The sequence below is a fragment of the Amycolatopsis sp. NPDC006125 genome, assembly GCF_040614195.1.
Lineage (GTDB): Bacteria > Actinomycetota > Actinomycetes > Mycobacteriales > Pseudonocardiaceae > Amycolatopsis_E > Amycolatopsis_E tucumanensis.
Genome location: NZ_JBEXTZ010000022.1, coordinates 1 through 57,671, shown reverse-complemented (window position 1 = coordinate 57,671; position 57,671 = coordinate 1). Strand labels below are relative to the sequence as shown.

51 protein-coding genes, 1 tRNA gene and 1 pseudogene (1 of these 53 running past the window's edge) are annotated in these 57,671 nt (G+C 71.7%); 39 read left to right on the top strand and 14 right to left on the bottom strand.

All coding sequences use genetic code 11. The features are described from left to right. Together ABZ193_RS13965 and ABZ193_RS13960 are read left to right on the top strand one after the other, a co-directional pair. Nucleotides 1–526: the 3' portion of a L,D-transpeptidase gene (locus ABZ193_RS13965; RefSeq protein ID WP_020420337.1), read on the top strand. 305 nt of this gene lie to the left of the window's left edge; 526 of the gene's 831 nt are visible here — the last part of the coding sequence; the start codon falls outside the window, past its left edge; it ends in the stop codon at nt 524–526. 95 nt (nt 527–621) lie between these two features. Then, complete coding sequence (locus ABZ193_RS13960; protein ID WP_235716217.1) at nt 622–1,401, top strand: choice-of-anchor P family protein; 780 nt, start codon at nt 622–624, stop codon at nt 1,399–1,401. Between the two features lie 68 nt (nt 1,402–1,469). On the opposite strand, the gene acs is transcribed toward ABZ193_RS13960, so the two are convergent. After that, nucleotides 1,470–3,434, bottom strand: coding sequence for an acetate--CoA ligase (gene acs / locus ABZ193_RS13955; RefSeq protein WP_020420339.1), 1,965 nt, complete (start codon nt 3,432–3,434; stop codon nt 1,470–1,472). A gap of 110 nt (nt 3,435–3,544) precedes the next feature. Next, nucleotides 3,545–4,123 carry a GNAT family protein gene (locus tag ABZ193_RS13950; protein ID WP_237339155.1) on the bottom strand — a complete coding sequence of 193 codons (579 nt, stop codon included), beginning with the start codon at nt 4,121–4,123 and terminating at the stop codon, nt 3,545–3,547. A gap of 112 nt (nt 4,124–4,235) precedes the next feature. On the opposite strand from ABZ193_RS13950, the gene ABZ193_RS13945 reads away from it, so the two are divergent. Together ABZ193_RS13945 and ABZ193_RS13940 are read left to right on the top strand one after the other, a co-directional pair. Then, entirely contained in the window at nt 4,236–4,730 is a 495-nt protein-coding gene (locus ABZ193_RS13945) for a phosphoribosyltransferase (protein ID WP_017985479.1), read from the top strand. Next, nucleotides 4,727–5,452, top strand: coding sequence for an oxidoreductase (locus ABZ193_RS13940; RefSeq protein ID WP_237339154.1), 726 nt, complete (start codon nt 4,727–4,729; stop codon nt 5,450–5,452). The genes ABZ193_RS13945 and ABZ193_RS13940 overlap by 4 nt, the downstream gene beginning before the upstream one ends. A 148-nt stretch (nt 5,453–5,600) precedes the next feature. Here ABZ193_RS13940 and ABZ193_RS13935 read toward each other — a convergent pair whose 3' ends face one another. The 6 genes and pseudogenes from ABZ193_RS13935 to ABZ193_RS13910 form a co-directional block, all read right to left on the bottom strand. Then, entirely contained in the window at nt 5,601–6,524 is a 924-nt protein-coding gene (locus ABZ193_RS13935) for an N-acetylmuramic acid 6-phosphate etherase (protein WP_020420342.1), read from the bottom strand. 23 nt (nt 6,525–6,547) lie between these two features. Then, nucleotides 6,548–7,540 carry a MurR/RpiR family transcriptional regulator gene (locus ABZ193_RS13930; protein WP_354710098.1) on the bottom strand — a complete coding sequence of 331 codons (993 nt, stop codon included), beginning with the start codon at nt 7,538–7,540 and terminating at the stop codon, nt 6,548–6,550. A 416-nt stretch (nt 7,541–7,956) separates the two neighbouring features. Continuing rightward, nucleotides 7,957–9,165: pseudogene (locus tag ABZ193_RS13925) on the bottom strand (serine hydrolase domain-containing protein); the annotation flags it as partial. Between the two features lie 82 nt (nt 9,166–9,247). After that, complete coding sequence (locus ABZ193_RS13920; RefSeq protein WP_237339160.1) at nt 9,248–10,516, bottom strand: DUF1343 domain-containing protein; 1,269 nt, start codon at nt 10,514–10,516, stop codon at nt 9,248–9,250. Continuing rightward, nucleotides 10,513–12,276 (bottom strand): glycoside hydrolase family 3 N-terminal domain-containing protein, encoded by a 1,764-nt coding sequence (locus ABZ193_RS13915; RefSeq protein ID WP_354710097.1) that lies wholly within the window; start codon nt 12,274–12,276, stop codon nt 10,513–10,515. Before ABZ193_RS13915 ends, ABZ193_RS13920 begins: the two co-directional genes overlap by 4 nt. Before the next feature lie 521 nt (nt 12,277–12,797). Then, nucleotides 12,798–13,640: an HAD-IB family hydrolase gene (locus ABZ193_RS13910; RefSeq protein ID WP_237339152.1), complete on the bottom strand. Its 843-nt coding sequence runs from the start codon at nt 13,638–13,640 to the stop codon at nt 12,798–12,800. 445 nt (nt 13,641–14,085) lie between these two features. On the opposite strand from ABZ193_RS13910, the gene ssd reads away from it, so the two are divergent. The 8 genes from ssd to ABZ193_RS13870 all read left to right on the top strand — a co-directional run bounded on the left by ssd (nt 14,086) and on the right by ABZ193_RS13870 (nt 20,802). Further along, complete coding sequence (gene ssd / locus ABZ193_RS13905; RefSeq protein ID WP_020420348.1) at nt 14,086–15,159, top strand: septum site-determining protein Ssd; 1,074 nt, start codon at nt 14,086–14,088, stop codon at nt 15,157–15,159. After that, complete coding sequence (locus tag ABZ193_RS13900; protein WP_237339151.1) at nt 15,156–16,319, top strand: TadA family conjugal transfer-associated ATPase; 1,164 nt, start codon at nt 15,156–15,158, stop codon at nt 16,317–16,319. The genes ssd and ABZ193_RS13900 overlap by 4 nt, the downstream gene beginning before the upstream one ends. 104 nt (nt 16,320–16,423) lie before the next feature. Continuing rightward, on the top strand, nt 16,424–17,110 hold the full coding sequence (locus ABZ193_RS13895; RefSeq protein WP_237339150.1) for a type II secretion system F family protein: 687 nt from the start codon (nt 16,424–16,426) through the stop codon (nt 17,108–17,110). Between the two features lie 918 nt (nt 17,111–18,028). After that, nucleotides 18,029–18,610, top strand: coding sequence for a type II secretion system F family protein (locus tag ABZ193_RS13890; protein WP_027936569.1), 582 nt, complete (start codon nt 18,029–18,031; stop codon nt 18,608–18,610). A 29-nt stretch (nt 18,611–18,639) separates the two neighbouring features. Continuing rightward, nucleotides 18,640–18,876 (top strand): DUF4244 domain-containing protein, encoded by a 237-nt coding sequence (locus ABZ193_RS13885; protein WP_020422677.1) that lies wholly within the window; start codon nt 18,640–18,642, stop codon nt 18,874–18,876. Beyond that, nucleotides 18,876–19,247 (top strand): TadE family type IV pilus minor pilin, encoded by a 372-nt coding sequence (locus ABZ193_RS13880; RefSeq protein WP_020422676.1) that lies wholly within the window; start codon nt 18,876–18,878, stop codon nt 19,245–19,247. The genes ABZ193_RS13885 and ABZ193_RS13880 overlap by 1 nt, the downstream gene beginning before the upstream one ends. Then, on the top strand, nt 19,234–19,671 hold the full coding sequence (locus ABZ193_RS13875; RefSeq protein WP_020422675.1) for an Rv3654c family TadE-like protein: 438 nt from the start codon (nt 19,234–19,236) through the stop codon (nt 19,669–19,671). Before ABZ193_RS13880 ends, ABZ193_RS13875 begins: the two co-directional genes overlap by 14 nt. Nucleotides 19,672–20,175: 504 nt before the next feature. After that, the gene (locus ABZ193_RS13870) at nt 20,176–20,802 is read left to right on the top strand and encodes a bifunctional DNA primase/polymerase (protein WP_020422674.1); all 627 of its coding nucleotides are present in this window, start codon (nt 20,176–20,178) and stop codon (nt 20,800–20,802) included. On the opposite strand, the gene ABZ193_RS13865 is transcribed toward ABZ193_RS13870, so the two are convergent. Next, entirely contained in the window at nt 20,784–23,630 is a 2,847-nt protein-coding gene (locus ABZ193_RS13865; protein ID WP_354710111.1) for a DEAD/DEAH box helicase, read from the bottom strand. The genes ABZ193_RS13870 and ABZ193_RS13865 overlap by 19 nt on opposite strands. Before the next feature lie 243 nt (nt 23,631–23,873). Here ABZ193_RS13865 and ABZ193_RS13860 point away from each other — a divergent pair, with 243 nt between their 5' ends. Then, complete coding sequence (locus ABZ193_RS13860; RefSeq protein WP_354710092.1) at nt 23,874–26,168, top strand: sodium-translocating pyrophosphatase; 2,295 nt, start codon at nt 23,874–23,876, stop codon at nt 26,166–26,168. A 134-nt stretch (nt 26,169–26,302) separates the two neighbouring features. Continuing rightward, a complete protein-coding gene (locus ABZ193_RS13855) occupies nt 26,303–26,899 on the top strand; it encodes a hypothetical protein (RefSeq protein ID WP_027936567.1) in 597 nt (198 codons plus the stop codon). On the opposite strand, the gene ABZ193_RS13850 is transcribed toward ABZ193_RS13855, so the two are convergent. Then, nucleotides 26,896–27,657, bottom strand: a complete 762-nt coding sequence (locus ABZ193_RS13850) for a TipAS antibiotic-recognition domain-containing protein (protein ID WP_237339148.1) — start codon at nt 27,655–27,657, stop codon at nt 26,896–26,898. The genes ABZ193_RS13855 and ABZ193_RS13850 overlap by 4 nt on opposite strands. 117 nt (nt 27,658–27,774) lie before the next feature. On the opposite strand from ABZ193_RS13850, the gene ABZ193_RS13845 reads away from it, so the two are divergent. After that, entirely contained in the window at nt 27,775–28,371 is a 597-nt protein-coding gene (locus ABZ193_RS13845; RefSeq protein ID WP_027936566.1) for a hypothetical protein, read from the top strand. Here the strand turns inward: ABZ193_RS13845 and ABZ193_RS13840 are convergent, their stop codons facing one another. Beyond that, nucleotides 28,372–29,217, bottom strand: coding sequence for a serine protease (locus ABZ193_RS13840; protein WP_354710089.1), 846 nt, complete (start codon nt 29,215–29,217; stop codon nt 28,372–28,374). A gap of 231 nt (nt 29,218–29,448) precedes the next feature. Here ABZ193_RS13840 and topA point away from each other — a divergent pair, with 231 nt between their 5' ends. The 5 genes from topA (at nt 29,449) to ABZ193_RS13815 (ending at nt 37,122) form a co-directional block, all read left to right on the top strand. Then, nucleotides 29,449–32,211, top strand: coding sequence for a type I DNA topoisomerase (topA, locus tag ABZ193_RS13835; protein ID WP_020422667.1), 2,763 nt, complete (start codon nt 29,449–29,451; stop codon nt 32,209–32,211). 54 nt (nt 32,212–32,265) lie between these two features. Beyond that, on the top strand, nt 32,266–33,060 hold the full coding sequence (locus ABZ193_RS13830; protein WP_020422666.1) for a hypothetical protein: 795 nt from the start codon (nt 32,266–32,268) through the stop codon (nt 33,058–33,060). Between the two features lie 110 nt (nt 33,061–33,170). After that, nucleotides 33,171–33,671: a hypothetical protein gene (locus ABZ193_RS13825; protein WP_235716294.1), complete on the top strand. Its 501-nt coding sequence runs from the start codon at nt 33,171–33,173 to the stop codon at nt 33,669–33,671. A gap of 167 nt (nt 33,672–33,838) precedes the next feature. Next, on the top strand, nt 33,839–35,917 hold the full coding sequence (locus ABZ193_RS13820) for a dTMP kinase (protein ID WP_235716295.1): 2,079 nt from the start codon (nt 33,839–33,841) through the stop codon (nt 35,915–35,917). Next, nucleotides 35,914–37,122: a DNA polymerase III subunit delta' gene (locus ABZ193_RS13815; RefSeq protein ID WP_020422663.1), complete on the top strand. Its 1,209-nt coding sequence runs from the start codon at nt 35,914–35,916 to the stop codon at nt 37,120–37,122. The genes ABZ193_RS13820 and ABZ193_RS13815 overlap by 4 nt, the downstream gene beginning before the upstream one ends. A gap of 53 nt (nt 37,123–37,175) precedes the next feature. Here ABZ193_RS13815 and ABZ193_RS13810 read toward each other — a convergent pair whose 3' ends face one another. Continuing rightward, nucleotides 37,176–38,813 carry a hypothetical protein gene (locus tag ABZ193_RS13810; protein ID WP_027936565.1) on the bottom strand — a complete coding sequence of 546 codons (1,638 nt, stop codon included), beginning with the start codon at nt 38,811–38,813 and terminating at the stop codon, nt 37,176–37,178. A gap of 115 nt (nt 38,814–38,928) precedes the next feature. Here ABZ193_RS13810 and ABZ193_RS13805 point away from each other — a divergent pair. Then, a tRNA-Thr gene (locus tag ABZ193_RS13805) sits at nt 38,929–39,002 on the top strand. A 68-nt stretch (nt 39,003–39,070) separates the two neighbouring features. Further along, nucleotides 39,071–39,856 carry a class I SAM-dependent methyltransferase gene (locus ABZ193_RS13800; RefSeq protein WP_020422661.1) on the top strand — a complete coding sequence of 262 codons (786 nt, stop codon included), beginning with the start codon at nt 39,071–39,073 and terminating at the stop codon, nt 39,854–39,856. Here the strand turns inward: ABZ193_RS13800 and ABZ193_RS13795 are convergent. After that, on the bottom strand, nt 39,773–40,462 hold the full coding sequence (locus ABZ193_RS13795) for a Pr6Pr family membrane protein (RefSeq protein WP_039791996.1): 690 nt from the start codon (nt 40,460–40,462) through the stop codon (nt 39,773–39,775). The genes ABZ193_RS13800 and ABZ193_RS13795 overlap by 84 nt on opposite strands. A gap of 171 nt (nt 40,463–40,633) precedes the next feature. On the opposite strand from ABZ193_RS13795, the gene ABZ193_RS13790 reads away from it, so the two are divergent. From ABZ193_RS13790 to glyA, 4 genes are all read left to right on the top strand, one after another. Further along, nucleotides 40,634–40,900: a hypothetical protein gene (locus tag ABZ193_RS13790; RefSeq protein WP_235716293.1), complete on the top strand. Its 267-nt coding sequence runs from the start codon at nt 40,634–40,636 to the stop codon at nt 40,898–40,900. A 105-nt stretch (nt 40,901–41,005) separates the two neighbouring features. Then, on the top strand, nt 41,006–41,587 hold the full coding sequence (locus tag ABZ193_RS13785) for a TetR family transcriptional regulator (RefSeq protein WP_020422658.1): 582 nt from the start codon (nt 41,006–41,008) through the stop codon (nt 41,585–41,587). Between the two features lie 10 nt (nt 41,588–41,597). After that, nucleotides 41,598–42,119 carry a gamma carbonic anhydrase family protein gene (locus ABZ193_RS13780; protein ID WP_020422657.1) on the top strand — a complete coding sequence of 174 codons (522 nt, stop codon included), beginning with the start codon at nt 41,598–41,600 and terminating at the stop codon, nt 42,117–42,119. 113 nt (nt 42,120–42,232) lie between these two features. Continuing rightward, nucleotides 42,233–43,501: a serine hydroxymethyltransferase gene (glyA, locus tag ABZ193_RS13775; RefSeq protein ID WP_020422656.1), complete on the top strand. Its 1,269-nt coding sequence runs from the start codon at nt 42,233–42,235 to the stop codon at nt 43,499–43,501. A 58-nt stretch (nt 43,502–43,559) separates the two neighbouring features. Here glyA and ABZ193_RS13770 read toward each other — a convergent pair whose 3' ends face one another. Then, a complete protein-coding gene (locus ABZ193_RS13770) occupies nt 43,560–44,078 on the bottom strand; it encodes an inorganic diphosphatase (protein WP_020422655.1) in 519 nt (172 codons plus the stop codon). Between the two features lie 164 nt (nt 44,079–44,242). On the opposite strand from ABZ193_RS13770, the gene dacB reads away from it, so the two are divergent. The 13 genes from dacB (at nt 44,243) to folK (ending at nt 57,532) form a co-directional block, all read left to right on the top strand. Further along, nucleotides 44,243–46,258, top strand: a complete 2,016-nt coding sequence (dacB, locus tag ABZ193_RS13765; RefSeq protein WP_020422654.1) for a D-alanyl-D-alanine carboxypeptidase/D-alanyl-D-alanine-endopeptidase — start codon at nt 44,243–44,245, stop codon at nt 46,256–46,258. Between the two features lie 19 nt (nt 46,259–46,277). Continuing rightward, nucleotides 46,278–47,330: a zinc-dependent metalloprotease gene (locus tag ABZ193_RS13760; RefSeq protein WP_020422653.1), complete on the top strand. Its 1,053-nt coding sequence runs from the start codon at nt 46,278–46,280 to the stop codon at nt 47,328–47,330. Further along, a complete protein-coding gene (gene tilS, locus ABZ193_RS13755; protein WP_020422652.1) occupies nt 47,327–48,286 on the top strand; it encodes a tRNA lysidine(34) synthetase TilS in 960 nt (319 codons plus the stop codon). The genes ABZ193_RS13760 and tilS overlap by 4 nt, the downstream gene beginning before the upstream one ends. Nucleotides 48,287–48,289: 3 nt before the next feature. Further along, complete coding sequence (gene hpt, locus ABZ193_RS13750) at nt 48,290–48,844, top strand: hypoxanthine phosphoribosyltransferase (protein ID WP_020422651.1); 555 nt, start codon at nt 48,290–48,292, stop codon at nt 48,842–48,844. Nucleotides 48,845–48,980: 136 nt separating this feature from the next. Then, entirely contained in the window at nt 48,981–49,349 is a 369-nt protein-coding gene (locus ABZ193_RS13745) for a hypothetical protein (RefSeq protein ID WP_020422650.1), read from the top strand. Nucleotides 49,350–49,369: 20 nt separating this feature from the next. Beyond that, nucleotides 49,370–50,695 carry a hypothetical protein gene (locus tag ABZ193_RS13740; RefSeq protein ID WP_020422649.1) on the top strand — a complete coding sequence of 442 codons (1,326 nt, stop codon included), beginning with the start codon at nt 49,370–49,372 and terminating at the stop codon, nt 50,693–50,695. A 37-nt stretch (nt 50,696–50,732) separates the two neighbouring features. Beyond that, complete coding sequence (locus ABZ193_RS13735) at nt 50,733–51,533, top strand: ESX secretion-associated protein EspG (protein WP_020422648.1); 801 nt, start codon at nt 50,733–50,735, stop codon at nt 51,531–51,533. A gap of 367 nt (nt 51,534–51,900) precedes the next feature. Beyond that, the gene (locus tag ABZ193_RS13730; protein ID WP_020422647.1) at nt 51,901–52,704 is read left to right on the top strand and encodes an ESX secretion-associated protein EspG; all 804 of its coding nucleotides are present in this window, start codon (nt 51,901–51,903) and stop codon (nt 52,702–52,704) included. A gap of 199 nt (nt 52,705–52,903) precedes the next feature. Then, a complete protein-coding gene (gene ftsH, locus ABZ193_RS13725) occupies nt 52,904–55,255 on the top strand; it encodes an ATP-dependent zinc metalloprotease FtsH (protein ID WP_020422646.1) in 2,352 nt (783 codons plus the stop codon). Then, nucleotides 55,245–55,847, top strand: coding sequence for a GTP cyclohydrolase I FolE (gene folE / locus ABZ193_RS13720; RefSeq protein WP_027936564.1), 603 nt, complete (start codon nt 55,245–55,247; stop codon nt 55,845–55,847). The genes ftsH and folE overlap by 11 nt, the downstream gene beginning before the upstream one ends. Further along, complete coding sequence (folP, locus tag ABZ193_RS13715; protein WP_020422644.1) at nt 55,844–56,677, top strand: dihydropteroate synthase; 834 nt, start codon at nt 55,844–55,846, stop codon at nt 56,675–56,677. Before folE ends, folP begins: the two co-directional genes overlap by 4 nt. Next, nucleotides 56,670–57,032 carry a dihydroneopterin aldolase gene (gene folB / locus ABZ193_RS13710; protein WP_020422643.1) on the top strand — a complete coding sequence of 121 codons (363 nt, stop codon included), beginning with the start codon at nt 56,670–56,672 and terminating at the stop codon, nt 57,030–57,032. The genes folP and folB overlap by 8 nt, the downstream gene beginning before the upstream one ends. Continuing rightward, nucleotides 57,029–57,532, top strand: a complete 504-nt coding sequence (folK, locus tag ABZ193_RS13705) for a 2-amino-4-hydroxy-6-hydroxymethyldihydropteridine diphosphokinase (RefSeq protein WP_020422642.1) — start codon at nt 57,029–57,031, stop codon at nt 57,530–57,532. The genes folB and folK overlap by 4 nt, the downstream gene beginning before the upstream one ends. The last annotated feature ends 139 nt before the right edge of the window (nt 57,533–57,671 follow it).

Below are 57,671 nucleotides of genomic sequence, written 5' to 3'. Positions count from 1 at the left end.
CAAAGCGATCGCGAAGCTGCCGTCCATCCAAATGGGATCGCCGACGTGGGTGCCGGTGATTGCGGAGCAGGGCGACTGGGCGCACGTCCTCCTGCCGACCCGGCCCAACGCCGCGTCCGGCTGGGTGCACCTGAGCGAGGGCGCCGCCGAATCCGCGCAGAACGACTACGTGGTCAATGTGGACCGTGCCGCGTTCAGCCTGGAGATCCTGGAGAGCGGCAAGTCGATCGGCAAATGGACGATCGGCACCGGCAAGCCCGAACACCCGACCCCGGCGGGGCGTGCTTACATCATCGCCTCGATCGAGGAAACGAAGAACACCTACAGCCCGATCGTGCTGCCGCTGAGCTACCACTCCGATTCGCTGGAGACCTTCGGCGGCGGCCCGGGCACGGTGGGACTGCACACCTGGCCGAACAACAGCTTCGCCGGTCAGGCGAACAGCGACGGCTGCATCCGGGTGCCCTCCGAGGCGCTCGACGAGCTCGTCAAACTGCCGCTCGGCACGATCGTGAACATCACGTGACGTCCTGAGCTTCTTCGCACTTCGCCGGCGGTCGGAATGCACCACGGGGGGCCGCCGGCTTCATTCCGCATTTCCATTTCACGAAAGGGAATTCCTTGTCCAGAAAGAAGGCTGTGGCCGGCGGCGTCGGCGTGCTCGCGACCGCGCTCGCCACCTCGGTGCTGCTCGCGCCCGCCGCGGGTGCGACCACGACCACCACGGACGGCGTCAACTCCGCCTACGCGATCGCCGCCAAGGGCCTCCTCGGGATCGACCCCAGCCCGTACGTGACCGACGAGAAGGGCTTCGAGCAGAAGTCCCTCGCCACGCTGAACGTGCCGGGCCTGGCCCAGGTCAAGCTGCTCAACGCCTCGGCGGGCGCCGGCCAGGCGCGCGCCAGCGTCGCCGACGTCAACGTCGGCCTCGGCGTCGGCAAGCCGCTGCTGACCGCGACCGCCATCGAGGCGGAGTGCGAGGGCGGCAAGGGCACCTCGTCGCTGGCCAAGGCGAAGCTCGGTGACATCACCCTCGACGTGACCGCGCCGACCAACACCACGGTCGCCGTGCCGGGTCTGCTCTCGGTCGTGCTGAACAAGCAGACCAAGAAGGACGACGGCTCGATCACCGTCACCGCGATCTCCATCAAGATCGACAACCTGCAGACGCTGGACATCGCGTCGGTCACCTGCGCGCCGGGCGACGACGACAACGGCGGTGGCGAGACCCCGACCACCAAGCCGACGACGAGCACCTCGAAGCCGGGCACCAGCACCCCGACCTCGACGAAGACCAGCTCCGGTGGCGGCGCCGGCTCGGGTGCGGGCGACAAGCCCGACGCCAACGGCAAGGCCCCGCGGCCGACCCCGGTGAAGGCCCACCTGGACGTCACCGGCTGATCCACTCTTTCCTCGGGTTCCCATGACAAGGGCCCTGCACCGCGATGTGCAGGGCCCTTGTTCGTGCGTCAGTCCTCCTTGCCGGACTTCAGGCCGCTGGAGATCAGCTCCATGACACTGGAGTCGGCCAGCGTGGTGACGTCGCCGATCTGGCGGTTCTCGGCGACGTCGCGCAGCAGGCGGCGCATGATCTTGCCGGAGCGGGTCTTCGGCAGCTCGGGCACGACCATGATCTGCCGCGGCTTGGCGATCGGACCGATCTCCTTGGCGACGTGGTTGCGCAGCTCCTGCACCGCCTCGTCGCCGCCCTCGGCCGCGGAGCCGCGCAGGATCACGAACGCGACGATGCCCTGCCCGGTGGTCGGGTCGGATGCGCCCACCACCGCGGCTTCGGCGACCGTCGGGTGCGACACGAGAGCGCTTTCGACCTCCGTGGTGGAGATGCGGTGGCCGGACACGTTCATGACGTCGTCGACCCGGCCGAGCAGCCAGATGTCGCCGTCGTTGTCGTACTTCGCGCCGTCACCGGCGAAGTAGAAGCCCTGGTCGGCGAACCGTGACCAGTACGTGTCGCGGAAGCGCTCGTCGTCGCCCCAGATGCCGCGCAGCATCGACGGCCACGGCTTGTCCAGCACCAGGTAACCGCCGCCGCCCTTGCCGACCTCGGTCGCGGTGTCGTCGACGACCTTCGCCGAGATGCCGGGCAGCGGGCGCTGCGCCGAACCGGGCTTGGTCGAGGTGACGCCCGGCAGCGGCGAGATCATGATCGCGCCGGTTTCGGTCTGCCACCAGGTGTCCACGATCGGCGCCTTGCCCGCGCCGATGTGCTCGCGGTACCACATCCACGCCTCGGGGTTGATCGGCTCGCCGACGCTGCCCAGCACGCGGAGGCTGGACAGGTCGTACTTCGCCGGGATGTCCTCGCCCCACTTCATGAACGTGCGGATCAGGGTCGGTGCGGTGTAGTAGATGGAGACCTTGTGGTTCTGGATGATCTCCCAGTGCCTGCCCTCGTGCGGCGTGTTGGGGGTGCCCTCGTAGACCACCTGGGTCGCGCGGTTCGCCAGCGGGCCGTAGACGATGTAGGAGTGGCCGGTCACCCAGCCGATGTCGGCGGTGCACCAGTAGACGTCCTCGCCCGGCTTGTGGTCGAAGACGACGTGGTGGGTGTAGGCGACCTGGGTCAGGTAGCCGCCGGAGGTGTGCAGGATGCCCTTCGGCTTCCCGGTCGTGCCGCTGGTGTAGAGGATGAACAGCGGGTGCTCGGAGTCGAACGCCTCCGGGGTGTGCTCGGTGGACTGGCCGTCGACGAGCTCGTGCCACCACACGTCCCGCTCGCTCATCGGGACCTCTTCGCCGGTGCGGCGCACGACGATGACCTTCTCGACGCTCGCGGCGCCGTCGAGGGCCTCGTCGACGTTCGTCTTCATCGGCGCGGCCTTGCCGCGGCGGTACTGGCCGTCGGAGGTGATCACGACCTTGGCCTCGGCGTCGTCGACGCGGGAGCGCAGCGCCGCCGGGGAGAACCCGCCGAAGACGACGCTGTGCATCGCGCCCAGCCGCGCGCAGGCCAGCATCGCGACGATCGCCTCGGGGATCATCGGCAGCTGGATGGCGACCCGGTCGCCGGAGGTGACGCCGAGGGAGGCCAGCGCGTTCGCGGCCTTGGACACCTCGTCCTTGAGCTGGGCGTAGGTGATGTCACGGGTGTCGCCCGGCTCGCCGACCCAGTGGATGGCGACCTGCTCGCCGTGCCCGGACTCGACGTGCCGGTCGACGCAGTTGTACGCGACGTTCAGCTTGCCGCCGACGAACCACTTGGCGAAGGGCGCGCCCGACCAGTCGAGGACCTGGGACCACTTGGTGTCCCAGTGCAGCCGCTCCGCCTGCTCGGCCCAGAACGCTTCGCGGTCGGCGTCGGCCTTCTCGTACCAATCGGCCTTCGCGTTGGCCTGCGCCGCGAACTCGTCGGTCGGCGGGAACGTCCGGTTCTCGGTGAGCAGGTTGTCCAGCGCGGGGGACTGCTCTGTCATGGTGCACGGCCTCCTGAAGTCACTCATCACTGGCTGACGCCGGATGCACGGTAGCGACGTTAGCCCCCGCGACGAAAGAGCGCAGCACCTCACGGCACGTCCCGCGTCGATCACCGCACGCGATCGAGCAGGTTCTCCTGTGTCGTAGGCCACTCCTCGGCGAGCAGCGAGTAGACGACGGTGTCGCGGCGGCTGCCGTCCGGGCGGATGCGGTGCGCGCGCAGCAGGCCCTCCCGGCTGGCGCCGAGCCGCTCGATGGCGCGCTGCGACTTCTCGTTGCGGTGGTCGGTGTGCCAGGTGACCCGCCGTGCGCCGAGCACGTCGAAGGCGCGTTCCAGCAGCAGGAGTTTGGCTTCGGTGTTCAGCGCCGTGCGCTGCCACGGACTGCCGATCCAGGTGTAGCCGATGGCGAGGCCGCGGTGGCGCGGGACGATCTCGTAGTAGGAGGTCGTGCCCGCGACGCGGCCGGTGGTGGCGTCGACCTGTGCCCACGCGATCCGGCCGGGCTCGGCGAGGATGTCGTCGATCATGGCCCTGGTGTCGTCGAGGGTTGCCGGTTGGCGGAGGCTGAGCCAGCGCCAGACCTCGGCGTCGCGGCCGGCTTCGTGCAGGCCCTCGGCGTGTTCCTGGCCGAGCGGTTCGAGGTGGACGTGCTTGCCGCGCAGCGCGGGCCGGTCGTGCCAGTTCACGCGGGGACGGTACCCGTCCGAACTGGTCTTTCGGCAGTGCCAGTTCCGGCTTGCTTTCAAGGTCCACTTCGTCGCCTCATATGCTCGCGGGGACGCGTCGAAGGAGGTCCGAGTGGCTGAGCGGGAAGAGCTCACCTGGGAGTTGTTCGGTTCGGCCAGCCGGGAGCTCGCCCAGCAGGTGGCGGACAGCGGGTACGAGCCGGACGTGATCCTGTCCATCGCCCGCGGCGGGTTGTTCGTCGCCGGCGCGCTCGGCTACGCGCTCGACGTGAAGAACCTGCACGTCATGAACGTCGAGTTCTACACCGGCGTCGGCGAGCGGCTCGAACTGCCGGTGATGCTGCCGCCGGTGCCGAACGCCGTCGACCTGACCGGCGCGAAGGTCCTGGTGGCCGACGACGTCGCCGACACCGGCGCCACGCTCAAGCTGGTGCGTGACTTCTGCGCGGACCACGTGGCGGACGTGCGGTGCGCGGTGGTGTACGAAAAGCCCTGGTCAGAGGTGAAGTGCGAGTACGTCTGGCGGCGCACGGACCGGTGGATCAACTTCGCCTGGTCGAAGCAGCCGCCGGTGATCCGGCGCGAGGGGCAGGTGCTGGACGCATGAGCGACCCACTGGCGCCGCTGCTCGAACTGGAGGGCGTGGCCGAGGCGGCGAAGAAGGCGCAGGACGCGGTCTTCGCCGTGCACCGCCTCCCCGTGAACCTGCGCGGCGGCTCGGCCACCGCGGCCGAGGCGTCCGTCCGGGGCGCCCGGGCGTCGGCCGCGCTCGACGGCGCGGACCCGGAAATTCCGGCCGACGCCGAGGTGAAGGACCCGATCCTGGCCGGCGCGCTGCGGGTGGCGGAAGCGAGCGAGTCGCTGCTGCCCACCTGGCGCCGCGCCCCGCGACAGGCGCTGGCCCGGATGCACGTCCTGGCCGCGGCCGATCTCGTCGACCACCAGGACGCGCTGGGCCGCCCCGACCCGGCCGCCGGTGCCCGCCTGGACCTGCTGACGCAGCTGGTCACGGGCGCGACGTCGGTGCCAGGCCCCGTGCTGACCGCCGTCGTGCACGGCGAGCTGCTCAGCCTGCGGCCCTTCGGCACGGCGGACGGCGTGCTGGCCCGCGCCGCGGCTCGCCTGACCATGACGGCGAGTGGCGTCGACCCGAAGGGCCTGAGCGTCCCCGAGGTCGCCTTCTTCCGCCGGTCAGCGCGGTACCAGGAGACGGCGGCGGCCTTCGCGACCGGAAGCCCCGACGGCGTGCGCTCGTGGCTCCTCTTCGTGTGTGAAGCGCTGGAAGCGGGCGCGCGGGAGGCCAAGAGCATCGCCGACGCCGCCGGCTGAGCTGCCTCGTCGGCGGGCCGCGTTCCGCACGCGGCGGTGGTGCCGGGGTTGACCGCGGTGCCGTGCGCTGGCCGTCGTCAACCGCTCGCAGTCGCGCAATTCGGGGAAGTGCGACGCTCCCCGCGCACCTCCCCGGGACTGCGCGACCTCAGGTCGTCGCGCAGGCGAGCAGCGCCTCCCGCACGTGCCCGCCGTTCGCGGCCAGCATGTCCGCCGCCGTCGCCGCGTCCACCCCGCACAGCAGGTGCACCAGCGCGACCTTCAAGTCACCGTTCGCCTCCGCCAGGGCCTCGGCGGCTTCCCGCTCGTCCGCGCCCGTCGCCTCGCTGAGGATGCGCAGCGTCCGGCCGCGCAGCTTCGCGTTGGTCGCGCGCAGGCTGACCATCAGGTTCGAGTAGGTCCGGCCGAGCTTGATCATCGTGGCAGTGGAGAACGCGGTCAGCAGGATCTTCTGCGCCGAGCCCGCCTTCATCCGCGTCGACCCCGCGATGACCTCCGGACCGGTGTCCACCGAGATGAACACGTCGACCCCGGACGGCCTGGCCGCACGCGCGTTGCCCGAAACCAGGCCGGTCGTCGCGCCCAGCCGCGCGGCCGCCTGCAGCGCGCCGATGACGAACGGGGTGCGGCCGGACGCGGTCAGGCCCAGCACGAAGTCGCCCGCCCGCACCGAAGCCGAGATCTCCGCGGCACCCGCGGCGGCGTCGTCCTCGGCGTTCTCGACCGCTTCGCGCAACGCCCGGTCGCCGCCCGCGTGGTGCGCGACGAACCAGTCGGCAGGCACGTTGAACGTCGGCACGAGCTCGGCGGCGTCCAGCGTCGCCAGACGGCCGGACGTGCCCGCGCCGACGTAGTGCACACGATGGCCGGTGCGCAGCGCCTCCACCGCATGATCGACCGCGTCCGCCAGCTCGGGCAGGACCTTGGCGACCGCATCGGGGACCCGGCGGTCCTCGTCGTTGATCATGGTCAGGATGCCGAGGGTCGACATCCGGTCGATCTCGGTGGTGCGGGGGTTGCGCTGCTCGGTCGGGGAATCGACGTGGACCACCTGACTCGGCACCGTCATCATGCGTCTCACCGTTTCCTTCGTGCTCACTTTCCGGTTTCTCGCGGCCGCCTCCGGCCGTCCGGTCGCACGCCGAGGCGGTGACCGCCGACGGCGTCGCGAGTGGCTTCCAGCGCGGCGGACGCGCTCTCCATGTGGTGCTGCGCGACGCCGATGAACACGCAGTCGATGACCGTGAGCTGGGCGATCCGGCTCGCGGTCGCGCCCGAGCGGAAGGTCGTCTCGCGTGCGGCCGTGGTCAGCACGTAGTCGGCGACCTCGGTGATCGGCGAGCGCGGGAAGTTGGTCAGCGCCACCGTGGTCGCGCCGTGCTCGCGGGCCACCCGCAGCGCCTCGACGGTGTCGGTGGTCGCGCCGGTGTGGGAGACGCCGATCGCGACGTCGCCGGCGCCCAGCACGGCGGCCGAGGTCAGCATGATGTGCGTGTCCGACCAGGCGAAACACACGCGGCCGATGCGGTGCAGCTTCTGCTGCAGGTCGGCGGCGACGAACGCGCTCGCGCCGACGCCGTAGACGTCGGTGCGCCCGGCGTTCGCGAGCAGTTCGATCACGCGCTGCAGGGTCGCGATGTCGAGCTGGTCGGCGGTCTCCTCCACCGCGCGGGCGTCGGCGAAGCTGACCTTGCCGACCACGGCGGCCAGGTCGTCGTCCACGGCGATCTCGCCGCCCAGGTTGCGAGCCGATCGCGCCTCGGAGCGGGCGGTGTCGGCGGCCAGCGCGATCCGCAGCTGCGGGTACCCGCCGACCCCCACGGCCTTGCAGAACCGGGTCACTGTGGTTTCGCTGGTGTTCGCCGCGAGAGCCACCTCGGTGATCGACCGGCGCGCTACTGCAGACGGGTCATCGAGGACGACCTTGGCTACACGCTGTTCCGCCCTGGCCAGACCGGGCAGCAGCGACCGGATCCGGACCAGGGGACTGGTTTCGGACTCGCGTGCGACCGAACCGATCTCGCTCGGTGCCTGCCCCGTCACGGAATCGGCATCCGTTTCCGTGGGAAACTTACTAACCGTAGGCATTTGAGACAAGGTTACCCACATCCTTAGGGATGATCGCAACTCGCCCGCCCCTGCACGGCCGAGCTGCGGTGACTCAGTTGCCCGGAAAGTCGCCAACTACGTCGTGGTTGTTAACGTCATCAAGTTAACGACTTGGCAACTTCCGATGGTTCCCGAAACAGCCGACGATCGTCGGTGGCTCCCGCTCGCGTCTCAGTGATAGGGACTTCCCCGCCACGATGGTATGACGCGACTCTGCGCACTTTAAGTACGAATGGAGCAGCCGTCCGGTAACTGTTCGTGACGGACACGAGTGTCCGAAATTCGTTGGCGCTGGTTGGTGGCACACCACCCGGATGCACGGTGAGTGTCCGCTCGCCGAAAGATCACCTGTCCGGCCGCGGGTAATTCGGCCTACAGGCGGACCGGTTTCACCGCGCTTCGGCCAGCGAGCTCGCCCACTTCTCGCGGGCCGGGTTGATCGAACCCCAGTCGCGGGTCGGGTGAACGCGATTGGTCAGCAGGATCGCAAACGACCGGGACACCGGATCGATCACCAGCGACGTGCCGGTGAACCCGGTGTGGCCCGCGGTGGTGGGGGCGGACAGCGCTCCCATGTAGAACCGCTGGTCCAGCTCGAACCCGAGCCCGTGCGCGTGACCGGGGAAGGCCTGGTTGTAGTCGGTCAGCATGTCCCGCACGGTCTCCGGGCGCAGGATGCGGGCGTCCCGGTAGGCGCCGCCGTTGAGGATCGTCTGCGCGAGCACCGCCAGGTCCGGCGCGGTGGAGAAGATGCCGGCGTGACCGGACACCCCGCCCAGCGCCCACGCGTTCTCGTCGTGGACCTGGCTGCGCACCATGCCGCGTGGTGGATCCGCCTGGAACTCGGTGGCCGCGATCCGGCCGAGCTTCTCCGCGGGCGGGTTGAACGTCGTGTCGGTCATCCCGAGGGGCAGGGTGATCCGGTCCCGCACCACGACGTCGAGCGGCTGCCCGGCGATCCGCTCGACGAGGAAGCCGAGCGTCATCAGGTTGATGTCCGAGTAGAGGTACGTCGTGCCCGGCTCGTTCGTCAGCGGACTGTCGAGCACGGCCTTCCGCCGGGACGGGATGTCCGGGTAGCCCTCCCACAGGGACGGGCGCGGGTCGGCGGCCAGGCCAGAGGTGTGGGTGAGCAGCTGCCGCACGGTCACCTGCTGCTTCCCGTTCGCCGCGAACTCGGGCAGGTAGTCGGCGACCGGCCGGTCCAGGGCGACCTTGCCGTCCTCCACGAGCTGCATCACCGCGAGGGACGTGAACACCTTGGTGATCGAGGCCAGGTCGAAGATCGTGTCGGCGCGCACCGGCACCTGCTGGTCGGGCGGCAGCTCGGCGCCCGCGGCGTCGGCGTACCGGAGCGCCCCGCCGGTCGCGGTCTCCTCGACGATCACCCCGTCGTGCGCGAGGATTCCGGCCGCGCCGGAGAAGTGCGGGTGCCCGGAAACCGGATCCGGTTTGGCCCAGTCGCTCAGGAACTGCTCGGCGGCCAGCAGCGGCGCGGGATCGAGGCCCACCTCGCCGGGCGCGCCCGGGCGCAGCACCGTGTCGGCCGGTGCGAACTCGTACTGCGGACGGTCGATCCGCCCGGTGTGCGCCTGTTCGGTGATGGTGGTACTCGCTCCGGGGACGGTGAGGGCGGAAACGGTCAGCACCGCCGCGACCAGTAGTTTGCCCGTTCGCACGCCGGCCTCACCAGTAGAGCAGATGCGGCCGACGGCGGGCGGTGAACTCGTCGAGCTCCGCCTGCCAGGACCCGACGATCTCGTCCACCCCCGCCCCGCGGTCGACCATCGTGCGCAACCGGTCCGAGCCGGTGAGCTTGTCGATGCCGTTGTCCGCGCGCCAGGCGAAGAGGTCCGGGTGCAGCTTCTTGGCCGTGACCAGCATGGCCACCGCCGTGCGGATGGCGTCGAACGAGGCCGGGTCGGTGACCGTGAGCTGCACCCCGCCGCAGGTCTGGTTGACGAACTTGCCGAACGTCGGGACGAAGTAGGTCTCCCGGAACCGCACGCCCGCGAGCCCCAGCGCGGTCAGCTCGTCCCGCCAGCGCCAGTCGATGCCGGGGGCGCCGATGATCTCGAAGGGCCGCGTCGTGCCGCGTCCCTCGGAGAACACCGTGCCCTCGAACATGCCCGTGCCGGGGTAGACCAGCGCGGTGTCCGCGGTCGGCATGTTCGGGCTCGGTGGCGTCCAGGTCAGCCCGGTGCCGGCGAAGAAGATGTCCCGGCGCCACCCCTCGGTCTGCACCACCTGCAGGTCCGCCAGCCGCACCCCCTCGGCAGGCAGCAGCTCCGCGGCGAAGTACTTCGCCAGCTCGCCGACGGTCATGCCGTGCTGCTGCACGATCGGCTTGAGCCCGACCCCGGAGGCGAACTCCGGGCGCAGCATCGGGCCGTACGCCTTGCCGCCGATGGGGTTGGGCCGGTCCAGCACGACGAAGGCCGCGCCCGTGCGGCCCGCCGCGACCATCGCCGTGTACATCGACCAGATGTAGGTGTAGAAGCGGGCGCCGACATCGGCGATGTCGAACACCACCGTGTCCACGCCTGCCTTGGTGAACATCCCGGCCAGCTTCGCGGCGTCCGCGCCGTACGCGTCGTACACCGCGATGCCGGTGCGCGGGTCCGTGTAGTCGCCCTCCGAACCACCAGCCTGCGCGCTGCCCCGGAAACCGTGCTCCGGCCCGAAGGCGGCGACCGGCCGGACACCGGCGGCGATCATCGAGTCGACGATGTGGTCGCCGTTCTCCAGCACGCCCGTCGGGTTCGACAGCACGCCCACCTTGCGGCCGGCGAGCGAGCGCCAGCCCTGCCGGGCGAGGATGTCGGCTCCGGTCACGACCGGCCCCCGCGACGCGGCCGGCAACACGCGTGCCGGTTCCGCCAGCGCGGAGCCGCCGGTCAAGAGGGGTGTCGCGAGGGCGCCGGTGACCAGGAACCCGCGCCGGTTGAAGCTCACCATGTCAGTCCTGTGCCGAAGGGATACCGGATCTGCCCGGCGTCGTCGCCGGCCGGGATGTCGACGGGCAGCTTGCCCTGTGGCGAAATCTCGCCCGTCAGCACCTTGGCCAGCGAAGCCATCGTCACATCCCGCCAGTCGTACGTCGCCACCCAGGTCGGTACGTCGGCGTAGCCCGGGTCGTACGGTTCCTGGACGCTCACTGCGACGACCGGTTTCCCGGTCGCGAGCAGTTCACGCACAAGATCACCCTGAGCGGTGTCAGTGCGCAGCCCGTTGGTCAGCACGACGACGGTGTCCGCTTCGCCGGCGGCCGCCACCGCTTCGGCGATCTTCGCGGCGGTCGGCTTGGCGCCGGTCGAGACGGCCGTGCCGCCGAGCCGTTCGGCCAGTGCCCGGACCGGCTCCGCCGGGTAGCCGGGGTAGTTCGGGTTGTTCCAGCCGGTCACCAGGACCTTGCCCGGCTCGCGGCGGGGGAGCAGGCCGGCGTCGTTGCGGAGCACGGTGGTGGTGCGGTCGGTGATGGCCTGGATCTTCTCCCGGTTGGCCGGGCTGCCGACGACCTGCTTCACCGCCCGCGGGTTGACCAGCGGGCTCGCCACGATGCCGCGCTTGTCCTTGAGCTTCAGGATCCGCAGCACGCTCTGGTCGATCCGCTCCTCGGTCAGCCTGCCGCTCTTGACCGCGTCCAGCACGCTGTTGATGGCCAGCCCCAGGTCCGGCGGCATCAGCATCTGGTCGACCCCGGCTTCCAGTGCCAGCACCGGGATCTCCGCGTCGGTGTGCAGCTCGCGCACGCCGGCCATCTGCAGCGAGTCGGTCGCGACCACCCCGTCGTAGCGCAGCTCGTCCCGGAGGATGCCGGTCATGATCGGCTTCGACAGCGTCGCGGGCTCACCCGACGGGTCCAGGCTGGGCACGGTGATGTGCGCGGACATGATCACGTCGGCGCCCGCGTCGATCGCCGCCCGGAACGGCGGCAAGTCGATCTGCCGCCACTGTTCCTCCGTGCGGTTGATGACCGGCAGCCCGGTGTGGCTGTCGGTGGCCGCGTCGCCGTGACCGGGGAAGTGTTTGGCCGCCGCGGACACCGTCTCCGTCGCCGGCCCCGAGTTCTGGTAGCCGTCGACCTCCGCGGCGACCAGCTCGCCGGCCAGCGCCGGATCGGCGGAGAACGACCGCGAGCCGATGACCGGGTTGAGCGGGTTGGAGTTGACGTCCGCGTCGGGCGCGAAGTCCTGGTTGATGCCCATGGCCCGCAGCTCGTGGCCGTTCACCGTGGCGAGCGTCCGCGCGTCCGCGGCGCTGCGGCCCGCCCCGATGGCCATGCTGGACGGGAACTCCGTCGCGGGCGCGGCGATGCGCGTGACCCGGCCGCCCTCCTGGTCGGTCGAGACGATCAGCGGCACCTTCGCGCCCGACGACAGCGCGGCCTGCTGCAGCCCGTTCGAGAAGCGCGCGACCTGCGCCGGGTCGTCCACGTTGTCGGTGCCGGAGTTGTTGAAGTAGATGACACCGCCCGGGTGGTAGCGCTGGACGACCTCCGCGGCCGTGTCCACCCCGTACTTCTTCCGGTTGCCCTCGTCGGCCTGGTCGGCGGACTTGCCCCAGACGTCGGCGACGAAGAGCTGGCCGACCTTCTCCTCGAGCGACATCTTCCGCAGCGTCTGCTCGGCCCAGCCGTCCTGGCGGCCCGTTGCGGCGGAGGACGCGCCGACCGCGCTCACGCCGAGAACCCCCACGACGATCGCGGCAAGCACATGACTCCTCCGGCGCATCGCGAACCCTCCCCTGTGATGATCGCCGGCGGACGAGCCGGCATTGGGGGAAGCTACTCAGTCGCTCGGGACGAGGTCAACGACCGCCTTACTTTCGGAGGAGTCCGAAAGTGTCTTTCAGGTTCTGTCACTCTCGCGGGCTAATCCCTTGGACATAAAAATGCGCGGGCGCCGCCGGCGATGTGCCGGGCGGCGCCCGCCCGCGCGGACTGCTCAGGTGACCAAGCTGCAACTCGTGTCGTACCTACGGGGACTCGGCGTCCGGCGTCCCGGTACGCAGTCCCTCGACGACAAGCCTCCCGCGGCGCGCTGCGCGTGGGTGCCTGGAGTCCGCGCACGGAGGTTCTCGGGGAGGAACGAGACTCATCTTCGTCTCGCCCTGGGCCGAACAACGTCCGCACTTCACTTTGTACCCAGTGACCGCCGTCACTTCAAGGGGTCGGACGGGTGCACCGGTACAGACGCTCGATCCGGTGAGGCGGGCACCCTCAGCGACTAGACTTCTACGCTCCCCCACGGCGTTTGCGCGTCAGCCCGTACCAGGTCACCCCCGCCGCGGCGACCGCGCCGAGACCGAGTCCGACGGCCAGCGTCGCCGTCGACGGCGCCGGGAACCGGCTCCGCAGCGAGACCGGTTTGGTGAACTCGAGCACCGGCCAGCCGCGGTCGAGCGCGGTCCGGCGGAGCAGGCGGTCCGGGTTCACGGCGTGCGGCTTCCCGACCGTCTCCAGCAGCGGGACGTCGGTGCTGGAATCGGAATAGGCGTAACACTCGGCCAGGTCGTAACCGTTCTCCGCGGCCAATTGTTTCGCCGCCACCGCTTTCTGCTCGCCGTAGCAGTAGAAAGCGATTTCCCCGGAATAGCGACCGTCCACGACGGCCATTTTCGTCGCGACGCTGCCCGTCGCGCCGAGCATCGCCGCGATCGGCGTCACCACCTCGTCGCCCGCCGCCGACAGCACGATCACGTCGTGGCCCTCCGCCTTGTGCCACGCGATCAGCTCGGCGGCCTCGGAGTACACCAGCGGGTCGACGATGTCGTGCAACGTCTCGTTGACGATCGCCCGCACCTGGGCGACGTCCCAGCCCGTGCACAACGCGGAGATCTCGGCGCGCATCCGCTCGGTCCGGTCGGCGTCCGCGCCGGAGAGGGAGAAGACGAACTGCGCGTACGCGCTCTTCAGCGCCGCCCGCTTGCTGATCAGCCCCTCGCGCAGCAGCGGCTTGCTGAACGCCAGCGCGCTGGAGGAGGCGATGATCGTCTTGTCCAGGTCGAAGAAGGCCGCGACGCCGGTTCCGGTCGCGGCGCGCCGGTCGCCCGGCGGCGAGCTGGGAGGTTCTGCCACCGCTTCAGGATAGGAGTAGATCGTCGGCGGGGCGGTGAGGTGACCACGAACGGTGTCGCCCGGTCGGAAATTGGTTGCCCGCGGGGGAAATCGATTGCCGGTGCCGTTACCGAATTGTGGGTGTCGCGAGCGGCGTTGCGGGCCGCTCGGCGGAGTTACAGTGGACCGCATCCGGTGTTCCCACCGGCGGTTCAGTCCAACCCCCCGGGGCTGAACCCTCGGCGACCCCCGCCCCTCCCCCCTGGCGGGGGTCGCCCCTTTTCTTCGCGCGCGGGCGCGGATCCTGCCACAGCGCACCGACGATCCCGCTCTGCGGACCCGCCCCGGTCGCGAGTTGTCCACAAGACCCCAGTTGTCCACAGGTCCCGCCGGAGCTCCTTGTCGCGGCACGGCGCGAGCACGACGGTGGAGTCAGGTCAAACACCGATCACCGCTGGGGGCCGTCATGGAACACGCTCGTCCGCTCGTCATCGCCCACGACGAGGTCATGCTCGACGAAATCCTGCGGGTCGCCGCGGCTGTGGGCTGCGAGACGCAACGCGCGCCCGATCTGCTCGCCGCCCGGCCGCGGTGGCCGGACGCGCCGCTGGTGCTGGTCGACGAGCAGGCCGTCGACGGTGAAGTGGAGCTGCCGCGGCGCCCCGGCATCCTGCTGATCACCAAGGGCGCGCCGGATTCCCGTACGTGGCGGAGGGCTTTCCGCGCCGGCGTCGAAGGAGTCGTGTCGCTGCCGGAGGACGAGTCGGCGCTGGCGTCGGCGCTCGCCGACGTCGTCGACGGGCCGGGACTGCCGGGCGGGCGGATCATCGGCGTGCTGGGCGGCCGCGGCGGAGCCGGGGCGTCCGTCCTGGCGGCGGCCACCGCGCTGGTCGCGTGCCGCACCGATCCGGGCGGGCTGCTTGTGGACTGCGATTCGTTGTCCGGCGGGATCGACGCGTTGCTGGGAGCCGAGAACACGGAGGGTCTCCGCTGGCCCGAGCTGCGGCCCGGCGCCGGCCGGTTGTCGATGCCGGCGCTGCTGGAATCGCTGCCCGAGTTCCGGTACCGCGGCTTGCGGTTGCCGTTCCTGTCCTGCCACCGCAACGGCGACGGGCCGACGGGGCAGGGCGTCGCGGCGGTGATCGAGGCCGGGCGCCGGGCGGGCCGCACGGTGGTGTGCGATCTGCCGCGCCACCTCGACGGGCCCGGCCTCGCCGTCGTCGCCCGCGCCGACCTGGTGATCGTGGTGATCCCGGCCGAGATGCGCGCCTGCCTGGCCGCCCGCCGGGTGGTCAAGCAGCTGGGTGACCCGGCAGGCCGGGTCCGGCTCGTCGTCCGCGGGCCCGCGCCGGGCGACCTCGAGCCGAGCGTCGCGGCCGGCGCGATCGGGCTGCCACTGCTGACGTCGATGGCCGTCGAACGCCAACTGGACCGGGAGATCGAGCGCGGCAACTTCCTCCCGCGGCCGCGCGGCGCGCTGATGGAGACCGCGCGCCTCATCCTGGAGCAGTCGCAGTCGAAGCAGGTGCTGGCGGCATGAACAACGAACTGGTCGAGCGGGTCCGCCACCGGCTGGCCGGCGCCGGGGCCGGGACGGACCCGGCGACGGTGGCGGACGCGGTCCGCGCCGAAGCCGGGCGTCCGGTCGGGCACACGGAGGCGCTCGACGCGCTGCGGCTGATCCGGCAGGAGCTGGCCGGCGCCGGTCCGCTGGAACCGTTGCTCGCCCTGCCCGGCGTCACCGACGTGCTGGTCACCGGGCCCGACGACGTGTGGGTGGACGGGGCCGACGGGTTGCGCCGCGCCGAGGCCCACTTCTCGGGCGAGGAGGGAGTGCGCCGTCTCGCCCAGCGGCTCGCGTTGGCGGCCGGACGGCGGCTCGACGACGCCCAGCCCTATGTCGACGGCTGGCTGCCGGGGCTCGGGCCGCACGGCCGCGTCCGGCTGCACGCCGTGCTGCCGCCGATCGCCGCCGACGGCACCTGCATCTCGTTGCGGATCCTCCGTCCCGCCGTGCACGACCTCGCCGCGTTGCGCGAGCTGGGCACGTTCGGGGCCGAAGGCGCGGAGCTGGTCGAGTCGGTGGTCGCCGCCCGGCTGGCCTTCCTCGTCACCGGTGGCACCGGCGCGGGCAAGAGCACCCTGCTCGCCGCGATGCTCGGTGCGGTGTCCCCGGCCGAGCGGATCGTGTGCGTCGAGGACGCCGCCGAACTCCAGCCCGCGCACCCGCAGTTCGTGCGGCTGACCGCCCGGCCGCCCAACGTCGAGGGCGCGGGCGAGGTCGGCCTCCGGGACCTGGTGCGCCAAGCGCTGCGGATGCGACCCGACCGGCTCGTCGTCGGCGAGGTGCGTGGCCAGGAGGTGTGCGAGCTGCTCAATGCGTTGAACACCGGTCATGACGGCAGCGCTGGAACGTTGCACGCGAATTCGACGGCGGAGGTGCCTGCCCGGCTGGAAGCGCTTGCCGCGCTGGGTGGTCTGTCCCGCTCGGCATTGCACAGCCAGCTCGCGGCCGCCGTGCAGGTCGTCCTCCACATGCGCCGGTCGTCGTCGGGGCAGCGGGAACTGGCGGAGGTCGGCGTGCTGAGCCGGAGCGACAACGGGGACGTCCGGGTGCTTCCGGTGTGGCAGGACGGTGGATGGACCAAGCGGCGGGTGTTGTTCACCGCGTTGCTGCCCAGGGGAGGCCGGCCGTGCTGACCCACTCGCTGGCCTGCGCGGCCGCGGCCGCCTTGTGCTGGCCTCCGGTGCGGGGCTCGGCGGCGCGCCTGGGAGTACTTGCGCCGTCTCCGGGACGCCGCGGATTGCCGAAGCCGCGGAAGGCGTTCGCGTTCGGGTTGGTGCCGTTGCTGTTCGTCGTGCCGCCGATGGTGTGGGCGGCAGGGGCATTGCTCTGCTTGGCCGGCTGGCGCCAGTGGCACGCGCGCCGCCGGTCGAAGTCCGGTTTCGCGATGCGCCGGGCGATGGCCGAGGCGCTGCACGCGATGGTGGTGGACCTCCGGGCCGGCGCCACGCCCGCCCTGGCCGCCGAGTCCGCCGCAGCTGATGCACCTGGCCCGGTCGCCGAGATCCTCGACGCGGTGGCCGGCGCTGCCCGCCTTGGCGGGAACCTCGCCGAAACGTTGGCGACGGTCACCACGGCCGAACCACTGTCGGCAGCGCGGCGACGCTTGGTGCGGGCGTGGTCGCTGAGTCAACGCCACGGCCTCCCACTGGCCGATCTGCTCGACGCGGTCCGCCAGGACATCACGGCCGAGCTGCGGTTCACCAACCAGTCGGAGGCAGCAATGTCCGGCCCCCGCGCGAGCGCGACGGTCCTCGCCGCCCTGCCCGTGTTCGGCCTGCTGCTCGGCGAGGGCATGGGAGCCCACCCGACGCACATCCTGTTCGCCACCCCGAGCGGCAACGCCCTCCTCCTGCTCGGCACAGCACTGATCACCACCGGCGCCGCCTGGAGCGCCCACCTCACAAGACGAGGAGCCCCGCGATGAGCAAGCCCACGGCCCCATTGCTGCCGACAACACCCTCACCTCAACCGCTGCCGGTAACACCCTCACCTCAACCGCGCCAGCTCACTCCAGTTCGCAGCCCGCCCTCCAACGCCTCCGACACCCTGCTCGCCCCCGCGAGCGCCCACCTTTGCAGTCACAAAGGAGAAGCCCCGTGATGAGCACGCCCGCCCGCGCCTCGCGGCGCACACCAGCCGGAGCCGAGCCAGTTCCTCCCTCGTCGCGCCCGCCGTCCAACACCCCTGCTCGCCCTCCCCGCGAGCGGCCACCTCCGCAGTCACAAAGGAGAAGCCCCGCGATGAGCACGCCCGCCCCCGCCCCGCGGTCCACACCAGCCCGAGCCGAGCCAGTTCCCCCTCTTCGCGCCCGCCGTCCAACACCCCTGCTCGCCCTCCCCGCGAGCGGCCACTTCTGCAGTCACAAAGGAGAAGCCCCGCGATGAGCACGCCCGCCCCCGCCCCGCGGCGCACACCAGCCCGAGCCGAGCCAGTTCCCCCTCTTCGCGCCCGCCGTCCAACACCCCTGCTCGCCCTCCCCGCGAGCGGCCACTTCTGCAGTCACAAAGGAGAAGCCCCGCGATGAGCACGCCCGCCCCCGCCCCGCGGTCCACACCAGGCCGAGCCGAGCCAGTTCCCCCTCTTCGCGCCCGCCGTCCAGCACCCCTGCTTGCCCTCCCCGCGAGCGGCCACCTCGGCTGCCACAAAGGAGAAGCCCCGTGATGAGCACGCCCGCCCTCGCTTCGCTGCCGCCAACACTTCCACCCCGAGCCCAGTCAGTTGCCCACTTCGGCTCAACCCGCCCGATCACAGCAATTCCGCCCCGGCTTAATCCAGTGCTGATCCACCCCGGTTTGGTCCTGCCAGATCTGGTTGCTTCCCACACAGACCCAGAAGCCGCGCGATGAGTACAGCCGCCGTGGTGGTCGCGTTACTGGGCGCGGCACTTTTGACCTTCCCGGGCAGGCCGGTCGCAGGCCTGCGGTTGGCACACCTCTTCCCCTCGCCACGGTCGCCCACGCGCATTCGCCGTCGGCGGCCCAGGAGCGATCCCCTCGACCTCGCCGCTACCTGGGACCTGCTCGCGGCCTGCCTGCGCGCCGGGCAACCGGTGCCCGCCGCTCTCCGCGCCGTCACCGATGGCGTGGCGGGGCCGGAAGCGGACGCCCTTCGCGCCACCGCCGGTCTCCTCGAACTCGGCGCCGATGCGACCGAAGCGTGGGTGCCCGCGCTCGGTTGTGCCGGCACCGCCGAGTTCGCCCGCGCAGCCAAGCGGACCGCGCGCAGCGGAACCACCCTCGCCGACGCCGCCACCGACCTCGCCCGCGGAATCCGCGCCTCGCTCGGTGATCGCGCCGAGGCGCGGGCCCAGCGTGCGGGCGTGCTGATCGCCGGCCCGCTGGGGCTCTGCTTCCTCCCGGCCTTCGTGTGCCTCGGGGTCGTGCCGGTGGTCCTCGGCCTCGCCGGACGCCTCAACGTGTTCTGACCCTCCACAACAGACAAAGGAGATCTCCCATGTTGTTCCGCACCAAGCCCGCCGGCCGCCACGCAGCACCCGCCCGTCCGCGCTGGTGGCGTCGTTGGCTGCGCCCGGTGCTGGCCGCCGACGACGGAATGAGCACCGCCGAGTACGCGATCGGCACGATCGCCGCCGCGGCCTTCGGGGCGTTGCTGTACACCGTCGTCACCGGAGACTCGGTGGTCGGCGCCCTCACCGGGCTGGTCGAGCAGGCCCTCGCGGTGCAGTTCTGATGAAGACACGAGCCCGCGCCGGCCCTCCGGACCGCGGCGCGGTGACGGTCGAAGCGGCAATCGCGCTGTGCGCGCTGACCGTGGTGGTGGGACTGGTACTCGCGGGCTTCACGGCGGTGGCCGGTCAGCTCCGTTGCACCGACGCCGCCCGCGAGGCGGCGCGTCTCCTCGCCCGGGGCGAACCGCAACTGGCCGCGCAGGCGGTCGAGCAGATCGCCCCGCCGGGCGCGCAGCTCGCGGTGAAGTCCGAGGGGAACAGCATCACGGTCGAGGTGCGTGCCGCCCCGGCAGGCGGGCTCCTGCCCGGGCTCCACCTGGCGGCGAGCGCCTTCGCCGTCCTCGAGCCAGGAGCCGACGATGCCCCGCCCTGACCTGATGCGTCCGCGCGGGCCGGTCAGCTTCGGTCCAGGGGCGGTGGCTGTCCAACGGCCGACCCGGCTCCGGGCTGGCCCGGCCCAGGTCAGGGATCCGCACGGGCGGGACCGGGGCGCGGCGACCGTCTGGGCCGCGTGCGCCATCGCCGGCCTGGTGGTCGTCGCGGGGTTGTTGTGGGGGCTCGGCACGGCAGCGATCGCGCGGCACCGTGCTGCCGGGGCGGCCGACCTCGCTGCTCTCGCGGCTGCTGGTCAGGCCGCCGACGGGACCGAGGTCGCCTGCGGGCAGGCACTGTGGGTCGCCGAGCGGATGGGCGCCCGGGTGGTCAGTTGCCGCTTCGAGGGGTGGGACGCGCTCGTCGAGGTGGTCGTCGACACCGGGCTCGGGCCGGCGGCCGGTCGAGCCCGTGCCGGTCCCTGAGGGGGCGGGGTCCTGGCGGTGGGGCAGGTGCCGGCCGTCCGCCGGGACCTTGCCGGTCCCTTGAGTCGCATCGCCCCGGCAGGCTGGTCGACGGACGGCCGCCCGCTGGAGGTCGGCCCGGGAGGACTGCCCCGTGCTGGGGCTGCGACGAACGGTCGGTTCCGCGGCGAACGGTAGGTGCGCCGGCGGAGGTTGGGCGGTCGCCCTCGCGCGCCGAGCGGTCACGGGCGGTGGCGGCGGCAACTGGCGCCCGAGGTCGGAAACCGTTGGTATGCAGGAGAAACGTGTGCTGGAGATCACGATTTACGAGCGGCGCCGTCAACCGCTCGTCGTCGGTAGGCAGTGGCCGAGCGGCGTTCGGCCGCGCCGAGCAGGGGATCGTCGCTCGTCGCCCGGGAGCAGCCGGTTGTCGCGCGGCGGGTTCCGGCACTTTGCAACTTGCCGTTTATTGGGAACCAGACAGCCACCGCGAGCGGTGGAACAAGCAAGGAGTTGTGGACGGAAATGTTGGACACGGATTGGTCGGACAGCTGGCGGGGCGCCTTCCGCATCGAGCTACGCGCGGAGGCCATCGGTCTCGCCTGGCACGGGTGGCCGGTGCTGCCCGGCACCTTTCCGGCGCAGGCGGACGCCGAGGGCTCCTGGACCGGCCCGGTGCCCGTCCACGAGGACTGGGCCGACCGGCTCGACGCCCACCCCAACGAGGTGGCCGGCTGGTGGACCGGACAGCCCTACAGCCTGCTCGTCGCGACCGGCACCGTGCTGGACGCCGTCGAGGTCCCCGATGAACTGGGCAAGCGTGCCGCCCGCCTGCTCCGCGCGACCGGCCACCCCGCGCCGATCGTCGCGACGCCCGACGGCCGCTGGCTGTTCCTGACCACGGTCGCCGACCGCATTCCGGAGGAGCTCGCCACCGACGGCGAGGTCCGCTGGCACGGTCAGGGCAGCTGGATCCCGCTCCCGCCCACGCCGTTCCAGCACGGCGTCGTGCACTGGCGGGTCAAGCCGGATGTGTGGAGCTGGCGGCTGCCGTCCGCCGACGCCGTGCACTCGGTGCTCGCCCGCGCTCTCGACCAGCGAGGTTCCGACCGGACCGCACTCGTCGGCGCCGGTCAGTTCGCCGCAGCCTGAGCCACCCCGTGGTCGTGCCGGGCACTGTGAAAACTCACCGCCCCGAGCACGGTTTCCAGCACGGCCACCGCCCCCGCCTTGTCCAGTGGGTCGTTACCGTTCCCGCACTTCGGTGACTGCACACAGGACGGGCATCCCGCCGGGCACTCGCAGGAGAGAATGGCCTCCCGCGTAGCGGCCAGCCACGGGACAACAGCAGCGAAACCGCGATCGGCGAATCCCGCGCCTCCGGGATGGCCGTCGTGCACGAACACCGTCGCCTCCCCGGTGTCAGCGTGCAAAGCGGTTGAGACGCCGCCGATGTCCCACCGGTCGCACGTAGCGAACAGCGGTAGCAGGCCGATCGCCGCGTGCTCGGCGGCGTGCAGGGCGCCGGGGATGCGCGCCGGATCCAGACCGGCGCCCCCCGGCGCCCCGCCGACTCCAAGCGGGCCACCGCTTCCAGACGCTCGGTCGGTGCCAAGCGCACCGTCAGCTCCGGGCGCCTGCCTGGCTCCGGGTGGCTGGCTGGCTCCGGGTGGCTGGCTGGCTCCGGGTGGCTGGCTGGCTCCGGGTGGCTGACTGGCGCCGGGTGGCTGGCTGACTTCAGATGGGTGACTGGCTTCGGGTGGCTGGCTCGCCCCGGACGGGGCGTCGGTTCCAGGCGCCTGGTCAGCTCGAAGGGGGCCGTCGGCTCTGGGCGGCCGGCTGGCCTCGAGTGGGCCGCGGATTTGGGAAGGCTGGCCGGCTTCACCCGGGCTGGTGGCTCCGGTAGGGCTACCCGCTTCTCGTGGTCCGCTGGCTCCGGACGTTCCGGTGGATTCCAGCGGCGCGGTGGCTGTCAGTGAACCTGTGGATTCCAGAGGTGCGGGGGCCGTGCGCCTGTCGCCTGCAGGAGCGGCTCCCGAAGCGCGAGGGGCCTCCAGCAGTTCCGGGCTGATCGTGTACCACACGGCTCGCGTCTCGAGCGTCTGCGCGGGCAGGTCCAGAGCCACCTGGTCCAGCACCTCGCCGGACGGGCGGCGTCTCAGGTAGCCGACCACCTGCGAGGTCACCGCGACCTCGCCCAGGCACACGCTCACCCCGCCGTAGTCGAGCCGCTCCTGGGTGCTCAGCACCGTAATATCGGCGACCTCCCGGGCCGACGTCGTCCACTCCGGATCTTCCGCGTGCACCAGTGCGATCCCGGACTCCAGGTCCAGCTCGTCCACCACGTACGACGAACCCTGGTGCAGGTACACCGCGCCCGGGTGCACCGTCGTGCACGCCGAGCCCGGGTCGACCGTTCCCAGCAGCCTCGACGTGTCCGCCTCCACCACCGCGATCTGCTCGCCGCCCGAACCGCGGATGTCCACCTCGTAGTGCGGGCGGTCCCGGGACGTCCAGTACCAGCCGCTCGGGCGCCTCCTGAGCAACCTGTCCGCCACCAGCCTGTCCAGCACCTCACGCGCCGCCGCGCCGCCGAACGTGTCCAGCTCTCCCGTGGTCAGCGGCAGCTCCGCCGCGGCGCACGCCAGCTGCGGCGCCAGCACGTACGGGTTCGACGGGTCCAGCACCGCCGTCTCCACCGGCCGCTCCAGCACTGCCGCCGGGTGGTGCACCAGGTACGTGTCCAGCGGATCGTCCCGCGCCACGAACACCACCAGCGCGTCATCGCCCGACCGTCCCGCCCGGCCAGCCTGCTGCCAGAACGACGCCAGCGTGCCCGGATACCCCGCCAGCACCACCGCGTCCAGCCCCGCGATGTCCACACCCAGCTCGAGCGCGTTCGTCGTCGCCACGCCCTTGAGCTCGCCCGACAGCAGGGCGCGCTCCAGCGCCCGCCGCTCCTCCGGCAGGAACCCCGCCCGGTACGCCGCCACCTGCGACGGCAACTCGCTGTCCACTTCGGACAACAACCGCCGGGCGCCGAGCGCCGTCAGCTCCGCGCCCCGCCGCGACCGCACGAACGCCAGCGTCCGCGCACCCTCCACGACCAGCTCCGCCAGGATTCGGCTCGCCTCCGCGCCCGCCGACCGGCGCACCGGCGCACCGTTCTCACCCCGGTGGTCCTCCACCAGCGGCGGCTCCCACAACGCCACCGTCCGCGCCCCGCGCGGCGACGCGTCCTCGACCACCGGCACGCAGTCCTCGCCCACCAGGCGGCACGCGAACTCGCCCGGCTCCGCCGTCGTCGCCGACGCGAGGATGAACACCGGCGACGAACCGTAGTGCCGCGCCACCCGCTGCAGCCGCCGCAGCAGCAGCGCGACGTGCGACCCGAACACGCCCCGGTAGCTGTGGCACTCGTCGATCACGACGTAGGCGAGCTTGCGGAACAACCGCGCCCACCGCGAGTGCGCGGCCAGGATGCCGCGGTGCAGCATGTCCGGGTTCGTGAACACCCACCGCGCGTGCGCCCGCACCCAGTCGCGCTCCGCCATCGGGGTGTCACCGTCATACGACGCCGCCCGCACGCCCGGAACGTCCAAAGCGGACACCGACCGCAGCTGGTCGGCGCCCAGCGCCTTCGTCGGCGACAGGTACAGCGCGGTCGCCTTGTCGTCAGCGGCCAGCGCCGACAGCACCGGCAGCTGGTAGCACAGCGACTTGCCGGACGCCGTGCCCGTCGACACCACGACGTGCCGCCCCTCGAAGGCCAGCGACGCCGCCTCCGACTGGTGCGCCCACGGCCGCTCCACCCCGCCCGAGCGCAGGGCCGCCACCACCCGCGGGTCCGCCCACGAGGGCCACTCGGTGTGCCGCGCCTCGCGGGCGGGCAGGTCGGCCACGTGGGTCACCGGGTTCTCCCGGATCCCGGCGGTGACCCGGTGCAGCAACCGCCGCGCGCGCTCGGTTCCCGCAACCACATCCACGCGTTCCAGCTTCGCACACGTGTACGACAGAACCGTTCTCGTGTGAAAAGATCATGAACCGTGAGCAGGCTCACATGCACCGAGCGTGATCGTTACGGGACGCCCTGACCGCGCCGGATCCATTACCAATACACTCCCCGCAACCGGCACCACTTGTGGTGTAGATCCCATGCCAGCGTCGGCACGGCTTCCCTAGGCGGGCTGTCACTGGCGACAGGAACGTTTCCAGGAGGACGGATGTCCCGGCAGACCCTCGCGGAGGGCCTCGAGTTTTCCGGAGGTGACTACGGCATCGCGGCCGTCGTCGCCGTCATCGCCCTGGCCGCTCTGGTCATCGGCTGGTTCCTGCTCAAGGAGGTGCTGGCCGCCGGCCAGGGCACCACGAAGATGCAGGACATCGCCAAGGCCGTGCAGGAAGGGGCGGCCGCGTATCTGAAGCGGCAGCGCAACACCCTCTCGATCTTCGGGGTCGTGGTGTTCCTGCTGCTCCTCGCGCTCCCGGCGGAGGACTGGAACGAGCGCATCGGCCGCTCGCTGTTCTTCCTCGTCGGCGCGGGATTCTCGTTCCTCATCGGCTACACCGGCATGTGGCTGGCGACGCGGGCCAACCTGCGGGTCGCCGCCGCCTCCCGCGAGCCGGGCGGCCGGGAGAAGGCGATGCGCGCCGCGTTCCGCACCGGCGGCGCGGTCGGCATGTTCACCGTCGGCCTCGGCCTGTTCGGCGCCGCGGTCGTCGTGCTCGTCTACACCGGCCAGGCGCCGAAGGTGCTCGAGGGCTTCGGCTTCGGCGCCGCGCTGATCGCGATGTTCATGCGTGTCGGCGGCGGCATCTTCACCAAGGCGGCCGACGTGGGCGCGGACCTGGTCGGCAAGGTCGAGCAGAACATCCCGGAGGACGACCCGCGCAACGCGGCCACCATCGCCGACAACGTCGGCGACAACGTGGGTGACTGCGCCGGCATGGCGGCCGACCTCTTCGAGTCCTACGCGGTGACCCTGGTCGCCGCGCTGATCCTCGGCAGCACCGCGTTCGGCGTGGACGGCCTGCTGTTCCCGCTGATCGTGCCCGCCATCGGTGTCATCACCGCGGTCATCGGCGTCTACATCACGCGTGCCCGCTCCGGTGAGAACGGCCTGGTCACGATCAACCGCTCGTTCTACATCTCGGCCGCCATCTCGGCGGTGCTGTGCGCGGTCGCCGCGTTCGTCTACCTGCCCGGCTCGTTCGCCGAGTTCGGCCCGGACCAGGCGGGCATCGAGGGCAACCCGGCGCTCATCGCGTTCGTCGCCGTGATCATCGGCATCGTGCTGGCCGGCGTGATCCTGAAGCTGACCGGCTTCTACACCGGCACCGAGCACGGCCCGGTGAAGAACGTCGGGGAGACCTCGCGGACCGGCGCCGCGACCGTCATCCTGTCCGGCATCTCGGTCGGTTTCGAGTCGGCCGTCTACACCGCGCTGGTGATCGGCGCGGCGGTGTTCGGCGCCTACCTGCTGGGCGGCACGATCGCGCTGTTCGCGGTCGCGCTCGCCGGCACCGGCCTGCTGACCACGGTCGGCGTCATCGTCGCGATGGACACCTTCGGCCCGGTCTCGGACAACGCGCAGGGCATCGCGGAGATGTCCGGCGAGGTCGACGAGGACGCGGCGCAGATCCTGACCGAGCTGGACGCGGTCGGCAACACCACCAAGGCGATCACCAAGGGCATCGCGATCGCGACCGCCGTGCTGGCGGCGACCGCGCTGTTCGGTTCGTACCAGGACTCGATCTCCAAGGCGCTGGCCGACATCGGTGAGTCCGCCGCGGGCGTGAAGTCGTTCGTGGACACGATCGTCAGCCCGAACACGCTGGTCGGCGTGATCATCGGCGCCGCGGTGGTCTTCCTGTTCTCCGGTCTCGCGGTCAACGCCGTGTCCCGTGCCGCCGGCGCGGTGGTGTACGAGGTGCGCCGCCAGTTCCGGGACATCCCGGGGATCATGGAGGGCACCACGCGGCCCGAGTACGGCAAGGTCGTCGACATCGTCACCCGCGACTCGCTGCGTGAGCTGGCCACCCCGGGTCTGCTCGCGGTGTTCGCCCCGATCGCCGTCGGCTTCGGCCTCGGCACCGGTGCGCTCGCCGGGTACCTGGCGGGCGCGATCGCGACCGGCACCCTGATGGCGATCTTCCTGGCCAACTCCGGTGGCGCCTGGGACAACGCGAAGAAGCTGGTCGAGGACGGCCACCACGGCGGCAAGGGCTCCGAGGCGCACGCCGCGACGGTCATCGGCGACACGGTCGGCGACCCGTTCAAGGACACCGCGGGCCCGGCGATCAACCCGCTGATCAAGGTGATGAACCTGGTCTCGGTGCTGATCGCGCCCGCCGTGGTGCAGTTCTCGATCGGGCCGGACGCCTCCGCGGGCGTGCGGATCGCGATCTCGCTGGTCGCGGTGGCGATCATCATCGCCGCGATCGTGGTGTCGAAGCGGCGCGCGAGCGTCATGACGGAGACGCCGAGCGAGGACGCCACCCCCGCGAAGACGGCCTGACAAGTCGAAAAGGCCGGGTCCGTCGCGCACGGAGCGTGACGGGACCCGGCCTTTTCCATGCCCGGCGGTTGCGATCCGCAATCGTCTCGGTACCGTCGGGAAAGAGCTTCACGTCGGCAGCTGGAGGTGTGTGGGTGCGGCCCGGGAAGTCGGTGTTCCTGGTGGTGCTGACCGGGCTCTGCGTGGGCCTCTCCGGATGCGGCCAGCAACCCGCGAGAAACGTCGAGCCGGGCGGCCCCGGCCTGTCCCGGGAGCAGGTCCAGCTGCAGGACGCCGCCACCCGGTGGGCCGACGACTACTGCGTGGCGGTCGGCTCGCTGGTCCAGGGGCTGGCGACGATGCCGAGCGTGGACCCGAGCAGCCCGCAACGCGCTGTGCGCACGTCGAGCGAACTGCTCGGGTCGGTGATCGGCGGACTGGACCGCGCGCTGGACGGGCTCGGCAAGCTGCCGCCGTCCCCGGTGCCGGGCGGCGACCAGGTGCGGGCCCAGGCCGTGACCGACTTCCAGGGCGTGCGGGACCGCGCCTCCGCCGCCCAGCAGCGGCTCGATTCCACGGACGCCAGCGACATCGACGAGGCCACGCTCGGGCAGGCGCACGGCCCGCTGGACGAGGTGTCCCGCCTCGACCTGCTGAACCGCTTCGACGCCGTGCCGGAGCTGGCCACTGCGATCGCGCACGCCCCGGTGTGCCAGCAGCTCACGGTGCAGGTGACCGCCGCGCCCCGCTAGCTCATCCGGGCGCGGGCGTACGCGGCCATCGCGTCGCGCAGGTACTCGGCGAGACCCGGGTGGATCGCCTCGTAGACGCCCCGGAAGCGCTCGTCGTCGCTGTACAGCCGGCCGAGGCCGGTGTAGGACTCGGCGTCCGGCGTCCAGAAGTTCTCCAGCCAGGCGCGGTGCGCCGCGACCGCGTCGAGCGCGCGCTCGTCGTCGGCCGGGACGCCCTCGCGGGCCAGCTCGGCCAGCCGCTCGGCCGCCTCGGCGCCCTGCCGCTTGACGGCGTCCCACTTCTCGGCCGGCCAGCGCTTGCTCCGCTCGTGCGACTGCACGGCGCTCTCACCCCACCGTTCGACCGCTTCCTGCGCGAGCCACTTCGCCTTCTCCGAGTGCGGCGAAAACCCCTCGAACAGTTCCTTGGCGGACATGTGTTCCCCTCCTTCCAGTTCTTCGATGGTCCGGGCGACGGTGTCGGCGAGCCGGTCCAGCCGATCGCGCTCCGCCAGCAGCCATTTCCGGTGCAGCCGCAGGGCTTCGGCCTTGGACACGGATCCGTCGAGGACCTCCGCGATCGTGTCCAGGCCGAGGCCCAGCTCCCGCAGCAGCAGGATCTGCTGCAACCGGATGAGCTGTTCCCGCTGGTAGTAGCGCCTCCCGCTGGTGTCGGCGAAGGCCGGTGGCAGCAGGCCGATGTCGTCGTAGTGCCGCAGGGTCCGGGAGGTCACCCCGGAGGCCTTCGACACCTGGACGATCGACAGCGGTTCGTCCATCTCGTCTCCATCCTCGCCCGTGAAAACCACGGTAGAGCTTGACGTTGCGTCAACTTCAAGGACTTTTTCCGCGCGACGACTCGCGGGAAATCGAACGGGTGTTCTACCCTGTCCGCTGTGGATCAGATGTCGCTCTTCTCGGCGGAGGCGAGCGGCCCGGACATCGCCGACCTGAGCGGCGTCCTGTGCGGGCAGGGGCAGATCACCGGCTTCGCGCGCACGGCCGCCCGCCTCACCGTCGAGGTGGACGAGGTGTGGCGCGCTCGGGTGCTGGTGGCCGAGTTCGCCAGGCGCGGGGTGGCGGCGGAACTGGGCCGGACCGAGGACGGCGGACCGGTGGTCCGCACCGCGTTCCGGTCCGATCTGATCGGGCTGGCCAGGGCGTGGCTCGACGACGAGGGGAAGTCGCTGCCGGGGCGGTTCCGCCTGACCGGCGCGGCGCTGCGGCTGTGGGCGCTGGCGGCGGGCCGTCCGGGCGTCCAGGGGTACCTGCTGGCCGTCGACGAGCGCGCGCCGGGCACGCACGAGCCGCTCGCCGAGGCGTTCCGGCAGCTCGGCGTGCCCGCGCAGCTCGTCGGGCCGAAGGGCGGCGGGCCTGCCGTCCGCGTCACCGGCCGCCGCCGGCTCGCGACGCTGGCCGAGCTCATCGGCATGCCCCCGCCGGGCGCCGAACCGGTGTGGCCGCAGCACGCACCGGCCCGGCAGGCGGTGTGATCAGGCGGGAATGGGAACCGGCAGCGCCACGTTCGGCTTGGGCAGCAGGCACCCGTCCCGCACCAGGCTGAGCTGGTTGTTCTTGGCGAAGCAGGCCGGGATCCGGTAGGTCTGCTGGCCGTAGGTCAGGCCCTTCCGGGCGAACACCACGCCGTTCTCGTCGACCTCGCACGGGTTGTTGAACGTGCAGACCTCGCCGTTGTCGTTGCCGGTGTTGTTGATGCCGACGACCTCCCGGCTGCCCTGGTCGATGATCGGCGAGCCGGACGTGCCGTGGACGGTGTCGCAGCCGGGCGCGTACCGGATCGAGTCCTTCCAGGTCCAGCCCGCCTCGCGGACGGAGTACACGACCCGCTCGATCGAGCAGTTCCAGGTGCGGGTGAAGTAGCCGGACACGACGCTGACCGGCGTGCCGACGTTGGCGGGCGAGGCCGCCACGGTCAGCGGGTGCCCGCCGAAGTCGCGGGCGATCTCCCGGTAGGAGGAGTCGAGGGCGTAGAGCGCGACGTCGGTGTCGGTCATCGTGGCGTAGACGAGCTTCGTCGCGCGGATCTGGCCCAGCTCGCGGCCGTCGGCGCCGAGCAGCACCATCTTGCGGTTGGCGGGCCGGTTGACCAGCACCTCGCCTGCCTCCGGCATGCCCGACTCCAGACAGTGACCGTTGGTCAGGACGAGCGCGCGGTCGAACTCGTCCGACTGGGGCAGCCGGACGAGTGAACCGGAGCAGTTGCTGAGCTTGACGATGCCGTTGTAGTCGGCGGCGGGCGCGGCGGACGCGGCGCTGACCCCGGCCAATGCGGGACCGGCCAGCAGAACGGCGAGGATCGTGAACAGGCGGCGGAACATGACGCGGAGCGTAGCGGAACGGCTACTCAGCAGCCCCGCGAAGCGTGTGTCCGGTATCACGTGCTAGGTGTGGAAAGGGGAAGATGACGCACGCCGCGGCCCGTTCCGGACAGAAAGCGCGGCGGCGTGTTACGTCACCTCGGGGGACATCACCGGCAGGCAACGTGCACACTTGCTGGTTGAACAGGCGCCGCTGCTGCAGCGGCGGGATGGAGCAGGAGAGCGGACAGCGTGGCTGGATCGACGAAGACGAAGAAGGACGACACCGGGGCGAACGGCGCCGGTCGTCGGCGGTTGGTGATCGTCGAGTCGCCCGCCAAGGCCCGCAAGATCGCCTCCTACCTCGGCCCGGGTTACGTCGTGGAGTCCTCGGTCGGGCACATCCGCGACCTGCCGTCGCGGGCGGACGACGTCCCGGCCAAGTACAAGGGCGAGTCGTGGGCGAAGCTCGGCGTGAACGTCGACCACGACTTCGAGCCGCTCTACGTCGTCTCCGCGGACAAGAAGTCCAAGGTCACCGAGCTGAAGAGCCTGCTGAAGGACGTCGACGAGCTCTTCCTCGCCACCGACCCCGACCGCGAGGGCGAGGCCATCGCCTGGCACCTGCTGGAGACCCTCAAGCCGAAGGTCCCGGTGCGCCGGATGGTCTTCCACGAGGTCACCGAGCAGGCCGTCCGCGCGGCCGCCGAGGACACCCGCGAGCTGGACGGGGACCTCGTCGACGCGCAGGAGACCCGCCGAATCCTGGACCGGCTGTACGGCTACGAGGTCTCGCCGGTGCTGTGGAAGAAGGTCATGCCGCGCCTGTCGGCGGGCCGGGTGCAGTCGGTGGCGACCCGGCTGGTCGTGGAGCGCGAGCGGGAGCGCATCAAGTTCACCTCGGCCTCGTACTGGGACATCTCCGCGACGATGGACGCGGGCGAGGACGCCACCCCGCGCCAGTTCCCGGCGCGCCTGGTGTCGGTCGACGGCGCGCGCCTGGCCACCGGCAAGGACTTCGACGCCTCCGGGCAGCTCAAGGCGAACGCCAGGGACGTCCGGGTGCTCGAGGAGGCGGCGGCGCGGGCGCTGGCCCAGGGCCTGCACCAGCGGGACTTCAAGGTCACCAGCGTCGAGGAGAAGCCGTACACGCGGCGGCCGTACGCGCCGTTCATGACCTCCACGCTGCAGCAGGAGGCCGGCCGGAAGCTGCGCTTCAACGCCGAGACCACGATGCAGATCGCGCAGCGGCTGTACCAGAACGGGTACATCACCTACATGCGTACCGACTCCACGACGCTGTCGGAGTCGGCGCTCGCGGCGGCCCGCAGCCAGGCGACCGAGCTGTACGGCAAGGACCACGTCTCGCCGACGCCGCGGCAGTACACCCGCAAGGTCAAGAACGCGCAGGAGGCACACGAGGCGATCCGCCCCGCCGGCGAGGTGTTCCGCACGCCCGGCCAGGTCGCGGGTGAGCTGCAGGCCGACGAGTTCCGGCTGTACGAGCTGATCTGGCAGCGCACGATCGCCTCGCAGATGGCCGACGCCAAGGGCACCACGATGTCGGTGCGCATCACCGGAACCGCGAGCACGGGCGAGGAGTGCGTGTTCGCCGCGTCCGGCCGCACGATCACCTTCGCCGGCTTCCTCAAGGCCTACGTGGAGGCGGTGGACGCCGACTCCGGCGCCGAGGCCGACGACAAGCAGAGCCGCCTGCCGCAGCTGGTCAAGGACCAGGCGCTGACCGCGACCGACCTGTCTCCGGACGGTCACGCGACCACGCCGCCGGCGCGCTACAACGAGCCCAGCCTGGTCAGCAAGCTGGAGGAGCTGGGCATCGGCCGCCCGTCGACGTACGCGTCGATCATCAAGACCATCCAGGACCGCGGGTACGTCTGGAAGAAGGGCGCCGCGCTGGTCCCGTCGTGGGTCGCGTTCGCCGTGGTCGGGCTGCTGGAGCGGCACTTCGAGCGGCTGGTCGACTACGACTTCACCGCGGCGATGGAGGACGAGCTCGACCGCATCGCGGCCGGGAACGAGCAGCGCACCCGCTGGCTGTCGCGGTTCTACTTCGGCGGCGAGCAGGGCGTGGACGGCTCGGTCGGGCGTCTCGGCGGGCTGAAGAAGCTGGTCAGCGGCGGCGTCGAGGACATCGACCCGCGCGAGATCAACTCCATCCCGATGTTCGAGGACAACGACGGGCACACCGTGCACGTGCGCGTCGGCCGCTACGGCCCGTACCTGGAGCGCGAGGTGGACGGCAAGCCGCAGCGCGCGAACCTGCCCGAGGACCTGCCGCCGGACGAGCTGACCGTGGAGATCGCGGAGAAGCTGTTCGCGACCCCGCAGGAGGGTCGTGACCTCGGCGTCGACCCGGTCACCCAGCACCGGATCGTCGCCAAGGAGGGCCGGTTCGGCCCGTACGTCACCGAGGTGCTCCCGGAGCCCGAGGAGACGGACGGCAAGAAGACCAGCAAGGCGAAGAAGCCGAAGCCGCGCACCGGTTCGCTGTTCCAGTCGATGTCGATCGAGACGGTGACGCTGGAGGACGCGCTCAAGCTGCTGTCGCTGCCGCGGGTGGTGGGCAAGGACCCGGAGACCGGCGAGGAGATCACCGCGCAGAACGGGCGCTACGGGCCGTACCTGAAGAAGGGCGCGGACTCGCGGTCGCTGTCGAGTGAGGACCAGATCTTCTCAATCACGCTGGACGAGGCGCTGAAGATCTACGCGGAGCCGAAGCAGCGTGGTCGCCGGGGCGCCGCGAAGCCGCCGCTGAAGGAGCTGGGCGAGGACCCGGTGTCCAAGAAGCCGATGGTGGTCAAGGACGGCCGGTTCGGCCCGTACGTGACCGACGGGGAGTACAACGCGACCCTGCGCAAGGGCGACAGCATCGAAGGGCTGACCCCGGAGCGGGCGTCCGAGCTGCTCGCCGAGAAGCGCGCGAAGGGCCCGGCGCCGAAGAAGAAGGCGCCGGCGCGCAAGGCCCCGGCGAAGAAGGCCGCCGCGAAGAAGTAGGCCTCGAACAGCAGTTCGACCGAAACTGTCGTACCCCGGGTGCACACTGCCCCCGTGACGACGATCGACGAACTGCTGACCGAGGCCGCCCGGCCGGTGCTGGACGCCGTGCCGGAGCGCGCGAGCACCTGGGACCTGTACGCGCCGTACGCGACGGACGACGATGTCGAGCGCATCCGGTATCCGCTGAGCCGGTCGGACGACCCGGCCGACCTGGTGGCCGAGGCCGAAGAGCACAACGCCTGGATGGCGCAGCTGCGGGACTCGCCGTTCGTCGAGGGCGGCGACCTGACGGACGACGCGATGCGGGCGTTCGCGCTGATGCTGCGCGGTCCGATCCGGATGGTGCTCACCGGCGTGCACAGCGGGCTCGACGGCCCGCTGGACGTGCGGGTCTACGCCGACACGGCCGCCGGGGTGCTGTGGAGCTGGCGGCCGGACAGCACGGAGGTCGGCGGCTGGGGTTACCGCGAGCTGCGGACGCTGTTCGACCGGGTGGTCGGGTTCGTGCCCGAGCAGCGCCGCGGCCGGTTCGGCTCGGTGATGCTGCAGGCAGGCCCTTCCGGCGAGCTGGCAGGGCGGGACGCCGAGCAGGCCGGGCGGGTGCGGGAGTTCCTGCGGCGGCCGCGTACCGGCACGACGGTGGTCGATCTGATGGCGTTCGACCGGCGCTGCGCGCAGTTCCCGCGGCTCGGCTACGTCGTGGTGGACAACGACCTGGGGCGGCACGTCCTGGCGACGGTCACCGAACCGGGCGAGGGCACGCAGCTGTTCCTGGTCCCGTCCGACCGCGACCGGCTGGCGCAGTGGATGACCGACGCGGTCGAGGCGGCGATGACCTGTGCCTGAACTTCCGGTTGCGCACAGTGATCACGGGGTTGCCCAGATGGGCGCGTGCGCGTCGCGAAAAGCCCACTACGCTGGGACGAGGTGTTTCCGATCGCACGGGAGTGGTCACCATGGGTCCGGCGAAGGACGACGGTCGTTTCGGCGACGGCACGCAGTCCGGCCTGCCGCCGCTGACGTTCGGCGACGCCGTCTCGGGGTCGGTCGGCGACGAAGAGGGCTACCAGCCGTTGAAGGTGGCCAAGCCGGTCGAGCCGGACCCGGAGAAGGTCCGCGAGATGATCGAGGCCATGTCGGACAAGCCGGCGACCCCGGCCGAGGTGCCGGCGGACGACACACCGCCAGCGGCTCCGGCCCCCGCGGTGCCGCCCGCGCCGCCGCTCGGCATCCTGCCGCGTCAGCGCACGTGGACCGGGCGCCAGCGGATCGGCTCGTGGGCGAAGCCGTCGTTCCGCCTGCCGCGGCCGGGTCAGAGCGGCTCGGTCCGCAGGGCGAAGCCGTCCAGCGGGTCGGCGGCGTTCCTCGTCGCGATCCTGCTGATGGTCGTGTTCGGCGTGCTCGCGATCCAGTTCCTGTCCAGCCTGATCGACACCCTCACCGGCATCTTCGAGTAGGCCGCGACGGGACGATCTTCGCGTTTCGGACGCGTACCGCCCACCACGACGGGCACTCTCAGATCGACAGAGCTACCCTGGCCCCACGGTTGGGGGATGCCGGTTTGTCGCGCGAGGGGTTCCCCAGCGCCACGGGAGTGAGTGGGGTGGGTCCGATCAGCGAGGTCGTGCACGTGGAACCCGGCGCAGGAAGTGAGGCGCCGGCAGGGCGTGACGCCTCGACGATCCACCGGGCCCGGCGGGTCCTCGCGATCCGGCCGTTCCGGCGGCTGTGGGGCGTCACCTACCTGTGCAGCGTCGCGGACTGGCTGACCATCCTCGGCCTGACCAGCCTCGCGACCCAGCTGACCACCAACTACACGGCGCAGAACTTCGCCTTCACCGGCGTCCTGCTCTCCGCGCTGCTGCCCGGCCTGATCTTCGCCCCGCTCGGCGGCCTGCTCGCCGACCGCTTCGACCGGCGCAAGGTCATGTTCGTCGCCGACCTGTTCCGCTGCGGATTCCTGCTGTCGGTCGCCTTCGTCGGCACGTCCTGGTGGCTCTACATCGCGAACTTCCTGGCCAGCGCGAGCGCGATGATGTGGATCCCGTCCAAGGAGGCGGCGGTCCCGAACCTGCTCAAGCGCCCGGACCAGGTGGAGACGGCCAACCAGCTCGGGCTGGTGATGACGTACGGGCTCGCCACGGTCACCGCCGGCGGTCTCTACGCGGTGGTGACGCGGATCGCGGCCTCGGTCGGCCTGCCCTCCGGGTTCTTCGGCGAGCTGGGCGTCGCCAAGGTCATCGTCGTGCTCATCGCGCTGCTGTACCTGGCCAGCGCGATCCTGGTGCTGACCCGCATCCCGGAGCTGTCGGTCCGCAAGCCGCGGATGGCCGAGGTCTCACACGAGCAGGCCGAGAAGGCCGCGAAGCCGGTCGCGGAGGCGGACAAGCCCGGGCTGGGCGCCCTGGTCAAGGACGCGGGCAAGTACGTGCGGAGCACGCCGCTGGTCCGTGGCCTGCTCATCGGCGCGGCCGGCGCGTTCGCCGCGGGCGGCGCGGTGGTCGGGTCGGCCAAGCCGTACTCGTCGAGCCTGCTGGCCGGCGACTCCGCGTGGGGCCTGCTGGTCGTGGCCGTGTTCATCGGGCTGGCGACCGGCATGGGCGGCGCGCCGAAGCTGGCCCGGCGGCTCCCGCACGACCGGCTCTTCGGCATTTCGATCGTGCTCGCCGGCCTGGCGTTGATCCTGGTGGCGTTGTCGCCGCACCTGACCGTGTCGCTGATCGCGGTCGCGATCGTCGGCGCGTGCGCGGGCGCGGCGTTCCTGACCGGCGTGACGATCATCGGCTCGCAGGTCGACGACGCGATCCGCGGCCGGATCAACGCGATCTACCAGTCGATGATGAAGATCATCGTGTTCGGGTCGGTCTCGCTGGTGCCGCTGCTGATCGGTCTGACGAAGCCGCGGACGATCACGGTCTGGGGCAACCCGATCATCATCGACGGCACCCGCCCGGTGATGCTTGGCGGCGGCGCGCTCGCCGCGGTCGTCGGCATCATCGCCTACCGGCAAATGGACTCGCGCCGGTCCGAGCCGATCATGGCGGACCTGCGCAACGCGATCCGGCGCCGTCCGCGCCGCGTGAACGGCCTGCTCATCGCGCTGGAGGGCACCACGGCCGCGGACACCGCCGTGCAGGCGTCCAAGCTCGCCGAGTGGCTGCGGTCGGCCAGTCCGCGCCCGGTGGTGCTGGCCGCGGACCCGGCGCTGGACGACGAGCGGCTCGCCGCGCTCATCGGCAACGCGTCGCTGTCCGGGGCGCGGGCGCAGGCGCTCGCGGCCGCCGCGGTGCGCGCCGACATCGTGGAGCGCAACGTCAACCCCGCGCTGGACGGCGGCGCGATCGTGGTGATGGAACGCTTCGTCGACTCGCCGCTCGCGCACCTGTCCGCCGTCGCCGGGCTGGACGCGAAGGAACTCGAAGGCCTGGCCGACTGGGCCACCGGCCGCCTCCGGCCGGACGTGACGGTGCTGCTGGACGCCGATCCCGGCGCGAACGCGCCCGGCCCGATCTCGGTCGAGGACCAGTGGCGCGTGCAGAACCTGCTCAGCGAGATGGCCGCCGCCGACCCGGACCACTACGTCGTGGTGGACGCCGACGGGCCCGCGGACGAGGTCGGCGACCGGGTGCGCACCGCGGTCACGGCCGTGCTCGCCCAGCGCAAGCTCGGACTGGTGCCGCTGGCCGAGGTGGAGGCCAGGTGACCGCTGTCGTCGCGCCGGCCGGGGTGTGGGCCCAGCTGGTCGGCCAGGACCACGCTGTCGACGTGTTGTCCTCCGCCGCGCGCGCGGCGGCGCAGATCGTCGCGGGCGAGCCGGCGCCACCGGGCGCGATGACGCACGCCTGGCTGCTCACCGGCCCGCCCGGCTCCGGCCGGTCCGTGGCGGCCCGCGCGTTCGCCGCGGCCCTGCAGTGCATCACCGGCACCGGGTGCGGCCAGTGCCCTGGCTGCCGGACGGCGATGCACGGCACGCACGCCGACGTGCGGCTGGTCATCCCGGAGGGCCTGTCGATCTCGGTCGCGGAGATGCGTGCGCTGGTCCAGGCCGCCGCCCGCCGCCCGACGACGGGCCAGTGGCAGGTCGTGATCATCGAGGACGCCGACCGGTTGACCGAGGGCGCGTCGAACGCGCTGCTCAAGGCGGTCGAGGAGCCGCCGGAGCGGACGGTGTTCCTGCTGTGCGCGCCGTCGGACCACCCCGAGGACATCTCGGTCACGATCCGTTCCCGGTGCCGCCTGGTGACGCTGCGGACGCCGGCCGCGGAGGCGATCGCCCGCGTGCTGGTCGAGCGGGACGGCGTCGACCCGGAGCTGGCCGAGTGGGCCGCGTCGGTGTGCGGCGGTCACGTCGGCCGCGCGCGGCGCCTGGCCACGGACGACAACGCCCGCAAGCGGCGCGCCGCGGTGCTGCGGATCCCGCTGGGCCTGTCGCGTCCCGGTGACGTGTTCCGCTGCGCCGACGACCTGATCGCCGCCGCCGAAGCGGACGCGACGGAGGAGAGCAAGGAACGCGACGAGGCCGAGAAGGCGGAGCTGCGCAACGCGATGGGCGGCGACGCGACCGGCAAGGGCGTCGCCGGCGCCAAGCGCGCGGCCGAAGCGGCCGTCAAGCAGCTGGAGAAGCGCCAGAAGTCCCGGGCGACCCGCACCCAGCGCGACACGCTGGACCTCGCGCTGGTCGACCTCGCCGGTTTCTACCGGGACGTGCTGGTGGCGGTCAGCGGCGCCGACGCCCGCTACAACCACCCGGACCACGCCCAGGACATCGAGCAGGCCGCCCGCCAGTGGACGGCGGAGTCGACGCTGAAGCGCCTGGAAGCGGTGCTGGCCTGCCGCGAGGCGATCCTGTGGAACGTCAAGCCGCGGATCGCGGTGGAAGCGATGCTGACGGCCCTGCGCCACGGCTGACGGACGCGTGAAAAAGGGGCGGCCGGTTGCGGCACCGCCCCTTCCTCAGAACGTCAGTCCCGTGGCCGCGGCGACGGCTTCACCGGAACCGCCTTCAACCGCTTCCGGGCCGGGAACGCCGCCACGAGCACGACCCCGAGCAGCAGCATCGCCGTGCCGGTCCAGAACATCGGCACCGCCGAGTAGGCGCCGGCCGTGTAGGCGAGCTTCTGCGGCGCGGCCGGGGGAGCCGCGTTGCCCGGCGGCGGCGTGGTCGTCGTCCCGCACACGACACCGCCCTCGGGCGCGTACGCCCGCCCGATCTGCTCGCCCAGCGACAGCTGCGCCAGCGACGACGGCAGGGAGTCACTGCCCGCCGGGAGGAGGTCCTTCAGTCCGGCGGTCGGCAGGATCTGCAGGTCCAGCAACCGGGCGGAGGCGCCCAGCTGGTAGCCCTTGAACGGGTCGGTGAGGTTCTGGCCCTTCTGGGTCAGCTCGGCGATGCTCAGCCGCAGGACGCCGAGGTCGAGCACCTTGCCCGCGGTGTCGGGGACCTGCTGCAGGCCCTTCTGCGCGGTGGCGACCAGTCCGCCGACCACCGGCAGGTCCTCCAGCGGGCCGAACTGCTGGGACAGACCGGACAGCGGCAGCCCGATCGGGATGTCCTTCGTCGGGTTGGTCGCGTCGAGCGTGTAGAGCACCTTGCCCTGCCGCTCGATCGTGATCACCGGTGCGGTGTACTCGACCTTCGAGGTCTTCTCGTCGCCGGTCGAGGTGACCTTGAGCGTCGGCTGGCTGACGACCTTCAGCGTCAGCTCGAGCGGGGTGCCCTTGAGGATCTCGATGTCCGCGGCCTGCAGCGTGGAGACCGACTGAACCGCCTTGTTGGGCGAACCGGGGATGTCGACCAGCTGCACCACCGACCGCGACGACAGCGTGTTCGGCAGGCTGAGCACGGAGTTCGTGCCGTCGGACTTGGTCTGGTTGCCGCCGCTGAGCAGGCCGCCGAGGGTCTGCAGGCCCTGCGCCGGGTCGAAGCCGTCGGCCAGCTGCACGTTCTGCAGGTCGAGGCCGTCGATCGGCAGGTTCGGCAGCGACGGGATGACGTTGAGCAGCGACAGGCTCGCCAGGGAGGTGCTGGCATCGGCGATGGTGCCGACGCACGGGCCGAGGGTCGGGCTGTAGCGGGCGTGCACCTTGCCGTTCAGCAGGCCGACGTTGAGCAGCGGGTTCTCCGGCGCGTTGAGGCCGCCGGTGAGCGGCTTCTCGTTGTCCGGCAGCGCGGTCTGCACGAGGCTGCCCGGCGCCTGCGGCGCGTTCCCGCCGATCGCGAGCCCGAGCGGGGAGGACTGGGCGATCGACTTCTCGTAGCTGAGCAGCGCCTCGGAGTTCGCCTGCGCGCTGGACAGGCCCATCCCGGCTTCGAGCGCGGACTGCTTGGGCAGCTGCTCGCCGAAGCCGGGCAGGATCGTGCTGGTCGGGACCGAGTTCGGCAGCAGGCGCAGCACGCCGAGCGCGGCGGCCGCGTCGGCGACCGCGTGGCCGAGCGGCTGCGGACCCTCCTGGCCGATGAACGGCGGCTGCCCCGGGTTGGCCGGCTGCGGGGTCGGGGTGGTGGGGATCGTGCTCTGCGCCACGGCGGGCGTGGCCGACAGGACGAGCACGGCCGCGGCGACCGGCAGCGCCAGCGCGCGAGGCATGCGTCGACGCATGTGGAAGGTCCTCCCAGTACGACCGGGCCGATCTTCGAGTGACCGGCGTCGCACAGCCTAACGACGCGGGGGGTGCTGAAGTGACGCGAACGGGGCCGCTACACTAGTTCGTGTTGCCGCCTTAGCTCAGTCGGCCAGAGCGGCTCACTCGTAATGAGCAGGTCAGGGGTTCGATTCCCCTAGGCGGCTCCGGCAACGGTCGGGGGCTCTCCACTCGGAGGGCCCCCGACGTCGTTTCCGGCCTAGGCTCTCCGGCCATGGCCCGCCGCTCCGAGACGATCAGTCCGACCGCCCACTACACCGGCTTCGTGTGGGTGCGCGGCGGGCTCTCCGACCCCGCCTTCGCGACCGCCGAGGGGCGTGTCCTGCACGGGCTGCTGCGGCCGGTCATGGCAGCCAGCGGCGCGCTGGGCGGACCGACGCTCGACGGCTTTCTGCTGGCCCGGCACCGCCTGATCGACCGGCTGCTCACCGACGCCGTCGAGCGCGACGGGATCACCCAGGTCGTCGAGGTCGCGGCCGGGCTGTCCGCCCGCGGCTGGCGGTTCACCCGGCGCCACCCGGGCCTGACCTACCTCGAAGCGGACCTGCCGGACATGGCCGCGCGCAAACGCCGCACCCTGCGCGGCGCGCCTCCCGCCGGGCCCGGGCACCGCGTGGCCGAACTGGACGTCCTCGACGAGACCGGTCTGGACCGGCTGGTGGCCGGCCTCGACCCGGCCCGCGGACTGGTGATCGTCACCGAGGGGCTGGTCAACTACTTCGACGAGCCGGCGCTGCGGGCGATGTGGGCGCGCTTCGCCAGGGCGCTGGGCCGGTTCGAGCGCGGCCGGTACCTGTCGGACCTGCACCTGGCCACTTCGGACTTCGCGGTGCGGGCGTTCGTCCGGGCGCTGTCGGCGTTCGTGCGCGGGCAGGTGCACCTGCACTTCACGGGTGCGGCCGAGGCGGAGGCGGCGCTACTCACGGCCGGATTCGGCCGGGCGGTGCTGCACGTCCCGCCGGAGACGGGGCTCGTCCGGGTCGTCGAGGCCGCGACCTAGCAGCCGGTCGAGCAGCATCGCGCCGAACGCGAGCGCGAGGAACAGCACCGCGATCACCAGGCAGTTCACCGTCACCCGCCCGTACCCGATGGCGGTCACGTCGACGAACGGGTACGGGTAGAAGCCGTCGACCGCGCCGCGGACGAGCGTGAACGCCACCCACGCGAGCGGGTAGACCACCGACCAGCCGATGATCCGCGGGGTCACCGCCCGGCGCGGCCCGAACAGCAGCCACCCGAGCACGCCCAGCAGCGGGGATGCCGTGTGCAACAGGAAGTCGGCCACCCACGCCCATCCGGTGAGGTCCTGGAGATCGGCCAGCACCAGGTGGAACACGATGCCGGTGACCGCGATCGCGAGCACGCCGTCCAGCCTCAGAGCGCGGAACACTGTGGACGTCCGCAGTGGACGGATCGCCAGCAGCAGACTCGTGAATCCCACGATCAGGTTGGACTGGATCGTGAAGTAGGCGAACACGTTGGCCATCCGCGCGGCCGCCGAGTCGTAGCGGCCGCCCATCACTCCCGAGGTGACGAACAGCTGCGTGACCACGCCGATCAGCACCACCAGCGCGTGCACACCGAACCAGACGCGAGCGATCCTCATAGTCGCAACGTAACCGCTCCGGTACTTCGGGTGACGCTCGACACACCGGCGCCCGCGAATAGTCCCGCCGATCACCGGCAAGCCACCCGGCGAGGCCGAAAACGGCTTCGCGCAAGGAGAAAACGCCTCATCTGCCGCTCGTCGGCAGAGAAAGGACGATCGAGAATGCGCATGATCACTCGCACTGTCGCCGCCGGCGCCATCGCCCTGCCGCTGACGCTCGGGGCCGCCGGGATCGCCTCCGCGGACACCGTCGAGGAGCACGAGGGTGTCGCCTACGAGCAGGTGTCGGCGACGGCGGGCCCGGACGGCGCGTCGTACAGCGCCACCGCCGCGGCCGCCGAGGAAGGCACGTACGCCGACCACAGCGACGACGGCACGTACGCCGACCACGACGATGACGACGACGGCGGTCTGCTGGACATCCTGGACCTCTGACGCCGCCCGGTCCGGACGGCCCCCGGGACGAGCACCGGGGGCCGTTCAGGACACCGGTCCCGAAGGTTAGGCTGGGCGTCCTCGTCGTTCCAGGAGGACACCGCAGTGACCGTCACCCCGCCGGGGCAGCGCGAGCGGCTCTCGCCGAACCAGCTCGCCAAGCAGGAGCAGATCGTCGAAGCCGCCCGGCAGGTGCTGGCCAGGGACGGGCTCGCCGGGTGCACCGCCCGCGCCATCGCCGACGCGAGCCCGCTCACCAAGAGCGCGATCCACTACTACTTCAGCGACACCGACGTGCTCGTCGACCGCGCGATGGCCGCGCACGTCACCACGTTCCTCGACGACCTCCGCGCGGTGGCCGCCCGCCACGACGACCCGAGGGACAAGCTGTGGGCGGTACTGGAGGCCTACCTCGACGCCTTCACCGAGCGCCCCAACTCCGCGTTCCTGTGGTTCGAGTACTGGATCGCCGTCAGCAGGGCCGACCACCCGGAGGCGATCGAGGCGATGCTCCGGTCGGTCACCGAACTGCTCACCGAGCTGCTGGCGGACGTCGGCGTCATCGACCCGCGGGCCCGCGCCCGTGCCCTGATGTCCTACCTGCTCGGCGCGGTCGTGCAGCAGCGCGTCCGGCGGCGCCCGTTCGCCACCCTCCGTGAGGAGATCGAGTCGCTCTGTCTGCCCTAAGGTTCGGGGTATGCCTCTGTTCTCCTTCGAGGGCGTGAGCCCCACCGTGCACCCGGACGCCTGGATCGCGCCCACCGCGACCCTGATCGGCGACGTCGTCATCGAAAAGGACGTCTCCATCTGGTACGGCGCGGTGCTGCGGGCCGACTTCGGCAAGATCATCGTGCGCGAGGGCGCCAACATCCAGGACAACTCGGTGGTCCACGTGAACACCGGCGTGTGCGAGATCGGCCGCAACGTCACCGTCGGCCACATGTGCCTCGTGCACGACTGCACGGTCGGCGAGCAGGCCCTGATCGGCAACGGCTCGACCGTGCTGGACCAGTCGGTGATCGGCGAGCGCGCGCTGATCGCCGCCGGCTCCACGGTCACGCCTGGCACCCAGGTGCCGCCGGAGGTCATCGCGATGGGCAGCCCGGCCAAGAAGTTCGTGCCGCTGACCGACTCCGCGAGAGGCTGGGTCGACCACAACGCGGCCATCTACCAGCAACTGGCCAAGCGGCACGCGGAAGGCGTGGCACCGGTCGACTAAGCTGGGACGCGTCCGTTTCAGCGACTGGCGCCGTAGAGGTGGAGCACCACCGGGAAGCGACCGACGAGGCCGGCACCGCGCGCCTGGGTGTGGCCAGTGTCAGGAGTAGGAAGATGACGCACCAGCCAGCCATCCCCGAGCTCACCGCTGCCGACCCGCAGATCGCCGGACTCGTCGAGGACGAGGCGCGCCGCCAGGCGGAGAAGATCCGCCTCATCGCCTCCGAGAACTACGTCTCCCAGGCGGTGCTGGAGGCCACCGGCTCCGTCCTCACCAACAAGTACTCCGAGGGCTACGCCGGCAAGCGGTACTACGAGGGCCAGCAGTTCATCGACCAGGTCGAGCAGATCGCGATCGAGCGCGCCAAGGCGCTGTTCGGCGTCGACCACGCGAACGTGCAGCCGTACTCGGGCTCGCCCGCGAACCTGGCCGCCTACCTCGCCTTCGCCAGCCCCGGCGACACCGTGATGGGCATGGCGCTGCCCGACGGCGGCCACCTCACCCACGGCTGGTCGGTCTCGGCCACCGGCAAGTGGTTCAACCCGGTCCGCTACGGCGTGCGCAAGGAGACCGGCCGCGTCGACCTCGACCAGGTGCGTGAGCTGGCGCTGGAGCACCGCCCGAAGCTGATCTTCGCCGGCGGCACCGCGATCCCGCGCACCATCGACTTCCCGGCCTTCGCGGAGATCGCGAAGGAGGTCGGCGCCGTGCTGGTGGCCGACATCGCGCACATCGCCGGCCTGGTCGCCGGTGGCGCGCACCCGTCGCCGGTCGGCCACGCGCAGGTGATCACCACCACCACGCACAAGACCCTGCGCGGCCCGCGCGGCGCGATGATCATGACCGACGCCGACCACGCGAAGGCCATCGACAAGGCCGTGTTCCCCGGCCTGCAGGGCGGCCCGCACAACCACACGACGGCCGCCATTGCCGTCGCGCTGGGCGAGGCCGCCAAGCCGGAGTTCCGCGACTACGCCCACGCGATCGTCGCGAACGCCAAGGCGCTGGCCGAGGCCCTGATCGAGCGCGGTTTCGACCTGGTCTCCGGCGGCACCGACAACCACCTGCTGCTGGTCGACCTGACGAGCAAGCAGATCGGCGGCAAGCCGGCCGCGCAGGCGCTGGACCGCGCCGGCATCGAGCTGAACTACAACACGGTGCCGTTCGACCCGCGCAAGCCGTTCGACCCGTCCGGCATCCGGCTGGGCACCGCGGCCATCACCACCCGCGGTCTCACGCCGGAGCACCAGCCGCAGATCGCCGAGTGGATCGACCGCTCGATCGCCGCGGCGGCCGCGAACGACGAGGACGCGATCAACAAGATCGCCGGCGAGGTGCGCGACCTGCTCGCCGCCTACCCGATCCCCGGCTACCGGGCCTGATCGAAACGAGAAACGCCCCTTCCCCGCGCGGGGAAGGGGCGTTCTTCGTTGGGCGCACTCAGTGGTGCTCGCCGCCCTCGGCGGCCTCCTTCGCGAGCCGGTCGATCTCACGCTGGTAGGAGCGCTTGATCTCGGCCTCCGCCTCGGACCGGCCCACCCACTGCGAGCCCTCGACGCTCTTGGCCGGCTCCAGGTCCTTGTACACCTGGAAGAAGTGCTCGATCTCCAGCTTGTGGAACTCGTTCAGGTGGTGGATGTCGCGCAGGTGCTCCAGCCGCGGGTCGTCGGACGGCACCGCGAGGACCTTGTCGTCCGGCCCCTTCTCGTCCGTCATCCGGAACATGCCGATCGCGCGGCAGCGGATCAGGCAGCCCGGGAACGTCGGCTCCTGGACGAGCACCAGCACGTCGAGCGGGTCGCCGTCCTGCCCAAGGGTGTCGTCGATGAAGCCGTAGTCGGCCGGGTACTGGGTGGCCGTGAACAGGGTCCGGTCCAGGCGGATGCGACCGGTCTTGTGGTCCACCTCGTACTTGTTGCGCTCCCCCTTGGGGATTTCGATCGTGGCGTCGAACTCCACGGCGTCCTCGCTGACCTCGTCTTTTCCCGCCGGTACCGGCGGCTTACGGTTTCGCTAACTTGTTCTCACTAGTGTGGACCACGCGCCGTTGGGAAGTCGCACTGATGTCGTCTTGACAACAGTGAGTTTGCCCGCGGTGTGTCGCCGGTCTGGAGGAGGGGTGCGTGCCGAGCAACGAACAGCCCGAGTGGCCGTCGGAAGACACCGACGCCGGCAGCGGGGAGAGTTCCGCTGACGGCGGCGCCACGGCCCAGCTGCCGGTGCCCGGCAAGGTTTCCCTGCCCGAATCGCCGACGTTGTTCGTGCCTGCCGAGCGGGACGCGGAGAAGACCCAGTTCATCCCGGCGGCCAAGCCGGACGCGGAAAGCACGCAGGTCATCGACCTGCGGCAGGTGCCGGAGCAGGAGACCGAGCCGCATCGGGTCCCGCGGCCGCAGCCGCCGCAGTCTGCGCAGCAGTCGGCCGAGTCGGTGCAGCCGCGGCCGCAGCCCGCGCCGCCGGAGCACCGGCCACAGCAGCCCGCCCAGCAGCAGCCGCCGCAGCAGTCCGCCGAATCGGCGCAGCCGCGGCCGCAGTCCGCCCAGCCGCCGCAGCAGTCGGCCCAGCAGCAGTCCGCCGCCGAGCCGTCGCAGCCGCGGCCGCAGCCCGCGCCGAACCACGAGCCGTCGCAGCCGGTGCCGCCCGCGGCCGTTCCGCCGGTGCAGCCGATGCGGATCGAGCCCAGCGGCGAAATCCACCCCGCGGAGGCGACCACCGGCGAGGAGAAGCCGCCCGCCGAACCCGAGGCGAAACCGAAGCGCCGCCGCAAGGGCGTGCTGATCGGCAGCATCGTGGCGCTGGTGCTGGTCGTCGCGGTGGGCGCCGCGCTCGCCACGCCGTACGTCTCCAACCGCCTCGGCCTGCCGTGGGCGCCGAACCTGCCGAAGGGCGACAGCCCGCAGCCGGTGCCGGTGGCCCTCTCGCTCAAGGCGCCCAGCGCGTCGGCACCGGAACCGACGTCGTCCGGGGTGTCCTCGGCGCTGGCAGGCCCGGCCGCGAACGCCGCGCTGGGCACGCTCACCGGCGCCGTGATCGACCCGGCGACCGGCGAGCTGCTGTGGGACCGCAACTCCGGCCAGTTCCGCACCCCGGCGTCCACCACCAAGCTGCTGACCACCTCCGCCGCGCTGCTCGCGATGGACCCGGGCACGCAGCTGAGCACCAAGGTCGTGCAGGGCTCGTCGCCGGACACCGCCGTGATCGTCGCGGGCGGGGACATCACGCTGTCCTCGCTGCCCGCCGGGCAGCAGTCGGTGTACGCCGGCGCCGCCCACCTCGACGACCTCGTCGCGCAGGTGAAGCAGGCCAGTGGCGGCGCGATCAAGAAGGTCCAGATCGACACCTCGATCTGGTCCGGTGCGCAAACCGCGCCGGGCTGGGCGCCCGACGACGCCCCGATCTACACCGCCGCGATGACGCCGGTGATGCTCGACGGCGGCCTCACCGACCCGACGAACGACCACTCGATGCGCGTCGCCCAGCCGGCGAACACCGTGTTGCAGACGTTCGCGCAGCGCCTCGGCGCGACCGCGTCCGGCCAGGCGACGGCGCCGCAGGACGCGAAGGTGCTCGGCGAGGTGAAGTCCGCCCCGCTGAGCGAGCTGATCGCGCACGCGCTGGAGGCCTCGGACAACACCCTCGCGGACGCGATCGGCCGGATGACGGCCATCGCGACCGGCGCCGACGCGTCGTTCTCCGGCGCCGCGCAGGCGACCCTGTCCGTGCTGTCCCAGAACGGGTTCGACGTCTCCCAGGTCAAGCTGAGCGACAACAGCGGGCTGTCCCCGCAGAACAGCGTCCCGGCGAAGCTGCTCGCGCAGGTGCTGGCCGTCGCCGCGGGACCGGACGGCAAGGACCCGCGCACCGCGAAACTGCGCCCGATGCTGGCCGGGCTGCCGGTGGCCGGCGGCAGCGGCACCCTCGCCGACCGCTACGACGCGCCGAACTCGCGGTCCGGCAAGGGGTGGGTCCGCGCCAAGACGGGCACTCTGTCCGGCGTCCACACGTTGGCAGGGGTAGTGCTGGACGAGGACGGCCGGGTCCTGGTGTTCGCGTTGATGTCCGACGGCGCCGACCAGGACCCCGCGCGGGCGGCACTGGACGTCGTCGCGGCCTCGCTGAGGGGCTGTGGTTGCCGATAGCTTCGGGAAGGTGAACACGATGAGCGAGGTTGCGTCCCGGCCGGTCGTGGACTGGTCACTGGCCGCTTCCACGGGCGCCTTCCTCGCCCGTGGCGGGCCGGTGGTCTCCCGCGAGGAGGCCGGCCTGGCCGTGACCGAGCTGCGGGAGCTGTCGCTCGACGCCGAGGCACACGTCCGCGAGCTGACCGGGCTGGGCGCCGGGCTGCCGCTGCTCCCCGGTGACGTGGTGGACCGGCCCGGCTGGGTGCGCTCGGCCGCCGCCGGGCTCGACGCGCTCACGGCGAAGGCGTTGCCGCCGAACCCGGCGGGGCCGCTGGGGCCGGTCCTGGCCGGTGGCGCCGGCGTGCAGACCGGCGTGGTGCTGGCCTTCCTGGCCTCCCGCGTGCTGGGCCAGTACGACCCGTTCGGCGGCCCGGACGGCGGCGGGCGGCTGCTGCTGGTGGCGCCGAACGTGGTCACCGCGCAGCAGGCGCTGCACGTGCCCGGCCGCGACTTCCGGCTGTGGGTGTGCCTGCACGAGAGCACGCACCGGCTGCAGTTCACCGCCGTCGGCTGGCTACGCGACTACTTCGCCGACGAGGTCGAACGCCTGGTCGGCGGCCTCACCGGCGACGACGACGGGATGACCGACCTGCTCGGCAGGCTGCCGGACGCGCTGCGCGAGGCCCGGCGCGCCAAGGCGGACGGGCTGGTCGCGATCGGGCAGCTGCTGCGCTCGCCCGAGCAGCGCGAGGTGTTCGACCGGCTGCTGGCGCTGTCCACGCTCCTGGAAGGGCACGCGGACTACGTGATGGACGCGGTGGGGCCGAGCGTGGTCCCCAGCGTCGAGACGATCCGCGCGCGGTTCACCGAGCGGCGCAAGGGCGGCGGCCTGCTGGACCGGCTGCTGCGGGCGCTGCTCGGGGTGGACGCCAAGATCCGCCAGTACGCGCAGGGCGCGGCCTTCACCCGGCACGTCGTCGACCGGGTCGGGATGGCCGGGTTCAACGCCGTCTGGACCTCGCCCAACACGCTGCCGACCCGGGCCGAGATCGGCGATCCCGAGGCTTGGGTGCGGCGCGTCCACCCGTGACCGGGCCGCACCCCGCGGTCGCCGCGGTGCGCCGCGCGGTGCGGAACCTGCTGGCGGAGTGCCCCGGCGTGCCGGCGATCGACGTGGCGTTGTCCGGTGGGGCCGACTCGCTGGCGCTCACCGAGGCCGCCGTGTTCACCGGGCGGCGGCTCGGGCTGCCGGTGCGGGCGCTGGTCGTGGACCACGGGCTGCAGGCGGGCTCCGCGCGCGTGGCCGAAGAGGCGGCCGGGACGGCGCGCAAGCTCGGCGTGGACTCCGCCGAAGTCCTGACGGTCGAGGTGACCGGCCCGGGTGGCCCTGAGGCGGCCGCCCGGAACGCCCGTTATGCCGCGCTCCGCGCGCATCACCGCGGCATCGTCCTCCTCGGCCACACCCGCGACGACCAGGCCGAGACCGTCCTGCTCGGACTCGGCCGCGGCTCCGGTCCGCGCTCGATCGCCGGCATGCGTGCTGTGGATCTCCCGTGGGGTAGGCCACTCCTCGACGTGCCCCGCGCGACCACCAGGGACGCCTGCCGCGCGCTCGGCCTGACCCCGTGGGAGGACCCGCACAACAGCGATCCGCGCTACACCAGGGTGCGCCTGCGCGCGGAAGTGCTGCCGCTGCTGGAAGACGTCCTCAACGGCGGGGTCGCGGCGGCGCTCGCCCGCACGGCCGCCCAGCTCAGGGAGGATTCCGAGGCGCTCGACGCGCTCGCAGCGGACTTCCTGGCGCGGCACGGGAAACCGGACATCGGGGAGCTCGCGCCGCTGCCCGCATCCCTCCGCAGGAGGATCCTGCGGAACTGGCTCACCGCGCACGGCGCGCGCGACCTCACCGACGCCCACCTGCGGTCCGTCGACGCGCTGGTCGCGCGGTGGCGTGGCCAGGGCGGTGTTTGGCTACCCGGCGGCTTGGTGGTGACCCGGACGCATGGCAGGCTTGCCATGAATCCACCGGAAACAAGAGGGGACTGACCCGTGTACGAAGGCGAGATCGCCTCCGTCCTCATCACCGAGCAGCAGATCAACGACAAGATCACCGAGCTCGCCAAGCAGATCGCCGCGGACTACGAGCGCGAGACCTCTGCCGGCGACCTGCTGCTGGTGGGCGTGCTCAAGGGCGCCGTCATGTTCATGACCGACTTCGCCCGCGTGCTGCCGATGCCGGCGCAGCTGGAGTTCATGGCCGTCTCCTCGTACGGTTCGTCCACGTCGTCCTCCGGCGTGGTGCGGATCCTCAAGGACCTCGACCGGGACATCACCGGGCGGCACGTGCTGATCGTCGAGGACATCGTCGACTCCGGACTGACCCTGTCCTGGCTGCTGAAGAACCTGGCGAGCCGCAACCCGGCGTCGCTGGAGGTCGTCACGCTGCTGCGCAAGCCGGAGGCGGTCAAGGTGGACGTGCCGGTGCGGTACGTCGGCTTCGACATCCCCAACGAGTTCGTGGTCGGGTACGGCCTCGACTACGCGGAGCGCTACCGGGACCTGCCCTACATCGGCACCCTTGATCCGAAGGTGTACGGCGCCTGAACACGGTGCGTGAGCACCGGAAATTCGTGAACCCGAACGTGCCGGAACGCGTCATAAGTGTCGGTGCGGTGCGTTAACCTACGCGAACGAGGGTGACGCGCCGCGATGCGGTACGGACGTGGGGTAGGGAGAACTGATGGGGAGCTACGCGGACGCCGCGGCGTTCCGGAACGCCGCCGTGAACGGGCAGCTGGGGGTCGACCCGGACGCAGCGCAGGCTGTTCTGAAGAAGATCCGCCTCGGCAAGGACCAGGTGGAGAACCTGCTGCGCAACGCCGGAGCCCTTGCTGAGCCGCCCAAGCTCGGCAACAACCCGGTCGGCAACGCCATCGCCGCGAAGTTCGTGCAGCGCGCCGACGGGGGCGGTGAGTCGTACGCGACCGCGCTGCGCAACCTCTACAACCAGTACCAGCAGGCCGAGGACGCCATCGTCGCGGCGATGAGCCACTACGACAAGATCGAGCAGGCCGCCGAAGACGCGCTGGCGTCCGGTCGCCAGGTCTGAAGGCGGGGGGACCGATCACGATGACTTCTCCGAGCAACGAGCCCAGAGGCGAGGCCGTCCAGCTGGGCGACAACGGCGAGTCCGCCGCGCTGGTGCAGCAGGCGCGCAACAGTGCGGGCGGGTTCACCTACGGCGGCGACCGCGCCATCGCGAGCCCGCCGAACTGGGCCTCGCAGGAGAGCAACCAGCTCTACCTCGGCGCCACCCAGAACAACGACCCGGCCACGGCCGAGGCCACCGGGCGGCAGTGGCAGTCCCACGGCGACAGCCTGCACCAGGCGGCCGACGACCTGTACAACGCGATCGCCGAGCTGGGCAACGCGTGGATCGGGCAGGGCTCCGGTTCCGCGCAGGGCGCACTGGTCGGCATCGCGAACTCCAGCAAGCAGGCCGGCGACGCGGCGCACACCATGTCGAACCGGATGGCGCAGCAGGCCGCGGCGGCGGCCGAGGTCAAGAAGATGCCCGCGCCGAAGGAGTTCGACCCGGCCAAGCAGACCGCGGCGATGCTCGCCGGCGGCCCGGCCGCGATGGTCGCCGACATGAAGGTGCAGGCCGACGAGGCCCGCGCCGTGCACGCCCAGCAGGTCCAGTACTTCAACGCCTACACCCAGGCGATGTCCGAGGTGGACAGCGCGACCCCGAGCTTCGGCCCGGAGTCGCTCGGCCTGCCCGCGGACGGCCGCTTCGGCGGCACCTCGGCGCAGTCCGTCGGGGCCGGCTCCGGCGCGGTGCCCGGCGGCCTCGGGTCGGTCGGGCTCGGCCCGGTCGGCGGCGTCACCACCGGGATCCCCGGCGGCGGCGCGGCGGGCTTCGCCGCCGGTGGCCAGCCCGGTGGCGCCCCCGGTCCGCACGGTGTCCCGGCGGCTCCCGCTCCGGCGGCAGGCGCGGCCTCCGGCGCGGGTCAGGTGACCGCGGCGCCGACGTCGTCCGGCGGTGGCGGTGCGGCGGCGCTGGGCGCGGTGGCGGGTCTCGGCACGGCGGGTCTCGCCGCGGTGGGTGGCAAGGCCGCTCTCGGCCGCGGCAGCAAGTCCGGCGCCAAGGAGCGCCCGGCGGCCGACGAGACGGCGGCCAGCTCGGACCAGTCGCAGCAGGCCCACGGCGCCGCGCAGCAGCAGGCCCAGCAGAGCCTCATGAACACCGGTGGGACCATCGGCGGGGCAGGCACCCCGCCGCCGGCGTCCGGCATGGGCGGCGGCATGGGTGCCGGCGCGCAGGGCTCGGAGGACGAGGAGCACACCCGTGCCTCCTTCCTCGTCGAGGCCGACCCCGACGAGGCGTTCGGCGCCAACGTGGCGACCGCGCCGCCGGTCATCGGGGCCTGGAACGACGAGGACGACCGCTGATCCGGCGCAACCGCGCGAACCGGGAAAGAGGGACTTGATGGCGCGAGCGGAGCTGCTCACTCCGCTGGAACTGGACTTCCTGTGGGAGTCCTTCGGAGCAGGCGAACTGCCGTACCCGCTGGAGGTGCGCTCGCACGGCGCGACGATGGACGAGCGTGCCGAGCTGCGGCGGCAGACCCTGGACCGGCTCGCCGCGCGTGGCGCGGCCGACGGCCGGGGCCGCCCCGCGCCGCACGTCGAGGAGTTCTTCGAGGTGCTGGCCGGGTCGGAGACCAGCCTGGACAGCGTGCACATCACCGCGCCGGACGCGCGTCCGCTGCTCGCCGTGGCGGCGGCGCTGTCCGGGCGCGGTGTGCTCGCGGTGCACGACGAGCGGGGCTTCCACTTCCAGCCGATGCCGGCGGACGGCCTCGCGAGCGCCATCGTGTCCCTGCTGCCCGCCGCCCGGCGGGGCAGCGAGAAGTCGATCACCGTGCCGCTCGAGCAGCTGATGACGGCCACCGGGGCCGACTTCCTGCAGCGCCGCACCGCGGCCGGCGGGCGGACCAGCGTGGACGACGACCGCAAGGCGCTGGCCCGGCTGCAGGCCCAGCCGCGGCTGCGCGGCGGGCAGATCGGCGCCAACGCCCGCAGCCGCAGCGGTGCGAAGACGAGGCCGCCGGTGCTGAGCTGGTTCGACACCGATGACGGCCGCTACTTCACGCAGGCCAGCCGCGGTCACGACGGGCGCGACTGGATCACCATCGCCCCCGCTGACGCGGCGAACCTGCGGCACCGGCTGGGCGAGATGCTGGTCAGCGCCGCCGGCGAGACCCTGGCGCCGGGTGGTGCCTGGTGACCGGTGTTGTGCAGGCCCGCGGGCGGCGCACCGCCACCCCGGCGGCTGCGGCGAACCTGAGGCAGCGGCCCACCGCCACCCCGGCGGCTGCGGCGAACCTGAGGCAACGGCCCACCGCCGCCCTCGCGGGTGCGGCAAGGTCGCGACTCTGGGTCGCCACCGCCCCCCGCCGACGCGGCGAACCTGCGGCACCGGCTCGGCGAGATGCTGGTCAGCGCCGCCGGCGAGACCCTGGCGCCGGGTGGTGCCTGGTGAACCACCTCATGAAGGCCGGTTGTAGCCAGAGCCGGCTCGTAGCCGCCTCCGCCGATGCCGCGCCCCCGATGGCCCACGCGGCCGGCGAGACCCCGACCCCGGAGAGCGCCCGGTGAACCGCCCCGAATTCTTCACCCCGATGACGTTCGACTTCCTCTGGGAGGCGGCCGGCATCGGCGAACTGCCGTACCCGCTGCAGGTGCGCTCGCACGGCGCGACCATGGACGAGCGCGCGCGGCTGCGGCAGCGGGCCCACGAGGAGCTGAAGGCCCGCGGCCTGCGCGACCACTACGGCCGCCTCGACCCGCGCGTCGAGGACTGGTTCCGGGTGCTCTCGCAGGGCACCACCAGCATCGACGCCGTGCACATCCCGGACTTCCAGGTCCCGCCGGTGTCGATACTCGCCGCCACCGACGGCACGCTCGGCGTGGTGGCGATCCAGGACGCCGACGGCATCTGGATCCGGCCGGCCTTCCCCGAGGGCCTGGCCTCGACGGTCGTCGACCTGCTGCCGCCGGGCACGCGTGGCACGGAGGCTTCCATCACACTTCCGGTCGACGAGGCGCTGCGGATCCAGCCGGCCAGGACGGCCGTCCCGGTCGGCGGCGACCCGAAGCCGCGGCGCCGGTCGCTGTCCGAGGGCTCCTCCGACCCGCGCGAGGCCTACGCCCGGCTGGCCGGCCAGCCCCGGCTGCGCGGCGGTCAGCTGGCCGCGAACAGCAGGTCCGAGGTGAGCGGTCGTCGCAGGTCACCGGTGCTGGGCTGGTTCGACACGGCCACCGGCCGGTACCTGAGCCTGTCCCGGCCCGGCGCCGACGGGCGGGAGTGGGTGACCGTGTCCTCCGCGGACGCGAAAACGCTGCGCACCAGGCTGGGCGAGATGGTGGCGGGCGTCACAACCGAGCCGGGCAACTGACCCGGACCGCTCCGGGGAACCAGACCACGGCACCGGCCGTTGACCTGCTTGAGACTCGTGCAGGTGCCCATGTCGGCCGGACTGTACCCTGGATGGACGGGGTGTTCCTCGCACACCGCAAGTTGTTGTCTACACCGTGACGGCGGATGTGACATCTACCGCCTAGCCAGGGAGGGTCGAGGCCGAACGGCCGAGGCATATGGACCGGAAGCGCCTGCTCAGGAACCCGCTGCTGTGGATCGTCGCGGTTGTGTTGATCTTCCTCGCGGTCAACACCCTCTTCGACAGCGACCGTGGATACACCCAGGTACCCACTTCACAGGCGATCGCCCAGATCACCGGCAACAACGTGAAGGAAGCGAACCTGGAGGACAAGGAGCAGCAGCTCAAGCTGTCGCTCACGAACAAGATCGACGTCGACGGCCAGCAGGTCGACCAGATCATCACCTCGTACCCGTCGCAGTCGGCAGGCACGATCTACGACCAGCTGATCAAGCTGCAGAACGTCAAGTTCAACACGACGGTCACGCAGCAGGGCTTCTTCACGCAGATCCTGTACTACATCATCCCGCTCGGCCTGCTGCTCCTGCTGCTGATGTGGATGATGAACAACGCCCAGGGCGGCGGCAACCGCGTCCTCAACTTCGGCAAGTCCAAGGCCAAGCAGCTGAACAAGGACATGCCGAAGACGACGTTCGCCGACGTGGCGGGCGCCGACGAGGCGGTCGAAGAGCTCTACGAGATCAAGGACTTCCTGCAGAACCCGGCCCGCTACCAGGCGCTGGGCGCGAAGATCCCCAAGGGCGTGCTGCTCTACGGCCCGCCCGGCACCGGTAAGACGCTGCTCGCGCGCGCCGTCGCCGGTGAGGCCGGCGTGCCGTTCTACACGATCTCCGGTTCGGACTTCGTCGAGATGTTCGTCGGTGTCGGCGCCTCCCGCGTCCGCGACCTGTTCGAGCAGGCCAAGCAGAACGCCCCGTGCATCATCTTCGTCGACGAGATCGACGCGGTCGGCCGCCAGCGCGGCGCCGGCCTCGGCGGCGGTCACGACGAGCGCGAGCAGACGCTGAACCAGCTGCTCGTCGAGATGGACGGCTTCGACTCGCGTGGCGGCATCATCCTGATCGCCGCGACCAACCGCCCGGACATCCTGGACCCGGCGCTGCTGCGCCCCGGCCGCTTCGACCGGCAGATCCCGGTGTCCGCGCCGGACCTGGCAGGCCGCCGCGCCATCCTCGAGGTGCACTCGAAGGGCAAGCCGCTCGCGCAGGGCGTCGACCTGAACGCGCTGGCCAAGCGCACCGTGGGCATGTCGGGCGCCGACCTGGCCAACGTCATCAACGAGGCCGCGCTGCTCACCGCCCGCCAGAACGGGCACGTGATCACCGACGCGGCGCTGGAGGAGTCGGTCGACCGGGTCATCGGCGGGCCGGCGCGCAAGAGCCGGATCATCTCGGAGCAGGAGAAGAAGATCACCGCCTACCACGAGGGCGGGCACGCGCTCGCCGCGTGGGCGATGCCGGACCTGGAGCCGGTCTACAAGCTGACCATCCTGCCGCGCGGCCGGACCGGTGGGCACGCGCTGGTCGTCCCCGAGGACGACAAGCAGCTGATGACCCGCTCCGAGATGATCGCCCGGCTGGTGTTCGCGATGGGTGGCCGCACGGCGGAGGAGCTGGTCTTCCACGAGCCGACCACCGGCGCGTCCTCCGACATCGAGCAGGCGACCAAGATCGCCAAGGCGATGGTCATGGAGTACGGCATGAGCGCCCGCCTCGGCGCCGTGAAGTACGGCCAGGACCAGGGCGACCCGTTCCTGGGCCGGTCCGCGGGCCGTCAGGCGGACTACTCGCTCGAGGTCGCGCACGAGATCGACGAAGAGGTCCGCAAGCTCATCGAGACCGCGCACACCGAGGCGTGGGAGGTGCTCAACACCTACCGCGACGTGCTCGACGACCTGGTCCTGGAGCTGCTGGAGAAGGAGACGCTCAGCCGCAAGGACCTGGAGCGGATCTTCGCCACCGTCGAAAAGCGGCCGCACATCACCGTCTTCAACGAGTTCGGTGAGCGCACCCCGTCGGACAAGCCGCCGATCAAGACGCCCGGCGAGCTGGCGATGGAGCGCGGCGAGCCGTGGCCGCCGCCGGAGAAGAAGCCGGCGCCGCGCCAGGTGCCGACCCCGGTCGGAACCGCGCCGGGCGGCAGCGACCTGCCCGGTGGCCCGCCCTACAGCCAGCCGGAACCGCCGTCGAACCCGTACGCGCCCCCGTCGGGCGGGAACTACCCGCCGCCCAACGGCGGTGGCCGCCCGTACGGCCCGAACGGCACCGGTCAGTGGCCGCAGCCCTACAACGGCGGCAACCAGTCCGGCCCGCCGAACTACGGCGCGCCTCCGGGCTGGACCCCGGCGACCCAGCCGGGTGGTCAGACTCCGTGGCGCCCGAACCAGGGCGAGCAGCCGCGGCAGGGTGACTGGTTCGGTGGCTCCGAGGAGGGGCAGGGCCAGCACCGGCGGAACCCCGACGAGCAGGACGGTCAAGATCGACAGTGAGCTGACGCCCGAGGAGGGGCCGGTCTTCGATCAGGCGCGCGCCGAGAAAGCGGTGCGTGAGCTGCTGGAGGCCGTGGGCGAGAACCCGGACCGGGAGGGCCTTCGGGACACTCCGGCCCGGGTCGCCCGTGCCTACCGGGAGATGTTCGCCGGGCTGTACAGCGATCCGGCGTCGGTGCTGGAGCGCACGTTCGACGAGTCGCACGAAGAGCTCGTCCTGGTCACCGACATCCCGATGTACAGCACGTGCGAGCACCACCTGGTGCCCTTCCACGGCGTCGCGCACGTGGGTTACATCCCGAACAGCCACGGCAAGGTCACCGGCCTGTCGAAGCTGGCCCGGCTGGTCGACCTCTACGCGAAGCGCCCGCAGGTGCAGGAGCGGCTGACGTCGCAGATCGCCGACGCGCTGGTGCGGAAGCTGGAGCCGCGCGGGGTGATCGTCGTGGTCGAGGCCGAGCACCTGTGCATGTCGATGCGCGGCATCCGCAAGCCGGGCGCGCGCACCACGACGTCGGCCGTGCGCGGCATGCTGCAGACGTCGGCGACCTCCCGGGCGGAGGCGCTGGAGCTGATCAAGGGCCGTCGATGACCACCGGGGCGCCGGACCGCTGTCTGGTGATGGGCGTCCTGAACGTCACGCCGGATTCGTTCTCCGACGGCGGCCGGTACCTCGACCTGGATGCCGCGCTGGCGCACGCGCACGAGATGTGGGCGCGCGGCGCGGACATCATCGACGTCGGCGGCGAATCCACCCGGCCCGGTTCGTCCCGGGTGGACGCGGAGACCGAGACCGCTCGCGTGTTGCCCGTGGTGCGTGCGCTGGCGGCCGACGGCCTGCGGCTCTCGGTGGACACCACCCGCGCGGCCGTCGCGGAGTCGGCGCTGGACGCGGGCGCGGAGATCATCAACGACGTGTCGGGCGGCCTGGCCGACCCGGACATGGCGAAGGTGGCCGCGAGCAGCCAGGCGCCGTGGGTGCTGATGCACTGGCGCGGGCACAGCAAGGACATGAACGCGCTGGCCGAGTACGACGACGTGGTCGAGGACGTGCGGCGCGAGCTGCAGGCGCGGGTCGACGCGGCGCTGGCCGCCGGGGTCGCGCCGGAGAAGATCGTCGTCGACCCCGGGCTGGGGTTCGCCAAGCGCGCCGAGCACGACTGGGCGTTGCTGAACCGGCTGGAAGTCTTCCTGGACATGGGTTTCCCGGTGCTGGTGGGCGCTTCGCGCAAGCGGTTCCTGGGCAGCCTGCTGGCCGACTCCGGTGGTGCCCCGCGCCCGCCGGACGGCCGGGAGGACGCGACGGCGGCGGTGTCGGCGATCGCCGCGGTGAAGGGGGCGTGGGGCGTGCGGGTGCACAACGTGGGTTCGTCGCTGGACGCGGTCGCGGTCGCCGCGGCGTGGAGGCGCGGGCGTGCCTGACCGGATCACGCTCACCGGGCTGCGCGTGTTCGGGCGGCACGGGGTGTTCGAGCACGAGAAGCGGGACGGGCAGGAGTTCGTCGTCGACATCGTGGCGTGGCTGGACCTCGCGCCCGCCGCCGCTTCGGACGATCTGACGCAAACCCTGCACTACGGCGAGCTGGCGCAGCTGGCGGCGGACATCGTCGGCGGTGAGCCGTACGACCTGATCGAGAGCGTGGCGGGCCGGATCGCGGACGAGGTGCTGAAGGACTCGCGCTTGTCGGCGGTCGAGGTGACGGTGCACAAGCCGTCCGCGCCGATTCCCTTGAACTTCGCGGACGTGGCGGTGACCGTGCACCGGGAGCGCGCGTGAAGGCGGTCCTGTCGCTGGGTTCGAACCTGGGCGACCGGCTGGCGTACCTGAAGTCGGTGATCGATTTCTTCGGGCCGGCGGTGGTCGCGGTGTCCAGTGTGTACGAAACGAAACCGTGGGGCGTCGAGGACCAGCCGGACTTTCTCAATGCGGTGTGCATTGTGGACGATCCAGAGCGGGACGAGTGGTCGTGGCTGCGGGCGGGCCAGGAGCTGGAACGCCGGGCAGGCCGGGTGCGGGAACTGCGGTGGGGGCCGCGCACGCTGGACGTCGACGTGGTCACGGTGGACGGGGTGCGCTCGGACGACCCGGAGCTGCTGCTGCCGCACCCAGGGACGCCCGAGCGCGCGAGCGTGCTGATCCCGTGGCTGGAAATCGACCCGGCCGCGGTACTACCCGGCCACGGCCCGGTCCGCGACCTGCTGGCGGCCCGCCCCGACTCCGACCGCCAGTCAGTGCGCCTGCTGCAGCCCTTCCCGCGCCAGCAGCGGTGCCCTTGATCTTTGAACAAAACCGAAGCTGGGTGGTCATCCCGTCGCCTGACACGCAACGATCACCTTGAGCCAGGGCCGCAAGCCAGGCCGCCAACCGGCAGCCGAACATGCCAACCTTGCGGCCCTGGCTCAAGGTGATATGCAC

Coding starts and splice junctions, on each gene's coding strand:
- acs (WP_020420339.1), bottom strand. CDS start 3,434: ATGACAGAGCAGTCCCCCGCGCTGGACAACCTGCTCACCGAGAACCGG.
- ABZ193_RS13940 (WP_237339154.1), top strand. CDS start 4,727: ATGAGCGACCCACTGGCGCCGCTGCTCGAACTGGAGGGCGTGGCCGAG.
- ABZ193_RS13935 (WP_020420342.1), bottom strand. CDS start 6,524: ATGATGACGGTGCCGAGTCAGGTGGTCCACGTCGATTCCCCGACCGAG.
- ABZ193_RS13930 (WP_354710098.1), bottom strand. CDS start 7,540: ATGCCTACGGTTAGTAAGTTTCCCACGGAAACGGATGCCGATTCCGTG.
- ssd (WP_020420348.1), top strand. CDS start 14,086: ATGGAACACGCTCGTCCGCTCGTCATCGCCCACGACGAGGTCATGCTC.
- ABZ193_RS13900 (WP_237339151.1), top strand. CDS start 15,156: ATGAACAACGAACTGGTCGAGCGGGTCCGCCACCGGCTGGCCGGCGCC.
- ABZ193_RS13890 (WP_027936569.1), top strand. CDS start 18,029: ATGAGTACAGCCGCCGTGGTGGTCGCGTTACTGGGCGCGGCACTTTTG.
- ABZ193_RS13885 (WP_020422677.1), top strand. CDS start 18,640: ATGTTGTTCCGCACCAAGCCCGCCGGCCGCCACGCAGCACCCGCCCGT.
- ABZ193_RS13880 (WP_020422676.1), top strand. CDS start 18,876: ATGAAGACACGAGCCCGCGCCGGCCCTCCGGACCGCGGCGCGGTGACG.
- ABZ193_RS13875 (WP_020422675.1), top strand. CDS start 19,234: ATGCCCCGCCCTGACCTGATGCGTCCGCGCGGGCCGGTCAGCTTCGGT.
- ABZ193_RS13870 (WP_020422674.1), top strand. CDS start 20,176: ATGTTGGACACGGATTGGTCGGACAGCTGGCGGGGCGCCTTCCGCATC.
- ABZ193_RS13860 (WP_354710092.1), top strand. CDS start 23,874: ATGTCCCGGCAGACCCTCGCGGAGGGCCTCGAGTTTTCCGGAGGTGAC.
- ABZ193_RS13850 (WP_237339148.1), bottom strand. CDS start 27,657: ATGGACGAACCGCTGTCGATCGTCCAGGTGTCGAAGGCCTCCGGGGTG.
- ABZ193_RS13840 (WP_354710089.1), bottom strand. CDS start 29,217: ATGTTCCGCCGCCTGTTCACGATCCTCGCCGTTCTGCTGGCCGGTCCC.
- ABZ193_RS13825 (WP_235716294.1), top strand. CDS start 33,171: ATGGGTCCGGCGAAGGACGACGGTCGTTTCGGCGACGGCACGCAGTCC.
- ABZ193_RS13810 (WP_027936565.1), bottom strand. CDS start 38,813: ATGCGTCGACGCATGCCTCGCGCGCTGGCGCTGCCGGTCGCCGCGGCC.
- ABZ193_RS13800 (WP_020422661.1), top strand. CDS start 39,071: ATGGCCCGCCGCTCCGAGACGATCAGTCCGACCGCCCACTACACCGGC.
- ABZ193_RS13795 (WP_039791996.1), bottom strand. CDS start 40,462: ATGAGGATCGCTCGCGTCTGGTTCGGTGTGCACGCGCTGGTGGTGCTG.
- ABZ193_RS13790 (WP_235716293.1), top strand. CDS start 40,634: ATGATCACTCGCACTGTCGCCGCCGGCGCCATCGCCCTGCCGCTGACG.
- ABZ193_RS13780 (WP_020422657.1), top strand. CDS start 41,598: ATGCCTCTGTTCTCCTTCGAGGGCGTGAGCCCCACCGTGCACCCGGAC.
- glyA (WP_020422656.1), top strand. CDS start 42,233: ATGACGCACCAGCCAGCCATCCCCGAGCTCACCGCTGCCGACCCGCAG.
- ABZ193_RS13760 (WP_020422653.1), top strand. CDS start 46,278: ATGAGCGAGGTTGCGTCCCGGCCGGTCGTGGACTGGTCACTGGCCGCT.
- ABZ193_RS13745 (WP_020422650.1), top strand. CDS start 48,981: ATGGGGAGCTACGCGGACGCCGCGGCGTTCCGGAACGCCGCCGTGAAC.
- ABZ193_RS13740 (WP_020422649.1), top strand. CDS start 49,370: ATGACTTCTCCGAGCAACGAGCCCAGAGGCGAGGCCGTCCAGCTGGGC.
- ABZ193_RS13735 (WP_020422648.1), top strand. CDS start 50,733: ATGGCGCGAGCGGAGCTGCTCACTCCGCTGGAACTGGACTTCCTGTGG.
- ftsH (WP_020422646.1), top strand. CDS start 52,904: ATGGACCGGAAGCGCCTGCTCAGGAACCCGCTGCTGTGGATCGTCGCG.
- folP (WP_020422644.1), top strand. CDS start 55,844: ATGACCACCGGGGCGCCGGACCGCTGTCTGGTGATGGGCGTCCTGAAC.